This window comes from Corynebacterium suedekumii, assembly GCF_030252185.1.
Lineage (GTDB): Bacteria > Actinomycetota > Actinomycetes > Mycobacteriales > Mycobacteriaceae > Corynebacterium > Corynebacterium suedekumii.
In genome coordinates this window covers 1191209-1246039 of sequence record NZ_CP126970.1, presented here as the reverse complement: position 1 = coordinate 1246039, position 54831 = coordinate 1191209, and the positions used below count along the sequence as shown (strand labels likewise).

The 54831-nt window shown below is 68.7% G+C and carries 62 protein-coding genes and 2 pseudogenes (2 of these 64 only partly in view); 13 read left to right on the top strand and 51 right to left on the bottom strand.

What is annotated here, in order from left to right; translation table 11 throughout:
* From groL to QP029_RS06280, 3 genes are all read right to left on the bottom strand, one after another.
* A protein-coding gene (gene groL, locus QP029_RS06290; protein WP_284875950.1) for a chaperonin GroEL crosses the window boundary here: on the bottom strand, positions 1–705 show its 5' end (the start). It extends 912 nt beyond the left edge of the window; the window shows 705 of its 1617 coding nt (coding positions 1–705); the start codon lies at positions 703–705; its stop codon lies beyond the left edge, outside the window.
* Between the two features lie 19 nt (positions 706–724).
* Positions 725–1024: a co-chaperone GroES gene (gene groES, locus QP029_RS06285; RefSeq protein WP_042620767.1), complete on the bottom strand. Its 300-nt coding sequence runs from the start codon at positions 1022–1024 to the stop codon at positions 725–727.
* 156 nt (positions 1025–1180) lie between these two features.
* Entirely contained in the window at positions 1181–1615 is a 435-nt protein-coding gene (locus QP029_RS06280) for a hypothetical protein (protein WP_284875949.1), read from the bottom strand.
* Between the two features lie 113 nt (positions 1616–1728).
* Between QP029_RS06280 and QP029_RS06275 the strand changes: the two genes are divergently transcribed.
* Positions 1729–2118: a DUF3592 domain-containing protein gene (locus tag QP029_RS06275; RefSeq protein ID WP_284875948.1), complete on the top strand. Its 390-nt coding sequence runs from the start codon at positions 1729–1731 to the stop codon at positions 2116–2118.
* Positions 2115–2510, top strand: coding sequence for a DUF3592 domain-containing protein (locus QP029_RS06270; RefSeq protein ID WP_284875947.1), 396 nt, complete (start codon positions 2115–2117; stop codon positions 2508–2510). The genes QP029_RS06275 and QP029_RS06270 overlap by 4 nt, the downstream gene beginning before the upstream one ends.
* Here QP029_RS06270 and tsaD read toward each other — a convergent pair whose 3' ends face one another.
* From tsaD to QP029_RS06220, 10 genes are all read right to left on the bottom strand, one after another.
* Positions 2511–3548: a tRNA (adenosine(37)-N6)-threonylcarbamoyltransferase complex transferase subunit TsaD gene (tsaD, locus tag QP029_RS06265; protein ID WP_284875946.1), complete on the bottom strand. Its 1038-nt coding sequence runs from the start codon at positions 3546–3548 to the stop codon at positions 2511–2513.
* Positions 3545–4015, bottom strand: a complete 471-nt coding sequence (gene rimI, locus QP029_RS06260) for a ribosomal protein S18-alanine N-acetyltransferase (protein WP_284875945.1) — start codon at positions 4013–4015, stop codon at positions 3545–3547. The genes tsaD and rimI overlap by 4 nt, the downstream gene beginning before the upstream one ends.
* Entirely contained in the window at positions 4015–4677 is a 663-nt protein-coding gene (gene tsaB / locus QP029_RS06255) for a tRNA (adenosine(37)-N6)-threonylcarbamoyltransferase complex dimerization subunit type 1 TsaB (RefSeq protein ID WP_284875944.1), read from the bottom strand. Before tsaB ends, rimI begins: the two co-directional genes overlap by 1 nt.
* A 27-nt stretch (positions 4678–4704) precedes the next feature.
* Positions 4705–5187 (bottom strand): hypothetical protein, encoded by a 483-nt coding sequence (locus QP029_RS06250; RefSeq protein WP_284875943.1) that lies wholly within the window; start codon positions 5185–5187, stop codon positions 4705–4707.
* 61 nt (positions 5188–5248) lie between these two features.
* On the bottom strand, positions 5249–6853 hold the full coding sequence (locus QP029_RS06245) for an aspartate:alanine exchanger family transporter (protein WP_284876172.1): 1605 nt from the start codon (positions 6851–6853) through the stop codon (positions 5249–5251).
* 18 nt (positions 6854–6871) lie between these two features.
* Entirely contained in the window at positions 6872–7381 is a 510-nt protein-coding gene (gene tsaE, locus QP029_RS06240; RefSeq protein WP_284875942.1) for a tRNA (adenosine(37)-N6)-threonylcarbamoyltransferase complex ATPase subunit type 1 TsaE, read from the bottom strand.
* Positions 7378–8475: an alanine racemase gene (alr, locus tag QP029_RS06235; protein ID WP_284876171.1), complete on the bottom strand. Its 1098-nt coding sequence runs from the start codon at positions 8473–8475 to the stop codon at positions 7378–7380. The genes tsaE and alr overlap by 4 nt, the downstream gene beginning before the upstream one ends.
* A 36-nt stretch (positions 8476–8511) precedes the next feature.
* Positions 8512–9579, bottom strand: a complete 1068-nt coding sequence (locus QP029_RS06230) for a maleylacetate reductase (RefSeq protein WP_284875941.1) — start codon at positions 9577–9579, stop codon at positions 8512–8514.
* 52 nt (positions 9580–9631) lie between these two features.
* Positions 9632–10822, bottom strand: coding sequence for a cytochrome P450 (locus QP029_RS06225; protein WP_284875940.1), 1191 nt, complete (start codon positions 10820–10822; stop codon positions 9632–9634).
* Positions 10823–10896: 74 nt separating this feature from the next.
* On the bottom strand, positions 10897–11811 hold the full coding sequence (locus QP029_RS06220; protein WP_284875939.1) for a LysR family transcriptional regulator: 915 nt from the start codon (positions 11809–11811) through the stop codon (positions 10897–10899).
* 119 nt (positions 11812–11930) lie between these two features.
* Between QP029_RS06220 and QP029_RS06215 the strand changes: the two genes are divergently transcribed.
* Together QP029_RS06215 and QP029_RS06210 are read left to right on the top strand one after the other, a co-directional pair.
* Complete coding sequence (locus QP029_RS06215; RefSeq protein WP_284875938.1) at positions 11931–12128, top strand: ferredoxin; 198 nt, start codon at positions 11931–11933, stop codon at positions 12126–12128.
* 4 nt (positions 12129–12132) lie between these two features.
* Complete coding sequence (locus QP029_RS06210) at positions 12133–13269, top strand: NAD(P)/FAD-dependent oxidoreductase (RefSeq protein ID WP_284875937.1); 1137 nt, start codon at positions 12133–12135, stop codon at positions 13267–13269.
* A gap of 89 nt (positions 13270–13358) precedes the next feature.
* Here the strand turns inward: QP029_RS06210 and glmS are convergent, their stop codons facing one another.
* Positions 13359–15236 carry a glutamine--fructose-6-phosphate transaminase (isomerizing) gene (gene glmS, locus QP029_RS06205; protein WP_284875936.1) on the bottom strand — a complete coding sequence of 626 codons (1878 nt, stop codon included), beginning with the start codon at positions 15234–15236 and terminating at the stop codon, positions 13359–13361.
* Between the two features lie 122 nt (positions 15237–15358).
* On the opposite strand from glmS, the gene QP029_RS06200 reads away from it, so the two are divergent.
* Positions 15359–16213, top strand: a complete 855-nt coding sequence (locus QP029_RS06200; protein ID WP_284875935.1) for a poly(ethylene terephthalate) hydrolase family protein — start codon at positions 15359–15361, stop codon at positions 16211–16213.
* An 82-nt stretch (positions 16214–16295) separates the two neighbouring features.
* Here QP029_RS06200 and QP029_RS06195 read toward each other — a convergent pair whose 3' ends face one another.
* The 11 genes and pseudogenes from QP029_RS06195 to eccCa form a co-directional block, all read right to left on the bottom strand.
* Positions 16296–17819, bottom strand: a complete 1524-nt coding sequence (locus QP029_RS06195; RefSeq protein ID WP_284875934.1) for an HNH endonuclease signature motif containing protein — start codon at positions 17817–17819, stop codon at positions 16296–16298.
* A gap of 372 nt (positions 17820–18191) precedes the next feature.
* Positions 18192–18893 carry a hypothetical protein gene (locus QP029_RS06190; protein ID WP_284875933.1) on the bottom strand — a complete coding sequence of 234 codons (702 nt, stop codon included), beginning with the start codon at positions 18891–18893 and terminating at the stop codon, positions 18192–18194.
* Positions 18890–19642, bottom strand: a complete 753-nt coding sequence (locus tag QP029_RS06185) for a hypothetical protein (RefSeq protein WP_284875932.1) — start codon at positions 19640–19642, stop codon at positions 18890–18892. Before QP029_RS06185 ends, QP029_RS06190 begins: the two co-directional genes overlap by 4 nt.
* Entirely contained in the window at positions 19639–19938 is a 300-nt protein-coding gene (locus QP029_RS06180) for a hypothetical protein (RefSeq protein ID WP_284875931.1), read from the bottom strand. Before QP029_RS06180 ends, QP029_RS06185 begins: the two co-directional genes overlap by 4 nt.
* Before the next feature lie 91 nt (positions 19939–20029).
* The gene (gene glmM, locus QP029_RS06175) at positions 20030–21373 is read right to left on the bottom strand and encodes a phosphoglucosamine mutase (RefSeq protein ID WP_284875930.1); all 1344 of its coding nucleotides are present in this window, start codon (positions 21371–21373) and stop codon (positions 20030–20032) included.
* 114 nt (positions 21374–21487) lie between these two features.
* Positions 21488–22033, bottom strand: coding sequence for a 30S ribosomal protein S9 (rpsI, locus tag QP029_RS06170; protein ID WP_284875929.1), 546 nt, complete (start codon positions 22031–22033; stop codon positions 21488–21490).
* The gene (gene rplM / locus QP029_RS06165) at positions 22030–22473 is read right to left on the bottom strand and encodes a 50S ribosomal protein L13 (RefSeq protein WP_284875928.1); all 444 of its coding nucleotides are present in this window, start codon (positions 22471–22473) and stop codon (positions 22030–22032) included. The genes rpsI and rplM overlap by 4 nt, the downstream gene beginning before the upstream one ends.
* 365 nt (positions 22474–22838) lie before the next feature.
* On the bottom strand, positions 22839–23126 hold the full coding sequence (locus tag QP029_RS06160; protein WP_284875927.1) for a WXG100 family type VII secretion target: 288 nt from the start codon (positions 23124–23126) through the stop codon (positions 22839–22841).
* A 15-nt stretch (positions 23127–23141) separates the two neighbouring features.
* Positions 23142–23459 (bottom strand): WXG100 family type VII secretion target, encoded by a 318-nt coding sequence (locus QP029_RS06155; RefSeq protein ID WP_284875926.1) that lies wholly within the window; start codon positions 23457–23459, stop codon positions 23142–23144.
* A 141-nt stretch (positions 23460–23600) separates the two neighbouring features.
* Entirely contained in the window at positions 23601–24593 is a 993-nt protein-coding gene (locus QP029_RS06150; RefSeq protein WP_284875925.1) for a type VII secretion-associated protein, read from the bottom strand.
* Positions 24590–28194 (bottom strand): annotated as a pseudogene (gene eccCa, locus QP029_RS06145) (type VII secretion protein EccCa). The gene QP029_RS06150 and the pseudogene eccCa overlap by 4 nt, the downstream one beginning before the upstream one ends.
* A 258-nt stretch (positions 28195–28452) precedes the next feature.
* Between eccCa and eccD the strand changes: the two are divergent.
* A complete protein-coding gene (gene eccD / locus QP029_RS06140; protein WP_284875924.1) occupies positions 28453–29784 on the top strand; it encodes a type VII secretion integral membrane protein EccD in 1332 nt (443 codons plus the stop codon).
* Positions 29781–30914, top strand: coding sequence for a S8 family serine peptidase (locus QP029_RS06135; protein ID WP_284875923.1), 1134 nt, complete (start codon positions 29781–29783; stop codon positions 30912–30914). The genes eccD and QP029_RS06135 overlap by 4 nt, the downstream gene beginning before the upstream one ends.
* Here QP029_RS06135 and QP029_RS06130 read toward each other — a convergent pair.
* From QP029_RS06130 to rpsH, 20 genes and pseudogenes are all read right to left on the bottom strand, one after another.
* The gene (locus QP029_RS06130) at positions 30877–31305 is read right to left on the bottom strand and encodes a TIGR02611 family protein (RefSeq protein ID WP_284875922.1); all 429 of its coding nucleotides are present in this window, start codon (positions 31303–31305) and stop codon (positions 30877–30879) included. The genes QP029_RS06135 and QP029_RS06130 overlap by 38 nt on opposite strands.
* A gap of 35 nt (positions 31306–31340) precedes the next feature.
* On the bottom strand, positions 31341–32582 hold the full coding sequence (eccB, locus tag QP029_RS06125; RefSeq protein ID WP_284875921.1) for a type VII secretion protein EccB: 1242 nt from the start codon (positions 32580–32582) through the stop codon (positions 31341–31343).
* A 44-nt stretch (positions 32583–32626) separates the two neighbouring features.
* Positions 32627–34960 (bottom strand): DUF6541 family protein, encoded by a 2334-nt coding sequence (locus QP029_RS06120; protein ID WP_284875920.1) that lies wholly within the window; start codon positions 34958–34960, stop codon positions 32627–32629.
* Positions 34961–35058: 98 nt separating this feature from the next.
* The gene (gene truA / locus QP029_RS06115; protein ID WP_284875919.1) at positions 35059–35931 is read right to left on the bottom strand and encodes a tRNA pseudouridine(38-40) synthase TruA; all 873 of its coding nucleotides are present in this window, start codon (positions 35929–35931) and stop codon (positions 35059–35061) included.
* A 103-nt stretch (positions 35932–36034) separates the two neighbouring features.
* On the bottom strand, positions 36035–36622 hold the full coding sequence (gene rplQ / locus QP029_RS06110) for a 50S ribosomal protein L17 (RefSeq protein WP_284875918.1): 588 nt from the start codon (positions 36620–36622) through the stop codon (positions 36035–36037).
* 45 nt (positions 36623–36667) lie between these two features.
* Positions 36668–37683 (bottom strand): annotated as a pseudogene (locus tag QP029_RS06105) (DNA-directed RNA polymerase subunit alpha).
* 105 nt (positions 37684–37788) lie between these two features.
* Positions 37789–38394, bottom strand: a complete 606-nt coding sequence (gene rpsD, locus QP029_RS06100; protein ID WP_284875917.1) for a 30S ribosomal protein S4 — start codon at positions 38392–38394, stop codon at positions 37789–37791.
* A 27-nt stretch (positions 38395–38421) separates the two neighbouring features.
* Entirely contained in the window at positions 38422–38826 is a 405-nt protein-coding gene (rpsK, locus tag QP029_RS06095; protein WP_284875916.1) for a 30S ribosomal protein S11, read from the bottom strand.
* Between the two features lie 3 nt (positions 38827–38829).
* Positions 38830–39198 (bottom strand): 30S ribosomal protein S13, encoded by a 369-nt coding sequence (gene rpsM / locus QP029_RS06090; RefSeq protein ID WP_284875915.1) that lies wholly within the window; start codon positions 39196–39198, stop codon positions 38830–38832.
* A gap of 200 nt (positions 39199–39398) precedes the next feature.
* Positions 39399–39617: a translation initiation factor IF-1 gene (gene infA / locus QP029_RS06085; protein ID WP_003854422.1), complete on the bottom strand. Its 219-nt coding sequence runs from the start codon at positions 39615–39617 to the stop codon at positions 39399–39401.
* Positions 39618–39822: 205 nt separating this feature from the next.
* Positions 39823–40542, bottom strand: coding sequence for a L,D-transpeptidase (locus QP029_RS06080; RefSeq protein ID WP_284875914.1), 720 nt, complete (start codon positions 40540–40542; stop codon positions 39823–39825).
* Between the two features lie 61 nt (positions 40543–40603).
* Complete coding sequence (gene map, locus QP029_RS06075; protein WP_284875913.1) at positions 40604–41398, bottom strand: type I methionyl aminopeptidase; 795 nt, start codon at positions 41396–41398, stop codon at positions 40604–40606.
* Between the two features lie 86 nt (positions 41399–41484).
* Complete coding sequence (locus QP029_RS06070; RefSeq protein ID WP_284875912.1) at positions 41485–42030, bottom strand: adenylate kinase; 546 nt, start codon at positions 42028–42030, stop codon at positions 41485–41487.
* The gene (gene secY / locus QP029_RS06065) at positions 42027–43349 is read right to left on the bottom strand and encodes a preprotein translocase subunit SecY (RefSeq protein WP_284875911.1); all 1323 of its coding nucleotides are present in this window, start codon (positions 43347–43349) and stop codon (positions 42027–42029) included. The genes QP029_RS06070 and secY overlap by 4 nt, the downstream gene beginning before the upstream one ends.
* Before the next feature lie 214 nt (positions 43350–43563).
* Positions 43564–44010, bottom strand: a complete 447-nt coding sequence (gene rplO, locus QP029_RS06060) for a 50S ribosomal protein L15 (protein WP_284875910.1) — start codon at positions 44008–44010, stop codon at positions 43564–43566.
* Between the two features lie 3 nt (positions 44011–44013).
* Positions 44014–44199, bottom strand: coding sequence for a 50S ribosomal protein L30 (gene rpmD / locus QP029_RS06055; RefSeq protein WP_284875909.1), 186 nt, complete (start codon positions 44197–44199; stop codon positions 44014–44016).
* A 3-nt stretch (positions 44200–44202) separates the two neighbouring features.
* Complete coding sequence (rpsE, locus tag QP029_RS06050) at positions 44203–44838, bottom strand: 30S ribosomal protein S5 (RefSeq protein ID WP_284875908.1); 636 nt, start codon at positions 44836–44838, stop codon at positions 44203–44205.
* A gap of 40 nt (positions 44839–44878) precedes the next feature.
* Positions 44879–45283: a 50S ribosomal protein L18 gene (rplR, locus tag QP029_RS06045; protein WP_284875907.1), complete on the bottom strand. Its 405-nt coding sequence runs from the start codon at positions 45281–45283 to the stop codon at positions 44879–44881.
* A 2-nt stretch (positions 45284–45285) separates the two neighbouring features.
* Positions 45286–45822, bottom strand: coding sequence for a 50S ribosomal protein L6 (gene rplF, locus QP029_RS06040; RefSeq protein WP_284875906.1), 537 nt, complete (start codon positions 45820–45822; stop codon positions 45286–45288).
* Between the two features lie 17 nt (positions 45823–45839).
* Positions 45840–46238 carry a 30S ribosomal protein S8 gene (rpsH, locus tag QP029_RS06035; protein ID WP_284875905.1) on the bottom strand — a complete coding sequence of 133 codons (399 nt, stop codon included), beginning with the start codon at positions 46236–46238 and terminating at the stop codon, positions 45840–45842.
* Positions 46239–46523: 285 nt separating this feature from the next.
* Between rpsH and QP029_RS06030 the strand changes: the two genes are divergently transcribed.
* The gene (locus QP029_RS06030) at positions 46524–47723 is read left to right on the top strand and encodes an amidohydrolase (RefSeq protein ID WP_284875904.1); all 1200 of its coding nucleotides are present in this window, start codon (positions 46524–46526) and stop codon (positions 47721–47723) included.
* A gap of 64 nt (positions 47724–47787) precedes the next feature.
* Here the strand turns inward: QP029_RS06030 and QP029_RS06025 are convergent, their stop codons facing one another.
* Positions 47788–48879, bottom strand: a complete 1092-nt coding sequence (locus tag QP029_RS06025; protein WP_284875903.1) for an MFS transporter — start codon at positions 48877–48879, stop codon at positions 47788–47790.
* A gap of 89 nt (positions 48880–48968) precedes the next feature.
* Between QP029_RS06025 and QP029_RS06020 the strand changes: the two genes are divergently transcribed.
* From QP029_RS06020 to QP029_RS06005, 4 genes are read left to right on the top strand one after another with little or no spacing between them, the layout of a single operon-like run.
* Positions 48969–49151: a hypothetical protein gene (locus QP029_RS06020; RefSeq protein ID WP_284875902.1), complete on the top strand. Its 183-nt coding sequence runs from the start codon at positions 48969–48971 to the stop codon at positions 49149–49151.
* Positions 49138–49416 carry a DUF6457 domain-containing protein gene (locus QP029_RS06015; protein ID WP_284875901.1) on the top strand — a complete coding sequence of 93 codons (279 nt, stop codon included), beginning with the start codon at positions 49138–49140 and terminating at the stop codon, positions 49414–49416. Before QP029_RS06020 ends, QP029_RS06015 begins: the two co-directional genes overlap by 14 nt.
* Positions 49416–50240, top strand: a complete 825-nt coding sequence (fdhD, locus tag QP029_RS06010; RefSeq protein WP_432418707.1) for a formate dehydrogenase accessory sulfurtransferase FdhD — start codon at positions 49416–49418, stop codon at positions 50238–50240. The genes QP029_RS06015 and fdhD overlap by 1 nt, the downstream gene beginning before the upstream one ends.
* A gap of 24 nt (positions 50241–50264) precedes the next feature.
* The gene (locus QP029_RS06005) at positions 50265–50549 is read left to right on the top strand and encodes a GNAT family N-acetyltransferase (protein ID WP_284875900.1); all 285 of its coding nucleotides are present in this window, start codon (positions 50265–50267) and stop codon (positions 50547–50549) included.
* Between the two features lie 76 nt (positions 50550–50625).
* On the opposite strand, the gene rplE is transcribed toward QP029_RS06005, so the two are convergent.
* From rplE to QP029_RS05980, 5 genes are all read right to left on the bottom strand, one after another.
* Positions 50626–51180 (bottom strand): 50S ribosomal protein L5, encoded by a 555-nt coding sequence (gene rplE, locus QP029_RS06000; protein WP_284875899.1) that lies wholly within the window; start codon positions 51178–51180, stop codon positions 50626–50628.
* A 1-nt stretch (position 51181) separates the two neighbouring features.
* Positions 51182–51496 (bottom strand): 50S ribosomal protein L24, encoded by a 315-nt coding sequence (gene rplX / locus QP029_RS05995; RefSeq protein ID WP_284875898.1) that lies wholly within the window; start codon positions 51494–51496, stop codon positions 51182–51184.
* The gene (gene rplN / locus QP029_RS05990) at positions 51497–51865 is read right to left on the bottom strand and encodes a 50S ribosomal protein L14 (protein ID WP_284875897.1); all 369 of its coding nucleotides are present in this window, start codon (positions 51863–51865) and stop codon (positions 51497–51499) included.
* A 216-nt stretch (positions 51866–52081) separates the two neighbouring features.
* On the bottom strand, positions 52082–52954 hold the full coding sequence (locus QP029_RS05985; protein WP_284875896.1) for a hypothetical protein: 873 nt from the start codon (positions 52952–52954) through the stop codon (positions 52082–52084).
* 8 nt (positions 52955–52962) lie between these two features.
* Complete coding sequence (locus tag QP029_RS05980; protein WP_284875895.1) at positions 52963–53874, bottom strand: hypothetical protein; 912 nt, start codon at positions 53872–53874, stop codon at positions 52963–52965.
* 69 nt (positions 53875–53943) lie between these two features.
* Between QP029_RS05980 and QP029_RS05975 the strand changes: the two genes are divergently transcribed.
* A protein-coding gene (locus QP029_RS05975) for a dynamin family protein (RefSeq protein ID WP_349293724.1) crosses the window boundary here: on the top strand, positions 53944–54831 show its 5' portion. Its footprint extends 792 nt past the window's final position; the window shows 888 of its 1680 coding nt (coding positions 1–888); its start codon is at positions 53944–53946; its stop codon lies off the right edge, out of view.

Sequence of the window (54831 nt, the reverse complement as noted above, 5' to 3'; positions counted from 1 at the left end):
CAGCAGCGGCAGGAAGTCCGGCAGGGAGGAGATCTTGTTGCGCACGAGCAGCACCAGGGCGTCCTCCAGCACGGCCTGCTGGGCGTCGACGTCGGTAATGAAGTACGGCGACAGGAAGCCCTTGTCGAAGGAGATGCCCTCGGTGACGTCGAGGGAGGACTCGATGGACTGGGACTCCTCGACGGTGAGGACACCGTCCTTGCCCACCTTGTCCATGGCGCCGGCGACCATCTCGCCCACGACGGCGTCGCGGGAGGAGACGGTGGCCACGTTGGCGATCTCCGTGGAGGAGGCGACCTCGGTGGCGCGGGCCTTGAGCAGCTCGACGGTCTTGTCGGCCGCGGCACCGATGCCGCGGTTGAGCTCGACCGGGTTGGCACCGGCGGCGACGTTGCGCAGCCCCTCGTGGATGAGGGCCTGGGCGAGCAGGGTCGCGGTGGTGGTGCCGTCGCCGGCGGCGTCGTTGGTCTGGATGGCCACGGACTTGACCAGCTGGGCGCCGAGGTTCTCGAAGGGGTCCTCGACGTCGATGTCGCGGGCGATGGTGACGCCGTCGTTGGTGACCAGCGGGCCACCGAAGGCCTTGTCCAGGACCACGTTGCGGCCGCGGGGGCCGAGGGTGACCTTCACGGCGTCGGCAAGCGTGTCGACGCCGCGCTGAATGCCCTCGCGGGCCTCCTGGTTGAATGCAATGAGCTTAGCCATAGGGCTGGAAGCCTCCCGACTACTTCTCGACGATGGCGAGCAGGTCACGTGCGGAGAGGAGCAGGTACTCCTCGCCGTTGTACTTCAGCTCGGTGCCGCCGTACTTGGAGAAGATGACGGTGTCACCCTCCTTGACGTCGACCGCGACGCGCTCGCCCTTCTCATCGGTGCGGCCCGGGCCCACGGCGATGACGGTGGCCTCCTGCGGCTTCTCCTTGGCGGAGTCCGGGATGACCAGGCCGGAAGCGGTGGTGGTCTCGGCCTCGACGATCTGGACCAGGACCTTGTCCTCGAGCGGCTTGATGTTGACGTTTGCCACGATGAATCCTCCGTGAAAGTGATGTGGGTGATGTGCCGGTTGTGGTGCCAGCACAGCCGTCGTCGCGGGTGAACAACTGTGGGTGAGACAACCTGACTGGCACTCTACCCTCGTGAGTGCCAGCACTCAACATTCACGGCTGCCAGGGGCGTGTCCTCAGTCCTCCACGCTCAGGGAACCCCGGTTTAGCACCGCCGCCCGCCACAGCCGGTAGTCCTCCTCGTTGTCCTCCCGGTAGTTCTTCACCGCCCGGATCCCGTCCTTGACGCGGCGGATCTCGTCGAGGCCGATGTCCTGCCCCTCGGCGCCGACGAAGATGACGCTGCCGGAGATCGCCGAGGTCGGGTCCGTGAGGAAGGACGGGTTGCCGGTGGCGGAGGTGTTCCGGCCCAACGACGCCACCGGGTTCGGCTCCGCACCGTTGTCCCGGGCCTGCGGGTTGAACAGGGCGGCGTAGTCGGAGCCGTCCTCCTGGAACGCCACCGCGACGCGGTCCTGGGAGACGCCGCCGAGGAACTGCGCGGCGTGCTCGAGCTCGAACTCGATGGTGTGGTGGGTCAGGTCGGGACGGACGAGGAAACCGGTGATCATCGGGGGAGGTCCTTCGGGTCGGGAATGTAATCCCGCTCACCGTAACGCCACGCGGGCCATCCCGCTCGGCGAGCGCCGCACCGGCCCACCCGGAGGCGATTAGACTCCCCGCCATGGACTTCTCGGACTGGCTGCCGCTCGCGCTGGGCGGCGCCGTCGTCGTCATCGGCCTCGTCGCCACCGGCGTCGGCGTGAGCCTGCTGGCCCGACCCCGGGCCACCGGCCGCATCATCCGGGTCGAGGACCGGCGGACCTCCCGGCACCAGCCCGCCCGGTGGATCATCACCTACGAGTTCACCGACCCGGACGGGGTCACGCACCGGGGACACCAGCACGGCCCCCGGTACGGTGCCCGGGAGGGTGATCCGGTCACCGTGTACCACCGTCGCATGGACCCGGCCGACCGGCCGGCGATCCACCCCTGGTCACTGGTCGGTGTGGGGCTCACCGTCATCGCGGCGGCCGTTGTGGGCATGTGGCTGACGGCGGGCGGGCAGCCGTGACCGCCGACCTCGCGTGGCAGAACTGGGTGGCCCTGGCCGGCGGCCTGGCCATGACCGTCGCCGGCGTGGTCGGCCTGGTGCACTACGTGCGCACTCTGCGCTGGCCGCGGGCCGAGGCCGTCGTGGAGGCGACGGAACCCTCCTATCACGAGGGTGGTTCCACCTGGACGTACCACGTGGTCTTCGACGATCTGGCCGGGCACCGGCACCGGGGGCGTGCCTTCGACAACAACCGCAACCGGGCCCCGGGGGAGACCGTCACGGTCCGTTACGATCCGGCGAATCCGGCCGACACCGTGACCACGCCCCGACTGTTCCGCTGGGTGCCGGGCGTGGCCAACGTGATCATCGGCGCCGGCCTGGTGGCCTACGGCCTGACCTACCAGTGGTGATCAGCCGATCACCAGCGGGGTCTCCACCTCAAGGGAGGGGTCGGTGCCCACGGTGAGGGCGCTGGGGCCGGATCCCTCGTGGATGAGCTGGGCGGCCAGGGCGGCGATCATCACGCCGTTGTCGGTGCACAGGGAAAAGCGCGGGACGCGCAGCTCGATCCCGGCCGCCTCGCACCGCTGCCCGGCCAGTTCCCGCAGCCGGGAGTTGGCGGCCACTCCCCCGCCGAGCAGCAGCACCGTCGCGCCCACGTCCTGGCAGGCGCGCACCGCCTTGACAGTGAGGACGTCGCACACGGCCTCCTGGAAGGACGCGCACACGTCCTCGACGGAAATGACCCGGCCCTCCCGTTCAGCGGCCTCCACGTAACGGGCCACGGCGGTCTTGAGGCCGGAGAAGGAGAAGTCGTGGCGGGAGTCGGACTTCTTCATCAGCCCCCGGGGGAAGGCGATGGCGTCGCGGTCACCGCGGGCGGCGAGGCGGTCGATGACCGGCCCGCCGGGGTACCCCAGCCCGAGGAGGCGGGCGACCTTGTCGTAGGCTTCACCGGCGGCGTCGTCGAGCGTGGAGCCCAGTTCCCGCATGGGGCGGCCGACCGCGTCCACCTCGAGCAGCTGGGTGTGCCCGCCGGAGACGAGCAGGGCGACGGCGTGCGGCAGCGTCTGGCCCTCGAGGTTGGCCACCGCGACGTGCCCGCCGAGGTGGTTGACCCCGTAGAAGGGCACTCCCCAGGCGGCGGCGTACGCCTTCGCCGCGGACGCCCCGACGAGCAGCGCCCCGGCGAGACCGGGACCGACGGTGGCGGCGACGGCATCGGGGCGGGACACACCCGCCTCCGCCAGCGCAGCCCGCATCACCGGGCCCATCTCCTCCAGGTGGGCGCGCGACGCGATCTCCGGGACCACGCCGCCGAAACGGGCGTGCTGCTGCATCGACGACGCGACCGAGTCCGCGAGGACGGTGAGCGTGCCGTCCTCGGCGAGGTCGACGACGCCGACGCCGGTCTCATCGCAGCTGGTCTCGATTCCCAGGACGATCACTGCCCGTTCCTCTCACTCTGGGACGGCCGCGTCATGGTGTACGCGTCCGCGCCGGACGGCTGATAGTAGTTGCGCCGGATACCCTGCCGGACGAACCCGAACCTCTCGTACATGGCGATGGCCGCCTCGTTGTCCGTGCGGACCTCGAGGAACACCTGCCCGTCGACCCCGTCGGCGGCGGCCATGAGCTGGTCCATGAGCACCCGCCCCAGGCCGCGGCGCTGATGCTCCGGGTCGACGCCGATGGTGTGGATCTCGAACTCCGGGTCATCGCGTGGCCCGAGCATGGCCATGCCCCCGTAGGCGAGCAGGTCATCGCCGTCGAACACCCCGAGGTAGAGGGTGTGCGGGGCGGCGAACTCGACGAGGAAGATGTCCCGTGGCCACGGGTTGTCCCCGGGGAAGAGCTGTTCCTCCAGCTCCGCGCAGCGGGTCGCGTCGGGCAGTGCCAGTCTGCGGATCTCCATTACAGCTCCACCTCCGGGATCGCGGGTGACGGCTGCCTCGCCGCCGGTTCCTTCGCGTCGGGCCGCCGCAGGTACAGCGGGACCAGCGGCTCCGGCGTTGCGGTCAGGTCCGCGCTCGCCACCAAGGATGCGGCGTCCGGCGCCAGATCATGCGTATCGACGCCCCGCAGCTGCCCCGGCAGCTTCTCCCCCAGCGCCGCCGGCACCGACACCACGTCGACCTCGTGCGGCAGGGCCAGCTCACCCGGCGCGATGACGTCGGGTCCGTGGGTGCGGGCGTGCCCGTCGTAGGTGGCCCAGTAGATCTCCCGGCGGCGGGCGTCGGTGGCCACCAGCACCCGGCCGGCGGGCAGGCGACGGGCGATCGCGTCGAGGGAGCACACCCCGTGGACGGGGATGCCGAGCGCGTCGCCGAAGGCGGCCGCGGTGGCCATGCCGACGCGCAGGCCCGTGAACGGGCCCGGACCACAGCCGACGACGACGGCGTCGAGGTCGGCGAAGCCCACCGCGGCGTCGGCAAGCAGGGCCTGCACCGTGGGGGTGAGCTGTTCGTTGTGGGCGCGGGTGCCCTCGATGACCCGGTCGCGGGCGGAACCGTCGGAGGTGTCGACCAGGCCGGTGACCAGGTCGGGGGTGGACGTGTCGATCGCGAGTACTAACACGTCGTCCAGGGTAGTGGAGGGGTCGGGCTAACCGAGCAGCGCCCAGCCACCCTCCTGGGTCTTGCCCAGCGGGAGCATGACGCGGGAATCGAAGTAGCCCTGCAGCGGGACGGTGCACAGGTCGATCTCGGAACGGTCGATCCGGTCGAAGGCCTGGCCACCCTCGGCGTCGCGGAGCAGGAGGTAGTTGGTGTCCTCCGGGACGCCCTCGGTACCGAGGTTGAGTTCGCTGGCGTCGGCCTCGTAGGTCTGGGCGATGCCCTGCTCGGTGGCGAAGGGGCACACGACGGCGGCGGCGATCCACTCCTCCCCGTAGATGTCGCCCGGGGACAGGCCGACGACGTTGAGGCCATCCTCGTCCATGCCGGCGACGGCCTGCTCGAGTGCCCCGGCGGCCTCGAATCGCGTCTCCGTCCCGGTCGGTCGCAGGGCGATGATGAGGGCCAGGACGGCGATCCAGGCGACGACGACGGCGGCAACGATGCCCAGTCCGGCTTTGCTCAGGCGCACAGGGGTCTCCTTAGAGGGGTTGAGGGAATGTCCCCTCCACGGTACTCCCCGCGCGGGCGGCTCACAGCAGCAGGAGCAGGAGAATCTGGCTGGCGATGATCTTGCCGATCATCGCCGTCGGGTACACGGTGGCGTAGCCACGGGTCGCCAGCTCGGTGCCCGTCTGCCCGTTGAGGTAGGAGATGATCGCCGGATTCGTCGTCGCGCCCGCGGCCACGCCCATCGCCTCGTCCCAGCGCAGCCGCAGCACGAGCATGCCGATGACGGCACACAGCAGCGCCGACGCCAGCGTCACCGCGAAGCCGGCCGCCATGTAGGTCAGGGAGGACGGGTCGGTGAGGGCGTCCCGGAATCCCGCGCCCGCGGTGGTGCCCACGCCAGCGAGGAACAGCGCCAGACCGAGGGTGCTCACCGTGTTCACCGCGTGATACGGCATGGTCCACGTGACCGGCCCGGTGCGGTGCAGCGCGCCGAGGACCAGGCCCGCGACGATGGGGCCGCCGCCGAATCCGAGGGAGAGCACCGAACCACCGGGCAAGGGGACGGGGATCGCGCCGAGCAGCAGACCCAGCAGCAGGCCGAGGGCGAAGGGCAGCAGATCCGGGGCGGCCAGGGAGCGTTCCGAGTCCCCCAGGTAGGTGCGGACCTCCGCCATCCGGTTGGGGGCGGCGACCACCCGGACGCGGTCGGAGTAGTTGAGAACATCGTCGGCCGCGGGCACGACATCGGAGTCACCGCGGCGGATGCGGGCGATCTGGAATCCGGCGTCGACGGTGTTGAGCTGGGCGAGGGTTCGACCGACGATCCGCGGATTGGAGACCGTCAGGCGCTTGTACACCAGGTCGGTGCCCTCGATGGACACGTCGACCGGCTCGCCGAGGGCGGCCTGGGCGGCGGCGATGGCCTCATGGGTGCCGTTGATCACCAGGACCATGCCCTCGTGCAGTTCGTCGGTGGGGGCGGCGAGGGTGTGGTCGTGCGGACCGTGGACGATGCGGGTGGCGATGACGTCCGCCCCTGCCAATGCCGGCAGCTGGGACACCGTTCCGGTGATCCCGGGGCCGATGCGCAGCCCGTCCCACTCCAGTGGGGCGATGATGAGGCCCTCGGCGCGCGCGTCGCCGATGTGGTCTACCTTGAGCAGGGCCGCGCCGACGGCGGCGACGAGGATGGAGCCGAGGACGGCACCCGGGTAGGCCAGCGAATATCCGATGACCGGCTCACCCGCGGCCGCCGGGTCGGTCTGCTCCACCATGGCGACGATCGCCGCCATGCCCGGGGTCGACGTCAGGGCTCCGGCGAACATGCCGGCACCCGTCGTCGCCTGCAGACCCAGGCCCTTGACCAGGGCGACCGAGAGGCCGACCAGGGAAGTGAGCAGCGCGATCATGAACAGGGTCAGGCGCCAGCCGCGGGTGCGGAACTCCGCGAAGAAACGCTCGCCGGCGGTCAGGCCGATGGCGTAGACGAACATCGCCAGGCCCAGCTGGAACACCAGCGGCGGGATCTGGATGTCCGGGTTGGCGGTGGACAGGCCGAGGGCGACGAAGAGGACGGCGGCCGCGCCGAGCGAGAGGCCGAACACGCGGATCCGTCCGAGGGCGAGGCCGATCGCGAGGATGGCCACCAGCGCGATGAGGGGGTTTGCGGCGAGAAAGTCCAGCACACCCGCCATTGAACTCTCCTAGACCTGGTCCGGCAAACCCGGGCTGCGCAGCTCCCAGGTGAAGATGCGGGCCTCCGAATCCGGGTCCTCCCGCACCGCGGTCTCCCGGTCGAGGTGGATGAACAGGTATTCCTCGGTGATCTGCTCGACGAGGCCGCCGCCCCATTCGGCGACGACGACGGCGTCGAGAAGTTCCGTGTCCAGGTCGAGCGCGTCGAGCTCACCGAGTGGATCACCGGAGGACCCCTCTCCGAGCAGCCGGTAGGCGTCGACGTGGACGAGGGTGGGGCCGCCGACGGTGGAGCGGTGCTCCCGGGCGATGACGAAGGTCGGGGAGGTCACCCGCCCCCTGACACCGAGACCGGCGGCGATGCCCTGCGTGAGCGTGGTCTTGCCCGCGCCGAGCGGGCCGTCGAGGATGACCACGTCCCCGGCCTGCAGCGCCCGGCCGAGCTCCTCGCCGAAGGCCCGGGTGTCGGCGGCGGTGTCGAGGCGGCGCGTGCCACGGGCGGGAAAGTCGCTTCTCACAGGTGCACCCCTCCCTCGTAGGTGCGGACCGTCCGGCCGGTGGGACGGCAGACCACCTCGTAGTTGATGGTGCCGGTGGCGGCGGCCAGCTCGGTGGCGCTCATGCCGCCCTCCCCGAAGATAACGGCCTCATCATCAGGCTGCACGCCGAACTCGTTGGCGCCCAGGGACACGACGATCTGGTCCATGCACACCCGCCCGACCTGCGGGTACCGTTTCCCGCCGATGCCGACCTCGAGGTGGCCCTGCCAGTTCCGCGGCACCCCGTCCGCATACCCGGCCGGCACGACGGCGAGGTAACCGTCCTCCCCGGCCGTCCACGTCAGCCCGTAGCTGGTGCCCTCCCCCGCCGTAATCGGCTTGACCACGAGCACCGACGCAGCCCACGTCATCGCCGGCCGCAGCCCGTGGTTGAGGCCCGGCACCGGCTCCAGACCGTACATGGCCACCCCCACCCGGACCTGCTCATGGCGCAGGTCGGGGCGGGTCAGCGCCGCCGGTGAGTTGCACAGGTGGTTGACCGGGACGTCGAGTCCCAGCGAGCGGGCACGGGCGATGGCCCGGCCGAACGCGGTCGCCTGGGCGTCATTGGCCGGATGCTCCGGCTCATCCGCGCAGGCCAGGTGGGAGAAAACCCCGGTGACGGTGAGGTGGTCGGCATCCCGCAGCAAGGTGAACACCTCGTCCCAGTCCGCCTCGTCGACCCCGGAGCGGTGCAGACCGGTGTCGACCTTGACGCAGACGCGGGCGGGCACGGCGGCGTCGACAAGCGTGCGTGCGTGGGCGAGGGAGGGGACGCCGAGCTCGACGCCCAGGGCGAGCGCCTCCGCGATGTCCTGCTCCGGCGACCACAGCCACGCCAGCACCGGCTTATCGACGCCGCCCTCCCGCAACGCCACCGCCTCCCGCAGCGTCGCCACCCCGAACGCGTCCGCACCGTTGTCCGCCATGATCCGGGCCGCCTCCAGCGCCCCGTGCCCGTACCCGTCGGCCTTGACCACCGCCATGAGCCGGACATCCCCGATAAGGCCCTTGATCGTGCGGGTGTTGTGGGCGATCGCATCCAGGTCGATGCGGGCGGTGAGCAGATCCATGGTGCTCATTCTGCCACCCTTGACGAGGACCGCCGATCACCCGCCGGCCGGATCCGCCCCCTGCAGCGCCGCCGTGAGCAGCGCGGTGAGATTGTCCGCGGTGACCTCGCGGGGGTTGGAGTCCGGGACCGCCTCGAGGGCCTGCTCCACCACGGCCGGGATGCCCTCGGCGGTGAAGCCGAGCTCGGCGAGGGACCGCGGGGCGTCGAGACGCTGTCGCAGATCCTGCAGACCCGCCAGCGCCGTCGGAGCGTCGAAGGCGGTGGCCAGCCGCGCCTCCGCCGCCGGGGCGTGCGGCGCGTTGAAGGCCAGCACATACGGCAGGACGACGGCGTGGGTCTGGGCGTGCGGCAGGTTGAAGGTGCCGCCGAGGATGTGGCAGAGCTTGTGGTGCATGCCCGATCCGGCAGACGCGAAGGAGACCGCGGCGAGATAGGCACCGTAGAGGGCCTGATCACGGCCGTCGACGGCGGCGGGGTCCTCCACGATCTGCGACAGGCCCGCCGCCAACGCCCGGGCCCCCTCCGTCGCCAGGGCCGCAGTGATCGGATCGACCCTCGGCGCCCACAGGGAATCGACGCAGTGCGCGATGCCGTTGAACCCCGACGCCACCGACAGCCCCACCGGCAGCGACAGGGTGAGCTCGGGATCGTAGATCACCGACACCGGCAGAACCACGTCGTCCGTCCCCGTGACCTTCCGGCCGGCCTCCGTCATCCCCCACACATTGGTCGCCTCCGAACCGGCGTAGGTGGTGGGCACCGCGACCTGTGGCAGACCCGAGGTCAGACTCACCGCCTTCGCGGTCCCCACCGCCGAACCACCACCCACCGTGACCAGCAGGTCGATGTGCCCCAGACGCGCGGCGTCCCGGGCCCGGTCCGCCACCTCCACCGGCACATGCATGGCGATGTCGTCGTGCCACACCGCCACCTCGATCCCGGCGAACATCTCCCGGGCCCGGTCCATCTCCCGGGGACTGGCGATGACCATGACCCGCTCCGCACTGAAGCGGTCGATCTCCTCCGCCAGGTGGGTGGCGGCCTGCCCTGCCCCGAACAGGACGCGCTGGCCGAGGGTGACGTGATGGAAGGTGAGACTCATGGTGGCGAGGGTAGCGGGTGTTCCGGCGGGGTGCGCCGGGTCGCGCAGTTTCTCAGGCGAGCACGACGTCCGTGATCTCAATGGAGGAGAACGGGTGGGTGAAATTGTTCAGGCGACGCTCGGTCCGGGCCACGGTGTAGGACTCGACGTGGGTGGCCAGCGCCTTGATGACGGCCTGGGCCTCGAGGCGGGCGAGCGCCTGGCCGGCACAACCGTGGATGCCGTAGCCGAAGCCGAGGTTGTCCACCGGGTTGCGGCGGATGTCGAAGACCTCGGGGTTGTCGTAGTGGCGGGGGTCGAGGTTGCCGGCGTCGAGAAGCAGCGCGACCTGGGCCCCGGCGGGGATGGTCGTGCCGTCGACCTCGACGTCGCGGGTGGTTCCGCGGCCCAGCACCGGAGCGGGGGTACGCAGACGGAGCACCTCCATGAAGGCGGCCGGGACGAGGGAGAGATCGGAGCGCAGCAGTTCAAACTGGTCCGGGTGCGCGGCGAAAAGCTCGAGGGCGTTACCGATGGAGGTGATGGTGGTGTCCAGGCCGGCGGCGATGTACTGGTGGATGATCATGCCGCAGGCCTCGTGGGGGATGTCTCCCCGCTCGGCGGCGGCGAACAGGGCCCGGCCGATGGAGCCTTCGAGAAGGTCGTCTGCCTTGACGGTGTGGTGGGTCCACTCGACGAGTTCACCGACGAGCGGGAGGCCGGAGGTGGCGCGCTCGTTGAGGGGCCCGAGCATGTTGAAGGCGGCCTCACCCCAGGGCAGCATCTTCTCCCGGATCTCCCCCTGGATGCCGATGAGGTCCATGACGATGGAGACCGGGAATGCCTCCGCCAGTTCCGTCATGCCGTCGAACTCCCCCGTGGCGGCCAGCTCCCTGACGAGCACGTCACCCTTGGCGAAGATGTCGTCCTTCATCTTCCGCATGGCGCGGTTGTTGAGATTCTCGGACAGGGCGGCACGCAGGGGTCCGTGCTGCGGCGGATCCGAGGCGAGTGAGGTGCCCCGGAGGTAGCCGTTGGAGGTGTCGTTGAAGGCGACCTTCGTGGAGGAGAAGGTGAGCGGGTCGCCGAGGGCGTCGCGGACCTGGTCGTAGCGGGTGATCGCCCAGACGTCGTTGGCGGGGACGTGGACGACGGTGCCCTGTTCACGCAGCTGGTTGTGGTACGTCGTGGGGTTGCCCAGAACCTCGTCGGAAAAGAGGTCGAGGTCGGTGGTGGGAACGGCGGTGGCGGTGGCGTGTGTCATGGGCCACAGTCAACCTCAGGGCGATACATCTGACAAATGAATATTTGTGATCTCCCCCATTCATCTGGCGAATGTCATTCGCCACCCGAGGCCGCCTGCACGAGCAGGTCCCGCAACCAGCCACGGTAGGCATCGTCAGCCAACCAGGGGTTCCACACCATGTCCACGCTGAGGCCGAGCAGATCGAAGGGGAAGGGGACGAAGTAGAGCTCCCGGTGCCGGGCCATTCGTTCCATGATCCGGCGCCGGTGCAGACCGACGCGACGCATCCCCTCGACGAACTGCGGGACCAGCAACCAGTCGTTGACGCGGACATCGATGTCCACCTCGATACCCCGGTGGCGCAGCATCTCGTAGGGGCGGGGGATGCGGTCGGCGTCGAGCACCACGTGAGGCCAGGTCCACAGGCGGTCGACGACGTTGTCGGCGCTGAGGCCGGGGGTGCCGCTGACGACGACCCAGTCATCGTCGAAAAGCCGCTCCCGCGAGTGCGAGGAGGCGTACCCCTCGGCGAGCAGCAGCACATCGGCCTGCCCTTCGGTGAACACCGCGTCGGACATGTCCGCCGTCGTGATCACCCGCAGCCGAACCCCCGGGGCCTGCTCCTCCAGCAGGCGGGTCAGCGGTCCACCGAGAATGTAGGCGACCGACGTCGACATGGCGACGGTGACGGTCCGCTGACTGTGCCGGGGGTCGAAAATCTCCCCGCCCAGTAGCCCGGAGGTGCGGGAGAGCACATCACGCAGGGGCCCGAGCAGACCCTTGGCCCGTGGCGTGAGGATGCTGCGATTGCCCTCCCGGACGAGGATCTGGTCGTCGAACAGTTTCCGGATCCGTCGCAGGGCGTGGCTCATCGCCGGCTGGGACAGACCGAGCCGCTCGGCCGCGCCGGTGACGGAGCGCTCCTCCAGCAACGCATGGAGCGAGACGAGGAGGTTGAGGTCCACCGTCGCCAGGTTGACGGTCGACCGACGGCCGGAGGTATCCATATGACGAATATAACCCATGAGAAACATTCATTAGACACATTGCGGCTGTTCTGCGACGCTCAGAACCACACCACCATGACGCCGGTCACATCGACGTCCGCACCACCAGGAGGACACTCATGAGCACCACCCGCATCGAACTCGACCGCCCGCGCTGCGAGGGCCACGGCCTCTGCGAGGAGGCCGCCCCGGACCTCATGCACCTCGACGATGACGGCGAACTGGTCATCGACCGCCCCGAGATCGACGAAGCCGACCTGCCCACCGCGCAGGACGCCGTCCGCGTCTGCCCCGTCGCCGCCCTGAAGCTGGTGTGAGCACATGGCTGACCTGCACAGCATCGTCATCGTCGGAAACGGCGTGGCCGGGTTGACCGCCGGCGACACCCTCCGCCGCCTCGGATACGACGGAGCCCTCACCATCATCGGCGAGGAACCGCACGCCACCTACTCCCGCCCCGCCCTGTCCAAGGTCGCCCTCGCCCCCGGCGAGGACCTCGACGTGGGCACACTCCCCGACCCCACCCACGGCGGCACCGAACTACTCGGCCGCACCGCCGTCGGCCTCGACACCGACGGCCGCACCGTCTCCCTCGATGACGGCACCCAGGTGGGCTTCGACGGCCTGATCATCGCCGCCGGCTCCCACGCCCGCCGCTTCACCGACAGCGCGCGCGAACTCACGCTCCGATCGCTGGACGACGCCGCCGTGCTCAAGCGCCATCTCCTCGACCGACCGACGGTCACCGTCATCGGCGGCGGACCACTCGGCATGGAGGTCGCCTCCGGAGCCGTCGGCCTCGGTTGCCCCGTCACCCTGGTCCATCCCGGCACCCCGATGGAACTGCATCTCGGGTCACTGCTCGGCGGCATTCTCACCGATGCCGCCCTCGAGCAGGGACTGCGGGTCATCGACGCCATGGTGTCGACGGTCCGGGAGTTCGGCGAAGGCATGACCGTCACCCTCACCGACGGGTCCGAGCTGACCTCGGACATCGTCATCACCGCCGCCGGGGATCTGCCGAACATCGGCTGGTTGGAAGACTCGGGTCTGCTGGCTGGCGGTCGCCTCATCGCCGACGACCGCTGCCGGATCACCGACCGGATCGTCGCCGCCGGTGACGTCACCTGGATCAACGGCCCGTCGGGGGTGGGCCGGAAACCGATCTGGACCACGGCCATTGAACAGGGCAAGGTGGCCGCAGCTGCACTCCTGCACGGCGATGACGCCCCCGCCCTCGACCACCCCGTCTACTTCTGGACCGATCAGTGGGGCCAGTCACTCAAGATGAGCGGGCCCATCCCCTCCGGCGAGGAGGATCCGGTGGTGGTCGAGGGTGACCTCGCCGATCGGGCGGCGGTGCTGCACTGGCCAGGTTCCGGTACTGCCGCCGCCCTCAACATGCGCATGCCGATCCCCCGGCTGCACAGGTTGGCTGCCACCGAGACGGTGGCCTGACGCCGTCCCGGTGACAGCCACCGCCCACCGACGACACGACCCCCTCCCCCGCGCATGCGGGAGAAGGGGTCTCGGCGATCCCGGACGGGTTACTCCACGGTCACGGACTTCGCCAGGTTACGCGGTTTGTCGATGTCATCGTTGCCGCAGGCCCGCGCAATATCCGCGGCCAGGTACTGCAGCGGAATGGTGGCCAGCAGCGGCTGCATGATGGAGGCGGACTCCGGGATGGTGATCAGCCAGTTGGCGTAGGGCTCGACGGCGGTGTCACCCTCCTCCGCGATGACGATGGTCTTCGCGCCGCGGGCCCGGATCTCCTGGATGTTGGACACGATCTTCGAGTGCAGCAGCTTGACGCCACGCGGGGAGGGCACGACCACGACGACGGGCAGGTCGTCCTCGATGAGGGCGATGGGGCCGTGCTTGAGCTCGCCGGCGGGGAACCCCTCGGCGTGGATGTAGGCCAGTTCCTTGAGCTTGAGCGCCCCCTCGAGGGCCACGGGGAAGCCGACACCGCGGCCGAGGAAGAGCATGGTGCGGACGGCACCGAGGACGTCGGCGATCTCCTGGACCTGGTCCTTAGTGCCGAGGACCTGCTCGATCTTGCCGGGGATGTCCTCGAGTGCCTGCCAGATCTCGGCGATCTCGTCGGGGTACTTGGTGCCCTTGGCCTGGGCGAGGGCGAGGCCGACGATGTAGTTGGCGGCCACCTGGGCGAGGAACGCCTTGGTGGAGGCGACGCCGATCTCGGGGCCGGCGTGGGTGTAGAGGACAGCGTCGGACTCGCGCGGGATCTGGGAACCGTTGGTGTTGCACACGGCGAGGACCTTCGCCCCCTGGGTCTTGGCGTGGCGCACGGCCTCGAGGGTGTCGGCGGTCTCACCGGACTGGGAGATGGCCAGGACGAGGGTGCGCTCGTCGAGAACCGGGTCGCGGTAGCGGAACTCGGAGGCCACCTCGATCTGCACGGGGATGCGGACCCAGTGCTCAATGGCGTACTTGGCCAGCAGACCGGAGTGGTAGGCGGAACCACAGGCGACGACGAAGACCTGGTTGATGCTCTTGAGGTCGTTCTCAGAGATGTTCTGCTCGTCGAGGACGACACGCCCGTCCTGGTAGTGGCCGGCGAGGGTGTCGCGGACGGCTGCCGGCTGCTCGTGGATCTCCTTCATCATGAACGAGTCGAAGCCGCCCTTCTCGGCGGCGGCGAGGTCCCAGTCGATGGTGAAGGGCTTGCCCTCGGCGGCGGAGCCGTCGAAGTTGAGGACCTCGTAACCGTCCCTGGTGATGACGACCACGTTGTCCTGGTCCAGCTCCACGGCGTTCTTCGTGTACTCGATGAACGCGGCGACGTCGGAACCGAGGAACATCTCGCCCTCGCCCACGCCGACGATGAGCGGGGTGGAGCGACGGGCGGCGATGATCTGGTCCGGGTGGTCGGCGTGCATGAACAGCACGGTGAACGCGCCTTCGAGACGGCCCAGCACGTGAAGCGCGGAAGCGCGGAAGTCGCCGGCGGTCTCGCCGTCGTTGTAGGCCTGCGCCAGCAGGTGGGCGGCGACCTCGGAGTCGGTCTCGGACTTCAGCTCGATGCCGGCGGCCTCCAGCTCGGCGCGCAGCGGGGCGAAGTTCTCGATGATTCCGTTGTGCACGATGGTGACACGTCCGTCGAAGGACATGTGCGGGTGCGCGTTCGCGTCCGTGGGCCGGCCGTGCGTGGCCCAGCGGGTGTGCCCGATCGCGGTGGTGCCGGTCAAGGTGTCCTCGCCGACCTCGGCGATTTTGTCCTCCAGGTTGGCGAGCTTGCCGGCCCGCTTGACCATGTTGATGACACGACCGCCCTCGGCGTCGGTTCCGGCGACGGCGATACCGGACGAGTCGTACCCGCGGTATTCCATGCGTCGCAGCGCATCCAGCGCGAGGTTGAGGCCCTGTCGTTCACCGACGTATCCAACGATTCCACACATAGCGAAAACTGTAGTGGATTCGCGTATCGACGCCCACCTGTCCCCCACCACCGCGCCCCTCCCCCGTGTCCGTCTCCGCGTCCGTCTCCGCGACGTCGATAAGTTCCACTATCCTGGTGGGCGTGTCTGAGAATCTGAAGAAGCACCTGGCCCAACTGTCCAAGCGCGGACCGCACCGCGTGCTCGTCGGCGATCTCAGTTACGCCGGCCTCCCGGGCAAGGTCTACGCCCCCGCCGAGGGCAACGGCGTCCCGGCGATCGCGTTCGGACACGACTGGACCAAGTCGATCAAGGTCTACCACGGCACGCTGCGCCATCTCGCCAGCTGGGGCATCGTTGTCACCGCCCCCGACACTGAAACCGGCCTGGTCCCCGACCACCGCGGTTTCGCCGCTGACCTGGAGACCGCCCTGCAGATCGCCGCTGGTGTGAAGCTCGGCAACGGCAATGTCACCGTCTCCCCCGGCAAGCTCGGCATCGCCGGCCACGGCATGGGCGCCGGCGCCGCGGTGCTCACCGCCGCAAACAACTCCATGGTCCGCGCTGTCGGTGCGCTCTACCCCGCGGTCACCGCCCCGCCGGCCTATGAGGCCGCCCGCTCGGTCACCGCCCCGGGACTGGTCATCGGTGCCGGCAAGCACGATCTCTTCGATACCGGCAACCCAGCCAAGGTCGCCTACAACTGGGGTGGCCCCTGTGCCTACCGCGAGGTCGACAACGGTAACCAGGTCGGCTTCACCGAGGACACTCTCTTCCGTCTCGCCATCGGTCAAGGATTCTCGCAGGCCTCCGGCACCGAGGTCGCCCGCGGCCTGCTCACCGGTTTCCTGCTCCACCAGCTGGATGACCAGCGCAAGTACTCCGCCTTCTCCGCCAAGCTCGCCGAGGGCAAGAACGTCGAATCCTTCGCCGGCCGCGACCTGGCCAAGAAAGCCGGGGCTGAAGGCAGCACGAAGCTCAGCGAGCTGGAGAAGTAGCCGCTTTCTCCCACACTGACGACGCACCGCAGGGGTTGATACCCGTACTGTGCGTCGTCTCTTTGTTCCCCGCCTCATCCGGTCATCCGCCGGTGGGCAGGTCGAACAGGCCCGTGGGGCCGGGTTTCGGGTTGTCGGCGGGTGGGGACACGGTGGGGCCAGGCGGTTTCGATCTCGCCCTGATCTTCGCCCCCGCAGAATATTCCTGTAGTTCGGTGTCGTTGAACTGGATCGGCCCACCATCCGGTGGCTGCCACCCCGCCCGTCCCGTTTCCGGGTCCCGCACCATATGCCCCATCCCACCGGCCCCATCCTGGTTGTCATTGTTATCCGCATGATGGGGTGGGCACTCCAGGGTGAGGTACTCCAGATCCGTCACCCCACCCCGGGCCCACGGCATTATGTGGTGCACATGGGCATGAATCATCGCCCCGTCACAGGTACCGCAGGCACACAACCCCTCATAGGCAAACAGAGCGAGTCGCTGATACAGGGTTGCCGTGCGTTTCGTCCGACCCAGGGCCAACGGCTGACCCTGCTCGTCATGCAGCACACCAAGGTCAAAGGCAGCAGCACCGAGGGTGAGGATGTCCAACGCCGAGAGCAGATGCCCGGTATTCGACAGGAACCGGCTGTCTGCGGTCATCTCCTCGACATCTTTTGTGGTCATGCTGACCACCACCGAACCAACCCCCTGACGGGACTTCGGTGACTCGTCCGACAGCAGACGTGACAGCAGCACACTGAGCTGGTCGACGGCGCGTTGGGCCCGGCTGCGCTTGTCCTTGTCGTCTGGCACTTCTGTGTTCGCTCCGGGGCGTAGTCCCGGTGCCAGGGCGGCGGTGAGCATCGCAGCGACATCCGCTGGCAGGGACCCGGAGATACTCACGTTGCCGTCGGTGTCCTGCTTACCCAGACGCAGGGCGCGTTTCTTGTGCCCGGCCAGCCGGTCCTTTCTCCCGTCGGGTTGGCGTCCAACGGCATTGGCGTTGGTCACCTTCCGGCGCAGCCAGACCCGCAGATCCTCCGGGGAGCGGTGGCCTGCCTCCTTCAATGCTTCTGCCTGCAGCACAGCACGACTGGGGGAGGAATGCTCGTTGAGGGTGCGGAGTTCCTGCCGGATGATCTTCTGTTTCTCTGCGGCGACCTTGCGGGCCTGGTCCCGGGCCTGTTTCTGGGCATCCTCGTCTTCCTGCTGGCGGCGGGCTTCTTCCTCCCGAAGCTTGTGCTCGCGTTTCTGTGTCTCCTCGGCGGATTCCCCTGCCTCAGGTTCCGGGGTGGGCATGGGTGCAACGGCCGGTGTGGTGAACAGTCCCTCACCGCGTCCGACCCGGTCGACTGCTTCCTGCCAGGACAACCCGAGTGCTGTGATGAGGAAGTCGATGGGCCGACTGGAACCGACCAGGCGGCCGGCGTCGGAGCGTTCTACCAGCCAGGCAAACGAGGCGTCGAGGTAGGCTTTGGCGTTCATGGTCTTTTCCAGGCGGATGAAATCAGCCCGCACCGAGTGGAAGTCAACATGATCGGGTTCGGCCATGAGATCAGCCAGGGTGGTCATGGCGACCTCGATCTGGTCGACCAGTTGTGTGATCTGCCGTGACACCATTGTCACCCCCGATTCTTCAACGATTCCCCTGTCGCTTACATGTTCGAGTCTACCGCCACGAACGGCACCGTCAACCCCTATTGCTAGAATAGACGTTCTATTACCCCCGTTTATAGTGAGACCCTCTCGAGGACCGGTGAGGACCCCGTCAGTTCCTCCGCAGCACTCCTTGCACCTGACCCCGTGCACCCGGTCGAAGGGCCGGCGTGTGTCCCCCGGGGGCCTGCGCGGGCGTGGTAGAACGGGTCCGCGGCGTCGGCGCTGCCGTGGACTTCTCCACCCGCTCCTGAGCCTTGGCGAGCGCCTTCTCGAACTCGATCATCCGCTGGGTGGTCCGAGCGCGGAACTGGCGGGAGAACTCCTCGAACTCCATCACCATTCACCTGCCTTTCGTGCGCCGCCCGGCACCGGTGCCGGGGTGGAAGTGTTGTCGGGGGCTGGGGCGGGCATGTCCGCCGCTGGCGGTGTGGGGATCTCCTGCTTGGGTGGCGGTGGCGGTTCGGGGACGTCGGTGAGGTCAGCCGGGGGCGCCGGTGGCTCCGGCGCGGTCTGCTTGGGCGGTGGTGTCGGTTCCGGTACCTCGGCGAGGGCCGATTCCGTTTCAGGTTCGATCCCGGACTCCGCAGCCGGTTCCATCAGCGGTTCTGCTGCCTCAGCGGGTTCCGGAACGACATCGGGAACCAAGTCCGCCCCTGCCAGCTCCGGCAGGCACTCCTCCAGCAGGCTGATGAGCAGCGCCAGGCCGAGGGCCGCCACTCCCAGGCCTGCGGCACCGAGCACGTCGGCGCAGTTTCCGGCTGCCGGTGTGGTCTCGTCCACGGGTCCCGGGGTGACGGTCTGTGGGGAGGTCGGCAGGTCCTCGGGCGCGTCCCCGTCCGGGGCGGTCTCCGGCACGGATTCGGTGGGAGTGGTCGGCGGGTGGTCGTCGGCCCGGGTCTCGGGAACGGCCGGCGCCGTGGCCTGCGGTGTTGTCGTTTGTTCCTGCGCCACCGGCGCCACCGGCGCAGACCCGCCTGCCGACGTTGGCGGAGCCGGAGCCGGGGTCGGAGCACCGGAGGACTGCGGCGCGGTCACCGCCTCACCCGAAAACCCGGGGCAACCGGGGCAACCGGAGACACCGGAACGCCAGGCGCGACCGGGGGCACGGGGCTCTCCGGGGCCGGCACCGGTGCGGCTGGTGGTTTGTCGCATCGGGCCACGTCCTTCTGTGGGACGGCGACGGGTTGTTCACAGACCGCCTCGCAGCGGGCGAGGAACTCGTCGAGGCAGCCGGCGACGGCTTCGTCGCGGTCGGCGCAGGTCTGGAGCAGTGCGTCACCGGCGGAGTCGATGAGGTCGGAGCCGGCTCCGACGCATTCCTGGAACATGCCGGGGTGGGCGGCGGGGTCGATGCGGGAGAGGAAGGCGCAGAGGTGGGTGATCACGGCGGTGAGGGCGTCGGTGATCTCGGTGAGTGCGGTGTCGGCGACGTCCTCGATGCCCTTGAGTGCGTTGCCGGCGTCTTCTGCCGAGTCCTCGAGTTTCCTGGCGGCGTCCCGGTTGTCCCACCAGTCCTGGGCCCGGTCGACCAGGCGGCGGAGGAGTTCGGCGAGGGCGATTTCGGCGAGCAGTGTGAGCAGCCCCTGGATCAGGGGGCCGAGCCAGGCCCCGGCGGCAGGTCCGGCGGCGGCGCGGGTGTGGGTGACCAGGTCGTCGGGGTTGAGGCCCTCGGTGGTGCGGAGGGCGTCGATAAGTTTGGGTACGGGGATCGCCGGCCCGCGGTAGGTGCCGCGGGAGGCGGTGCGGAGCATGTCCACGGCTGCGCCGTAGCCTGCCGCGGTCATGAGCGTCCCGCCAGGTCGTCGGCGTTGCGCTTATCGACGTCGCGGAAGACGTCCACCTGCTCCGCTGCGGCGTCCGCGGTGGCCCGCAGGGCGTCGATACTCCGGGCGCCGTGCTCGTGCACCCGGCGCAGGGCGTCGGCGATGGCCGCTCCCCGGTCGACGAACGCGCGACCCGCGGCGGTGGCGGGTAGCGCCGGCGTGGTCGCGGTGTGACGACGGTGGTGGTCCTCCCCCTCCGCCATGAGGCGTCGCAGTGCCGCCTTCGCCGCCCGATGGTCCAGTCTGATCCCGGACATGACAATCCCCCTCGTGAAGTCGCAACTGGTCTACACCAGTGTTGGACTGCCCGAGGGGGCCAAAGGTTCCCGGAAACCGGAAAATTTATCGTCAGATGGAGGCCACGACGGCGGCGAGCCGGCCGGCGACCTTGCGTGCCTGCTCACTCTCAGCGGCCTCGACCATGACACGGAACAGGGCCTCGGTGCCGGAGGCACGGAGCAGGACGCGACCGGTGGAGCCGAGTTCCTCCTCGGCCTCGCGGATGGCGGCGTTGACGCGCTCGTCGCCCATGATGGCGTTCTTGTCCTCGACGGGGACGTTGATGAGCACCTGCGGCAGGACCGTCATCACGCCGGCGAGCTCGGCCAGGGAGCTGCCGGTCTCGGCCATGCGGGACATGAGCTTGAGACCGGTGAGGGTGCCGTCACCGGTGGTGCAGTGGTCGGGCAGGACGATGTGGCCGGACTGCTCGCCGCCGAGGCTGAAGCCGCCGGCGTTGAGCTCCTCGAGGACGTAGCGGTCGCCGACCTTGGTCTCGAGCATGGTGATGCCCTGCTCCTCCATGGCGATCCGCAGACCCAGGTTGCTCATGACGGTGGCCACGAGGGTGTTCTTCCGCAGCTCCGACTTCTCCTTCATGCCCACCGCGAGGATGGCCATGATCTGGTCACCGTCGACGACGTTGCCGGCGGCGTCGACGGCCAGGCAGCGGTCGGCGTCGCCGTCATGGGCCAGGCCCAGGTCGGCGCCGTGCTCGATGACGGCCTTCTGCACCTGCTCGATATGGGTGGAACCGCAGTTGTCGTTGATGTTGAGCGCGTTCGGGCGGTTGTGGATGGCGATGACCTCCGCACCGGCGGCCTCATACGCCAGCGGGGCAACCTCGGAGGCGGCGCCGTTGGCGCAGTCGACGACGACCTTGATGCCGGTCAGGTCGGTGGGTGTGGCCTCCCGGAGGTGGGCGAGGTAGCGGTCCTGGGCGTCCGGGGCCTCCTCGATGACGCGGCCGACGCCGGTGCCGGTCGGGCCGGTCTCCGGGAGATCGTTCATGGCGGCCTCGATCTCGTCCTCGACGGTGTCGGGGAGTTTGCGGCCACCGGAGGAGAAGAACTTGATGCCGTTGTCCGGCATCGGGTTGTGCGAGGCGGAGATCATCACACCCATGTCGGCACCGTAGTCGTCGGTGAGGAACGCGACACCCGGGGTGGGGATGACGCCGACGCGGAGGACGTCGACACCGCAGGAGGCCATGCCGGCGGACAGGGCGGCCGCCAGCATCTCGCCGGAGACCCGGGGGTCACGGCCGACGATGGCGATGGGGCGCAGGTCGGAGGATTTCCGGTCGGCGGTGAGCACCCGGGCGGCGGCCGCACCGAGCTTGAGGGCCATGGAGACGGTGAGGTCCTTGTTCGCCAGGCCGCGAACACCGTCAGTTCCGAAGAGTCGAGTCATGGCGTCCATTATGCATGTGGCTGTGGAGAGCCAAAGAGTCCGACCCCGGGAACGGCGAACGCCGCCACCCTCCGCATGAGGCGGGAGGGGGCGGCGTCGGCAAGCGAGAGGTGATTAACGCTTGGAGTACTGCGGGGCACGACGTGCCTTGTGCAGACCGGCCTTCTTACGCTCGACGGCACGGGCGTCACGGGTGAGGAAGCCAGCCTTCTTCAGGGCTGCGCGATCGCTCGGGTTGTAAAGGTTCAGTGCACGGGCGATGGCCAGGCGCATGGCGCCGGACTGGCCGGTCGGACCGCCACCGGAGATGTTGGCCTTGATGTCGAACTGGCCTTCACGCTCCAGCAGAGCCAGCGGGGACAGGATGTCCTGCTGGTGCAGCTTGTTCGGGAAGTACTCGTCCAGCGGACGACCGTTGCAGGTGATCTCGCCGGAGCCGGCGACCACGCGCACGCGGGCGATGGCGCGCTTACGGCGACCGACGGTCTGGATCGGGCCGTCGAAGTGGACGGAGGTCTCGACCTCTGCCTCATCGGCCTCGACCTCGGGAGCGACGGCGTCGCCGATGGTGTAGTTGAACTCCTCGGTGGCGGCGGTGGCGGCCTGGATGTCGGCTGCCTCGGCCACGGTGGAGTCGTCGTTCAGGTTCGGGTCAGTCACTGTGCCACCTGCTTGATCTCGTAGGTCTCGGGCTTCTGGCCGGCGTACGGGTGATCGGAGCCGGTGAAAACGTGGAGCTTCTTGGCGGAGGAACGGGAAAGCTTGTTGTGCGGCATCATGCCGACGATTGCTTCCTCGACCACGCGGTCCGGGCGAGTGTCCAGAGCCTTACCCAGGGTCATGGACTTCAGACCACCCGGGTAGCCGGAGTGGCGGTAGCGCATCTCGCGGTCGCGCTTGTTGGAGGAGATGTGGACCTTGTCGGCGTTGATCACGATGACGTGATCGCCGCAGTCGACGTTCGGGGTGAACTGGGGCTTGCCCTTGCCGCGCAGCAGGTCTGCCACGTGGGAGGCGAGTCGGCCCAGCACCACGTCGGTGGCGTCGATGACGTACCACTTGCGGGTGATGTCACCGCTCGTCGGGTGGTAAGTAGACAAAATGACTCCTTGAAAGTCTGTCTGGGGGCTGCCGGCCAAACGCTGCGCGCCACAGTCACATCCGGCGGCCGGTGGGGACCCGCGAGGTGACCTGCCGTCCTGGTCCGCATGATCTCCCAGGGGAGAACGCGTGCGTCGGGACAGCACACACAGACTCCTGAGTGTATGGGACCACCCCCGGCAACACCAAACCGCCCGCGACGGTTCGGAGCTGCCGAAGCAGTCCAGGATGTCGCGGGCGGTGGAGGTGGACGGTGACAGCCTGCCCGGGCTGTCACCGTCAGCGACGACGGCCGGCCGATGGGTCCGCGTCTGCCCGTGGGTCACGGGTGAGGTGGCCGGCCGCCGGTGGTGGCGGGATCCGGTCAGCCCCAGCTGGCGGCGGCCATGCGGTTGACGTCACTCATGCGGTCATTGCCCTGGGAGACGGTGCGGGAGATGGTGGACAGGATGGTGTTGAGCTCGGTGGCCGATCGGTCCCACTTGGCCTGTGCCTCCTGGTAGGCGACGGCGGAGTCACCTTCCCAGGTGCTCACCATCGGCTGGATCTGGGACTTGAGGTCGGCGAGCAGTCCGTTGATGCGGCCGGAGGTGGCGTTGATGTCGCCGGCGGCGGCCTCGATGGCGCCGAACTGGTACTTGATTGCGTCCATGGTGGTGTCCTGTTCCTAGAGAGCCAGGCCCTGGCCGCCGACGGCGGTGAAGGCCTGGGAGTTGTCGGCCTCGGTCGATTCAAAGGACCGGGCGTTGTGGCGGATGTTGTCGGAGATGCTGGTCAGCGCCTCGCGTAGCTCGCGCGCGGAGGTGTCCCAGCGCTGCATGAGCTGGTCGAAGCTCACCTGTGCGCTGCCGGCCCAGCTGCCGCGGACGCCGTCGACGACGCCCTGCAGGCGGGTCAGTTCGCCCTGCACCTCGGAGTTGGTGGTGTCGACGCGGCCGGCGGTGGCCAGCATCACGTCGGATTCGGTCCTGAACATTGCTGTCATGGTGTTTCCCCCCTCGGGATGGAAGTTGGTGTGGTGTCGGGGCTGGTCCCCGACGGTCCCCCGGAGAAGGCCGCGGTGCGACCCTTCCACGCATGTTGGACTCCGGAAACGGGCCGGAGGTTCCCGGGCGGGGAGAAGTTTTCATGTCCGCCCGGTCAGCCGGAGGCTGTCGAGCGCCATGCGGCAGGCCGCTGCCTGCGGAATCGTCGGTTCCTGCCGGGTCTGGCATCCGACGCTGAGCTGGTGGCCGTCCTCGATCCATGTGCTCCACGTGACCTCGGAGCCGTCGCCGGGAACTTCCCGGTACCGGGTGGTCTCATCGCCCTGGGCGCGCCGCTCGGGGTCGAGGGGGTGGAGGGTGGGGTCGGTGTCGACCATCGCCGCTATCTGCGCGAGCACCGCGTCGGCGGGCACGGAGTAGACGGGATCGGCGGCGAGGTGGATCCGCAGCGCGGGGTCCTCCCCCACCGCCACGAGCCCGCCGTCGCGGTCCTCCAGCCGGAATCCCTCGGGCGTGGCCACGGACAGGCCCGCCAGCTCCAGCACTGTGGTCGGTGGTTCCGGCTCCCTGCTTGTCGACGCCGCCGTGGTCGCCGTCGTCTCAGGTGCCGTCTCCGCCGGGGTCGGGGCGGACGCCGCCGCCGTCTCCTCCGCCGCTTCCTGGGGCGGACTCTGGCCGCCGACGAGCCACCAGCTCAGGCCGGCGATGGTGAGGACGACGGCCGCGATGACGAGCTGGAAGGGGTGGAACCAGGAGTGTCGGCCCAGCCGGTGGCGGCCCCGCCCGGCCGATTCGGTGGGGCGGGTGATGGTGACCTCTCCCCCGTCGTCGTCGGCGCCGGGGAGGGTGGTCTCCCGCAGTGCCTCGGTGGGATAGGCCGCCACCCCCTTGTTGAGGAAGGTCCGGGTGAGGACCTCGGTGGCCGCTTCGGGGGCGTCGACGATGATCTCGACGTCCGGCCAGTGCAGACTGCAGATCTCCTTCGCCTGGTCGACCACGGCCTGCAGCGCCCACCCGTCGATGATGCCGGTGCCGGGCAGGTCGTAGCGGTAGACGGTGTCGGGGCCCTCGAAGATGGTGGCGGTGTCGAGCACCGTGATGGTCAGGGTGCCGGGCAGGGCGGGGGCGCTCATGCGTCACCTCCGTCGCCAGGGACGGTGGCGATCTGGCACACGCCGACCGTCTCACCACGGACCTGCCAGGTGCCGCGACCCGGTGGCTGGGGGACGGGCTTGATGCCGAAGATGGCGCCCTCGTCCCGGTCGGCGTCGAGAAGCATCACGGCCGGGGACTGGTCGCGGACGGCGGAGAAGAACGCGCCGAACAGAGCGCGGCCGATGCCGCCGGATTTCCGGGCCAGCACCAGGTGCAGGCCGATGTCGCGGGCGTGCGGCAGCAGGTCGACGAGCGGGTGGAGCAGGTGGTCGGTGACGAGGTCGAGGTCGTCGATGAGCAGGTAGATCTCCGGACCGGACCACCAGTTCCTCGCCGCCAGCTGCGCCGGGGTGATGTCGGGGCCGGGAAGCCGGGCGGTGAGGGTCGCCACGGCGTCGGCGAGCACCGTCTGGGTGGCGGCACTGGTGGCCGAGTAGGCGGCGACCATGCTCTCGTCCAGGGTGCCCAGGTGGGCGCGGCGGTGGTCGATGACCACCATGCGGGCCGCCTCGGGCCCCAGGCTGGTGATGCCGGCTGCGACGGTGGCCAGCCACGTCGACTTGCCTGCCCCCTGCCCGCCGATGCAGACGACGTGCGGGCTGGTGGCCGGGTCCCACGCCAGGGTCTCCAGGCGTGGACCGCCGACGGCCAGTGGAATTCCCGCGGTGGGTGCGAGTTCGGCCGAAGTGAGGTGGGCCGGCAGGACCTTGAGGCGCGGTACCGGGTCACCGGCGGTGGCGCTGATGTGCGCGAGGTCCTGGTGGGAGCTGCGGGCGATGAGCATGTGTCCGCCGTCGGCGGTGAGCCCCCGGCCCGGCAGGCCGGGCAGTTTCTGCTGCGCTTTGCGGTCGATGAGCGAATCCATCGGCTCGCCGAGTTTCAGTTCCAGCCGGTGGGTGATCAGGTCCCGGATCGCCGGGCGCAGGACGGTCCAGCGCGGGGTGGACAGCAGCAGGTGGACCCGGGCGCTGGGGCCGTCGGCGGCCAGGCGGGTGATCGGTTCGACCAGATCCTCGAAGTCACCGGCGACGGCGTGCCAGCCGTCGACGACGAGGAAGGTGTGACGCTCCTCCGGGGACTCCACGAGGCCGGTGACCTCGTCGATGATGCGGCGGACCCGTTCCGGGTCGTGGCGGTCGGCCACGCCCGCCACGTGCGGTAGTCGGTCGAGGGTGCCCAGGGTTCCGCCGCCGAGGTCGAGGACGTAGAACCGGACCCGGTCGGTGCCGTGGGTGGCGGCCAGCGAGGCGACGATCGTACGCAGGGCGGTGGATTTACCGGTCTGTGGGCCACCACAGAGCGCGGCGTGCCCACCGCCGGCCGTGAGATCGAGGATGAGCGGATCCTGCCGCTGGTGATAGGGCCGGTCGATGATGCCGATCGCGGCAGCCAGCTCCCCGACGTCCTCGGCCACGCCGGACAGTTCGATGGCGGCGGGCAGCGGAGGCAGCCAGATGCGGTGGGCGTGCAGCCCACGGGCCTGCGCGGTGGTGCGGGCCCGGTCGACGACGGTGTCCAGCAGCGTCGTCGACTCGTCGTAGACCGTCGGGGTGTCGGCGACGTCGAACTGGTCCCATCCGGTGAACAGCGCCACCCGGCCCGCCCCCTCGCCCGGCAGGGCCGAGACATCCCGGCGCGCCAGCGGCCCGGAGACGTAGGCGGCCTGGGATCGGGTGAGGTCGTCGGCGTCGTGACGCAGGTACCCGGCGCCCGGCTGGGCGGGCAGGTGGTGCGCGTCGGTGACGCCGAGGACCTGGCGGGATTCGGCCGCGGAGAAGGTCTTCAGCCCGATCCGGTAGGACAGGTGCGAGTCCAGACCGCGTAGTCGCCCTCCTCGAGTCGTTGGCTGGCCAGGAGAAGATGGACGTGCAGCGAGCGGCCGAGTCGACCGACCGCGACGAAGAGGTCGGCGAAGTCGGGGTGGGCGGCGAGCAGTTCCGAGAACTCGTCGACGACGATGACAAGTGCCGGCAGCGGTTCCAGGTCATCGCGGCCGGCCAGGCGGGCGGCGGTGTAGTCGGTGACGTTGGCGATGTTGCCGGCCGCGCGCAGCACCTCCTGCCGGCGGTTGAGTTCGCCGGAGATGGCGTCGAACATGCGCTCCACGAGGACGGCCTCGTCGGCGAGGTTGGTGATCACCGCGGAGGTGTGCGGCAGTGCCTCCAGCCCGAGGAAGGTGGCGCCACCCTTGAAGTCGACGAGGACGAGGTTGAGTTCCTCCGGACTGTGGGTCGCGACCAGGGAGACGACCAGGGTGCGCAGCAGCTCCGACTTTCCGGAGCCGGTGGCGCCGATGCACAACCCGTGCGGCCCCATGCCTCCGTGGGCGGACTCCTTGAGGTCCAGGCGCACCGGCACGCCCTGCGGGGTGGTGCCGATGGGGACCACCAGCCGCTGCCGGGACTGCTCCCGCCCCGGCCACATGGTCTCAGGGGTGAGCTGCTCGATGTCCGCCAGCCCGATGAGTGAGGTGAGGTCCTTGCCGGTGCCGGAGGTGGTGCTGTCGGGGCGGCGGGATCGGGTCAGTGCCCGACCGAGGATGACGGCCTCCTCCTCCCGGAGCCGGTCAGGCCGGCCGAGGACCTCCATGCCGGCGGCGGTGTGGGCCCGCAGCTCATCGTCGGCGGACAGGGCGAAGCCCTCCTGCTCGCAGCGCATGCCCAGGGCGGTGGTGGACCGGGAACCGACGTCGATGATGGTGGTCCACACCGGATCATCAAGGTAGGGCTCGGTGCCGGTGGTGGTCACCGAGTCGACGATGAGCACACGGAAGGCCGCGGTCTCCGGCGCGCGGGTGTGGGGCAGCCATTTCACCCAGTCCCAGCCCTGGCCGATGACCTCCAGTCCGATGGTCTCCGGGCCGTGCGCGGTGACCAGCTGGCCGACGATCGCCCGCGCGAGGTCGGCGGCACCCGGGCCGGAGATCCCGAGGAAACGGAAGGCCTGCAGCTGCACCGCCACCGGCATCCCGGGGCAGGTGTTCACCGCCCGGACGGTGCGTCGCAGGCTCACCGCGCACACCGGATCGAGGTCCTCCGGCGCACCCGAGTCCGGCACCTGCACCGGGGTGCACAACCCGGTGTCCCCGATGCCGATGCGCACCTCGAGCGCGTCCGCGTCCTGCGCACCGCGTTCCCACAGCCGCCGGGTGCCCACCCGCGACCACAGTTCGGCGGGGTCGGGGTGGCGGTGGAATTCGTGGGCCCGCTGCCGCTCGGCATGGTCGAGGGCCTTCTCCCGCAGCGCTCCCAGGTGCCGCAGATAGGTGCGGCGGGTCTCGTCGACGTCCTCGCCGGCCGGCGGGGAGAACATCATGAGCAGTGACATCCCCATCATGAGCGGGAAGATGAGCATCATCGGACTGGCGCCGGCCCCGCCGAGCATCATTAACCCGACCATGGCGGCCATACCGGCGATCATCACCACGGGCATGAGGATGCGGATGAGCGGCAACGGCCCGGGCCGGTGTGCCGGCGGCACCGTCTCCGCGGTGAGTGTGCCCTGCGGCAGCGGTGGCGCAGGTTCGCGTTCGGCCGAGCTGATCGGCTCCACGACGCGGTCGAGATGTACTCCGAGCATGTTCTTCCCCCTGGTGATACCCGTGTCATACCCATGTCGGTGCGCATGGTCCGCCCGGTCACCCCCACCGGAGATCCGCGACCACGCGGACATGTCTGGCGTGATCCTAGGGCAGATCACCGGGTCCCGCAGAGCGAGCCTGCCCGGGGGACCTGGCGAGCATCCTCCGGTGGACAGGACAGCGACGGTGGGTGAAGATGTCGGCAGCAGGGCACAGGGGGTGTGCCCGGCCCGACCGTTACCTGGGGGATCATCCACGTGAGTCTTGACCATGTTCTGCGCCTGACCGTCCGCTTCCACGTCGGCGGCTATCACCGGGAGGCCGATGTCGCTCTGCCGGCCGGTTCATCCCTGGCGGATCTCATCCCGGAGATCGTCACCCTGTGCGGGGCTCCCCGGATCTCCCGGCCGTGGCACGCCATGACGGCCGGCGGCCAGCAGCTCGACGCGGCGGTCCCGCTGCACCAGACTCCGCTGGACCACGGATCCGTCATCGTGCTCACCCCGCGCCACGAGTCCGCCGCCCCGGTCATCCGGGACGCGGCCGAGTCCCTGGTCGCCACCGCGCCGGGTGCCGGCACGAGCGGCCTGGCCACCGCGGCCTCGCTCACCGGCTGCGCCGGGCTCATCGTGCTCGTCCTCGCGTTTCAGCCGGTGTCGGTCGCGCTGGCGGTCGGTGCCGTGGCCACGGTGGCGATGCTCGTCTGGCAGCGCCGCTTCCAGGTCCTGGGGACCGCCACGATCCTGCTCACCGCGGCCGCCGCGGGCACCTCCGTCCTCGAGGCGGCAGATCCGGCGGACCGGCTCACCCCGGACACCCTCGGCTGGGCGGGTCTGGCCGCCACGGGGGCGATGCTGGCGGCGCTGCTCCTCACCGCTGTCCTCGGTGGCCTGGGTGCCCGCACGGGAGCGGCGCTCGTCGCGGTGGCCGGGTTCACCACCCTCGGTGTCGGTGGCGCTTTCCTGCCGGAGCACGCCGCCAGCCCCGGGGTGGCGTCGGCCGCGGTCATCGTCGGTGCCGGGGTTCCGGTCATCGCTGCGCTTCCCGGTTGGGCGTCAAAGGCGGCCGGCCTGCGGGTACCACGCGTGCCCACGGCGGGCCAGGATCTGGGCGTCGCCGACAAGGTGCAGTCGGACGTGGATGACCGTGCCCGGCGCGCCCAGCGTCTGCATGAGGGCCTGTCGTTGGGGACCGCCGCCGCCATGGTCCCCGCGGTGCTGACCCTCGGTTGGCAGGGCGGCGGGTTCGCGTTGGCGATTTGCGTCGCGGTCGCCGGGGCGGTCCTGCTGCACGCCGCCCGCCATCATCAACCGGTGGTGGCGTGGGCGTGGCTGCTCATCGGGCTCGCGGGGGCGGTCGGTACGGCCCTGGCGGCGGCGCACGGTTCCGGGCATCCGGTGCAGCTGGGGATCGCTGGTCTGGTCGTGCTCGCGGCGGTGACCGCCCCGGTGTGGACCCCGCACGTGCGCGATTTGGAACCGACGACCGTCGTGTGGTGGGAACGGGCGGAGTCGCTCGCCGTCGCCGCGGTCCTTCCGCTGGCCGCCCACCAGGCGGGCCTATTCGCCCTCATCCGGGGGCTGGGATGAGACGGATTCTCGCGTCGCTCACCGTCCTGGCCCTGCTCACTCCTCCACCGGTGACCGCACAGGAACCCGACACCCCCTGTGCCGCCGTGCTTCCCGCGCCCGGCCCGGCGCCGCAGTTCGCTCTCGGGGACACCCACCGCATCGCGCGCGGCGAGGGCGTGCGGGTGGCGGTGATCGACACGGGCGTGGCCGATCATCCGCAGCTCGCCCCGGTGGATCCGGTCGCGGACCTGGTCGCTCCGGCCACCCCCGATCCGCTTCTCGACTGCGACGGGCACGGCACCGTCGTCGCCGGTGTCATCCGCGAGGTCGCCCCCGGGGCGACGATCCTCAGCGTCCGGCAGTCCAGCGCGCACTACCGTCAGCCGGACGCTGATTCCGCGGGCACGCTCGCCAGTCTCGCCGACGCGATCCACGCCGCGCTCGACGCCGGTGCGCAGGTACTCAACATCTCCGTCGTGTCCTGCGTGCCGGCTGATCAGGCGGCGCTTCTCGACGCCGCCGTCCTCGACCACGCCCTCCTCCGCGCCGAGGAGCAGGGCGTCGTCGTGGTCTCCGCATCCGGCAACAACGGCGGCGCCTGCCTTCCCGGGGCGGTGGTCTACCCGGCGCACTCCCCGACCGTCCTGCCCGTCGCCGCCCGCCACGCGGATGATCCGCACTCCCTGGCGGAGTACTCCCTTCCGGCGGACAATGTGCTCAGCGCCCCCGGCCGGGTCACCACCGGCGTCTCCCCGTCCGGTGACGGCTGGGCGGCGGGCATGGTCACCGCCCAGGGGCAGGAGGTGGCGTTCGAGGGCACGAGCTTCGCGGCCCCGGTGGTCACCGGTGTGGCGGCTCTCCTGCGGCAGCGCCATCCGGGGGATTCGGCAGCTCAGTTGCGGGAGCGGATCCGCCAGGCGGCGGAACCCAGCCACGGGGCCGTCGACCCGCACACCGCGCTCACGCACCTTCCCGGCGCCTACATCACTGAGCCCCGGCAGGTGGCCGCCGCCGCCCCGACCCCGGAGGATCCCGCCGCAGGTCAGCGGGCGATCACGCTGCTGGCCACCCTGGCCGCCCTGGTCCTCGGCGGAACACTGCTCGGCCGGGTCAGCGCTCCAGGCCGATCTCCGCGGCGTACGGGGTGAGGAAGTCGAGCGTCCCGGCCCGCCACGCGCCGTAAATGATGCCGGCGAAGATCACCCAGATCACCAGGATGAGCAGCGTGACCAGCACGATGCGAGTGCTCTGGGGCTGCCGACGGAACCAGGCGAAGAAGCGGTCGTAGAGCCGCACTGCCCAGTGCAGCAGGTCGTGGGCCCATGTCACCTCGAGGGAGAGGATGCCCACGCCGAGGAAGGTGGTCAGCCATCCCTGCCCGGGCAGCGGGATGGTGATGAGGCCGACGATGAACACCGTCCAGCCGAGGGCGAGGGTGAGCGGGCGGACGAGGAAACCGTACTTCCCCTTCTTCGACTGGGCGTGGGTCTCGGAGAGCCGGTCCACCCGCTCCGAGACCATCTGCCGCATTGTCGCCATGAATATTTAACGGTTCAACCCCCTCGAGGTTCCCGTCAGTGGGTGGACGTCCGCGCGGCCTCCGCGTCCAGCCGGGCGCCCTCCGGCAGCAGCCGGATGATGTCCCACGGGGCGGGCACCGGTTCCGGCAGGCCCAGGGCGGCCAGGGCCGCCCGGTCCGGTACCTCGTGGCGCAGGCCTGTGGCGTCGATGACGTGGTGGCCGTGGCCGGTGCTCACCGCACGGGCACCCTCGGTGAGGCCGATGAACTGGTCGGCGATGCCGTCACCGGGCAGCAGTACCGGTGCCGGTGTCTCCAGCTCAGGCGGCAAGGTGGTCGTGCCACCGTCTCCGCCGACGCAGACGGTGACCACCTGCGGGTCGACCCACATCGGTGCGATGGCGGGCAGGCCGGGGAACGCGGGGGCGTCGGCAAGCGAGGCGGTGTCCTCGGGTGCCACGGTGCGGGTGCGCACCCCCATGCCGGTGAGGATCTCGGCCTGCACGTCGGTGACCGGGGTGATGCCCGCGGGCGTCTGTGCCCAGGTCTGTGTTCCCGTGTCCAGGAGGGCGTGCGGGAGGTCCGCAGGTGGGCGCAGCGGGGTCAGCTCGGTGACCGCCGTCAGGACCTCGACCGGGGGTCGCCAGCGTGGGGTGTCGGCGGTGATGCCCAGGGCGCGGCGGATGACCCGGCCCTCGGGGCTGCCGGCGGGCGGGAGTTCGGCCCGACCCGTGGTGGTGAGCACCCAGTCGCGGTCCGCCCCGACGGCCAGCACACCGCGGTGACCACCCAGCGGCGAGGTCTCTGCGCCGGCCAGCACCGTGACCCCGTCCGGGTCGGAGCACACCGACCAGGCGGGATCGTGCCCGCTCTCCCCGGCCAGCAGGGTCGGGGCGGGATGGATGCCCACCGGGGCACCCCGGTTGAGGCCGGCGAGCAGGTGGTCGGCGATCCGGGCGGGCTCGGCGGGTTCGCCGGCGATGAGCCGGGCGGAGGCGAGGTTGGCCACCGGGTGGACGGTGTCGTCCACGCGGACGAACAGGGCGCCGTCGGCGGTCTGCAGGATCGGGGCGTCCCCACCCGGGTCGGCGGCGGGACGCAACCACGCCATGAGGCCGGCGCCGAGTCCGATGAGGACCACGGCGACGAGCCCGAAGATCATCGCCCGGCGCCGGGCCCCCAACGGGTCGTGGATCATGCGGATGTCGCCGAGCACGAGGCCGTGTTCGACGCGGCGTTGCAGGAAGCGGTGCCCCGACACCTGTGCCCTGGTGGTGGGCAGCACTGGAGAACTCACGCCATCTCCCCCTTGATGACTAGCGCGGTTGGTTCCCCGTGAGCCTAAGGCCGGGTGGCAGGTATCTCAACCGGAGGAGTGTCCGGGTTTCCCGGGGTCTGCAGCGGGTTGGGTCCACCCAGGTCAGGCTTGGTGGGCCGGTGGATCGTCTCCGCACCGGTCTCGTCGGTCGGCAGCGGCGGGAGCGGTTCCGGGGAGTTGCCCGGGGCGCGCATCTGCTCGATCTCGGCGTCGGTGAAGGCCTCGTTGACGGCGAAGATGGCGACGTTGGCCTCCCGGTAGACGGGCGTGACACCCGGGGTGAGCCACAGGCCGTCGATGAGCGGCAGGTGCGGTTCCTGGAAGTCCCAGAAGTTCCACGGGGAGACATAGAAGAACCTGACGTCGAGGTCCTTCGCCGCCTGGTCGACGGTGTTGGTCTGCTCGGGGTCGTCGTTGTTTCCCACGCCGAGGAGGTCGCCGTGCCAGTAGAGCAGCTCCGTGTCCGTGCCGGGTTTGGCGTCGGGCCACAGGTAGTGCCGCATGACCGAGGGCAGGGAGTTGTAGGCGTACATCCAGCCGTGGCCGTCGGCGGGCTCACCCATGATGAGTCCGTCGTAGGCGCCGGGCTGTTGTGCCAGCCAGTCGAAGGCGCGCAGGTCGACGTCGGAGACCATCCGGCCGTCGAGACGCGGGCCGTTGATGCCCCATTCCGCACCCTCGAGGACCTCGTCGGCGGTGGCCCACCGGACCGTGCCCCAGCCGGCGACCAGCCCGAGGATGATCGAGACGACCGTGGTCCACGGTGCCCACTTCTTCACCGGAGCGAGGCTGAGCAGGCGGATGATCACGGCCACGCCGACGCCGGCGGCGGCGAAGGTGAACAGTGCCACCGGCATGACCAGGCGGTGGGCCGTGGAGTAGTGCAGCGAGCCGATGATGTCGAGCCACTCGTTCCACGGCTCGGCGAACGGCATGAGGGAGTTGGCGGTCAGCCAGACGCTCAGGCCGTAGAAGATCGGGGCCCACAGGTTGCGACGCCACAGGATCAGCGCCACGCCGCCGATGCCCGCCAGCCACAGCAGCAGGGTCGGGTCGAAATCGGGGAAGGCGTCGATGTGCCGGGTCTGCATGTAGATGGATTTCAGCCACGATTCCTCGCGGGTGACGTCCTCGTACGCGGTGAAGGAGGAGACCTCCTCGGTGGCCTCCGACCCGGACAGCAGCTGCGGCAGGAGGACGACGGTGCCCACGCCACCGGCCAGTGCCAGCCAGCCGAGATCCCGGAACCGGGCGCCGATCTTCCCGGCGACGGAGGTGTACCGGCGGGCGGGTGCCCACACGAGGTGGAACAGCCACCACAGCGCCAGCACCATGAGCAGGATGGTCACCGCCGAGGGGTGCAGCTGCACCAGACCGGTGAAGGACACCGCGGCGGCGAAGGCGGCGATCGGCCGGTAGGGCACGTGCATGAACAGGGCGAGGACGGTGCCGCTGACGGCGATGGCCCCGAGGTAGGGCCAGGCGCCGACGTAGGTGCCGATCCACATGAGCACCGGCGAGGCGAAGATCGCGATACCCGCGATGCCGGCCGCCAGCTGGGCGGTCAGCCCGCGGTTGCCCACCATCTTCCAGGCGATCATCGCCGCGGACAGCGGCAGCGCCATGCCCGGCAGCACGATGCTGGTCATGTTGATCGCGGCGATGGGACTCAGCCCGACCAGGTCGGCGGCGAGGTACGCACCGGTGTGCCAGGCCGACGGGTAGTAGAGGTCGGCGGCGGTCTCGATGTTGCGCAGCTCGCCCATGCGGGTGGGGTCGGCGATGCCCTCGTCCATGATCCAGCGGACCATCGACGCATGCCAGTGCACGTCCCAGCCCTGGACGATGTTCTCCAGCTGCCCCGGCGCCATCTCGAGGAAACGGAATCCCTGGGACAGGAACAGCCAGATGCCGGTGAACACGCCCGCGGCGGGCAACAGCCAGGCGGGGTCGAGGATGCCGCCTTCCCGGCGGTTCTCCCCCTCCCCGCGTATCGACGCCGCCGTGGACCCCGCCGGAGTCTCCGGCACCGCCTCCACCGGTTCCGAGGGTTCCGCTTCCGCCTCAGACTCGACTGCCGGAACCGGACGGTGCCGACGTCGTCCGACGAGCATGAACCCGAGCCTCCACACGACGGCCAGGAGGAACAGGCCGGCGTAGATGAGCAGGTAGGAGGGGGTGTCGAAGCGCCAGCCGATGACGCCGAGCAGCCAGCCGACCAGCCCGAAGGTGCCGAAGCTCACCGGGATCGAGGAGGCCAGGGCCCAGGGCAGGCGGAGACCGGAGACCCAGGCGAGGGCGGCTCCGGGCACGGTGAACACCAGCGCCGTGATGAGCACCGCCTGGAGCAGGTCCACCCTCGGCCACCGCCTTCTCAGATTTCATTAAGGTTCAGTCGTACTGAATGACAGAACAGAGTGTAACCAACGACCCTGACACCACCGGCTCGGCTCGCCTAGCCCGAACGCTCCGGAATGTCCCGCCGGTCCCGGGTGACCATCGCACGGGCCGCCAGCTCCTCGTCCGCCGGGTAGTCCACCCCGACGAGACTCAGACCCCGGGCGGCGGCGACGGGGACGCGGGAGGAACGCACGCGTTCGTCGAGAAGCTCGCCGGCGAACGAGGCCCCCCGGCGGCCCTCCCCCACCGCCAGGCACGTGCCCACGAGGGAGCGGACCATGGACCAGCAGAAGGCGTCCGCGGTGACGTACGCCTCGTAGAGCTGCGGCTCCGCCGGGGTGGACACGTCATGCCAGGTGAACGCCTGCAGATCACGCACCGTGGTGGCGTGCGGCTTCGCCCGGCAGAACGCCGCGAAGTCATGGAGGCCGACGAGGACGTCCGCGGCCGCCTGCATCGCATCGACGTCGACGGGTTTCGGCCACGCCGTGGTGTCCCGGGCCCGGCTCGGCAGCGCGCCCCGCGGGTGGGTGGTCACGCGGTAGACGTAGTGGCGGCGCAGGGCGGAGAAACGGGCGTCGAAGCCGGGCGGGGCGATCGTCACGTCGTGCACCCGCACATCCTCGGGCAGAAGTCGGCCCAGGCGCCGGACCAGACGGGCGGGGTCGCCGTCGATGGACCGCTGCTCGAGACGGTCGGCGGGCACATCAAGGTGCGCGACCTGGCCGGCGGCGTGGACGCCGGCGTCGGTGCGGCCGGCGACGGTGAGGGCGGCGTCGATACGCAGGATGCGCGACAGCGCGTCCTCCAGCACCGCCTGCACCGTGCGGAGTTCCACGCCGTCCTGCGGCGCCTGCCGGGCCCAACCGTGGAAGTCGGTGCCGTCATAGGCCAGGTCGAGGCGCAGGCGGAGGGGATCGGTAGTCATGGTGGGTTCACGATACCGGGTGGTGCACAGAGAAAACCGCACCCACCCCGCGGTGTGCGGGACGGGTGCGGTCGACTCAGCGAACTGAGGTGTGCGGGGAGAGCTACTTCTCGTCAGCCTTCTCGTCAGCCTTGGCCTCGGCGGACTCCTCGGCAGCGGACTCCGGCTGAGCCGGAGCCTCGGCCTCGACGTCGCCCTCGTTCGGCTCGGTGGCGTCAGCGGCGGTGTCGGCGGTGGTCTCCTCGGCCTTGGTCTCCTCAGCCGGAGCCTCCTCGGCAGCAGCCTTCTTGGAGGCGGCGGCGCGGGTGGCACGGGTGGCCTCGGTGCTCACGGTCTCCTCGAGAACGAGGGAGATCTGGGACATCGGGGCGTTGTCACCGGCGCGGTTCTCGAGCTTGATGATGCGGGTGTAACCACCGGCACGGTTCTCGAACTTCGGGGCCAGCTCGTTGAAGAGGTAGGCGACGACGTCCTTCTGCGGGACGTCGGCCAGCACCTGGCGGCGGGCGGCGACGGAGCCGTCCTTGGCCTTGGTGATGATCTTCTCCACGTAGGGACGCAGGGCCTTGGCCTTGGAGTCGGTGGTCTTGATTGCGCCGTGCTCGATCAGCGACGCAGCCAGGTTGGACAGGATCCTCTTCTGGTGCTGCGCGGAGCCGCCGAGACGGGCGCCCTTCTTAGGGGTAGGCATGTTGGTACTCCTCGATTACATGTGTGGTGAGCGCGGGTGGGCGTTCTACTCGGAATCTTCCGCGTCGGTGTCGACGAAATCGCCGGTCTCAGCGTCGTAGCCCTCCAGGGTGGAGGGGTCGAAATCCTCGGGGGCGTCCTTCAGGGTCAGACCCAGGCCGGAGAGCTTGATCTTCACTTCGTTGATGGACTTCTGACCGAAGTTGCGGATGTCCAGCAGGTCCGACTCGGTGCACTCTGCGAGCTCACCGACGGTGTGGATCTCCTGACGCTTCAGGCAGTTGTACGAACGAACGGAGAAGTTCAGGTCCTCGATCGGCATGCCGTAGGCGGCGATGTACTCGGTCTCCTGCGGGGAGGGGCCGATCTCGATGCCTTCGGCGGCGGTGTTGAGCTCACGGGCGAGGCCGAAGAGCTCGACGAGGGTCTTGCCCGCCGATGCGACGGCGTCGCGGGCGGTGATGGAGTTCTTGGTCTCAACGTCGATGATCAGCTTGTCGAAGTCCGTGCGCTGTTCGACACGGGTGGCCTCGACCTTGTAGCTGACCTTCAGCACCGGGGAGTAGATCTGGTCGACCGGGATCCGGCCGATGTCGCCTCCGCCGGCGGTGGTGGCCGCCGGAACGTAGCCGCGGCCACGCTCCACGATGAGCTCGATGTCGAGCTTGGCGTTCTCGTTGAGGGTCGCGATGTGCAGATCCGGGTTGTGGATCTCCACACCGGCCGGCGGCTGGATGTCGCCGGCGGTGACCTCTCCAGGCCTTCCTTGCTCAGGTACATGACCACCGGCTCGTCGGAGTCGGAGGACAGGACCAGACCCTTGATGTTGAGGATGACCTCGGAGACGTCTTCCTTCATGCCGTTGATGGTGGTGAACTCATGGAGCACACCGTCAATCTTGATGGAGGTGACGGCTGCGCCCGGGATGGACGACAGCAGGGTCCGGCGCAGCGAGTTGCCGAGGGTGTAGCCGAAACCGGGCTCGAGCGGCTCGATGACGAACCGGGAACGAGCGGAATCGATGTACTCCTCGGTGAGCGAGGGGCGCTGGGAAATAAGCATGGAACTCTCCTTGAGTCGACGCCCGCTATTTGACGTCGGTCGGAATGAGGATTGCGAGGGGGTGAAGATTCCCGTGACCGGCACGCGTGCCGGCCGGCGGAAGGGTTACTTCGAGTAGAGCTCGACGATGAGCTGCTCCTGCAGCGGAACGTCGATCTGGGCGCGCTCGGGCAGCTGGTGCACGAGGATGCGCAGGGTGGACGGAACGACCTGCAGCCAGGCCGGGACGACGGAGTCGACGAGGTTGTCCTGGGCCTCTTCGAACCAGATCATCTTCCGGGACTTCTCCCGGACATCGATGATGTCGTACTGGGAGACCCGGAAGGACGGGACGTTGACGCGCTTGCCGTTCACGGTGAAGTGACCGTGGGAGACCAGCTGACGGGCCTGGCGGCGGGTGCGTGCCAGACCTGCGCGGTAGACGACGTTGTCCAGACGGGACTCCAGGAGGACGAGCAGGTTGTCGCCGGTCTTGCCGGGACGACGGTTCGCCTCGGCGTAGTAGCGGCGGAACTGCTTCTCCATGACGCCGTAGGTGAAGCGGGCCTTCTGCTTCTCCTGCAGCTGGAGGAGGTACTCGGACTCCTTGATACGGGCGCGGCCAGCCTGACCCGGCGGGTAGGGGCGACGCTCGAATGCCATGTCTCCGCCGACGAGGTCGACGCGGAGGCGGCGGGACTTACGGGTAACGGGGCCGGTGTAACGAGCCATTGTAAGTTTCCTTTCCTTTCCTCTTGATTAAACGCGACGACGCTTCGGCGGACGGCAGCCGTTGTGCGGCTGCGGAGTCACGTCCGAGATCGAGGACACCTCGAGGCCGGCGGCCTGGAGGGAACGGATGGCGGTCTCGCGGCCGGAGCCCGGACCCTTGACGAACACGTCAACCTTCTTCATGCCGTGATCCATCGCCTTGCGGGCGGCGGACTCGGCGGCCATCTGCGCAGCGAACGGGGTGGACTTACGGGAGCCCTTGAACCCGACGTGGCCGGAGGAGGCCCAGGAGATGACAGCACCGTTGGTGTCGGTGATGGACACGATGGTGTTGTTGAAGGTGGACTTGATGTAGGCGTGGCCCTGGGCCACGTTCTTCTTTACGACGCGACGGCCGGTACGGCGCGCGCCAGAGCGTGTCTTCGGAGGCATGGTTTACTTCTTCTTTCCGGCGATCGTCTTCTTCGGACCCTTACGCGTACGAGCGTTGGTCTTGGTGCGCTGGCCCCGGACGGGCAGGCCACGACGGTGGCGCAGACCCTGGTAGGAGCCGATTTCAATCTTGCGACGGATGTCAGCCTGAACCTCGCGGCGGAGGTCACCCTCGACCTTCCAGGTGGCTTCGATGACGTCACGGAGAGCGGCAACCTGGTCATCGGACAGGTTGTCGGTGCGCAGATCGGGAGAGATGCCAGTCTCTTCGAGCAGCTTGGCGGCACGGGCGGGGCCGATGCCGTAGATGTAGGTGAGTGCGACCTCCATGCGCTTGTTGCGCGGAAGATCAACACCAGCAAGACGTGCCATGTGGTACGTACCTTTCGGGTTGTTACGGTGGTTTTCTCCCTGCTCGTCCCCACCAGGCGGTGCTTTGCCCGGACCGATGACCGGACGATGGACCGTGTTCCGTGGGGCTTCAGCCACCGTGGCCGAAGGTGAGTGGACGTGCCGGAGCCGCATGGAATGCAGCCCCCTCGCACGCGGTGGAGCAGGGAGGCGAATGGTTCTTACTTGTAGCGGTAGACGATGCGACCGCGGGTCAGGTCGTACGGAGACAGCTCCACAACGACGCGATCCTCGGGGAGGATACGGATGTAGTGCTGGCGCATCTTGCCACTGATGTGAGCGAGAACCTTGTGTCCGTTGTCGAGCTCGACACGGAACATTGCGTTCGGCAGGGGTTCGACGATGCGACCCTCAACCTCAATTGCGCCTTCCTTAGCCATATCCTCCACATTCCTGGTGCCGTTTCAGTGCGGCACCTGCATATTTACAGGCCTACTGCTGGCGCATGCGCAGGCGCACATACACCAAAGCGACATTCTACCTGCACCGGGGCCGGAAAACAAAACACCCCCGGAGCGTCGACATGCGTATCGACGCCCGCGAGGGTAGCGTTGTGCGGTTCCGCCCGGACCGCAGAACCGGGGACTAGTAGATGTAGACCTTGTCGCCGATCCGCAGGTCGTTGAAGAACTTCAGCGAGTCCTGGTAGTTGAGGCGGACGCAACCGTGGGAGAGGATGTTCGGGTCACCGGCGTGGAACGCGTGGCCGTTGTAGGTGAAGTACACGGCGTTGGGCATGGGGGCGTTGTTGAACTCCCAGGAGATCTCGTCCTTGACCTTGCGGTTGACGTAGAAGGTACCGCGCGGGGTCTCATGGCCGGCACGACCCGGACCGTGGAAGACGTCACCGTAGTAGACCTGGCCGTTGTTCTGCAGCCAGGTGCGGCGGCCGTCGATGTCGACGCAGGCTTTCGCGTCCTTCGGGCAGGAGCCGTAGTCGAACTGCGGGATCGGCGCCGCGGCCGGAGCGGCCGCGGGGGCCGGTGCCGGGCGGGAGGCCTGGATCTTCTCGTTGATCAGGCCCGGGAAGACACCCTCGACCACACCGTCGACCGCGCCGCGGATGGCGTTGGCGGTCTGCGGGTGCAGCACATTGGTCTGCTGGTGGATGGTGTTGCGGGTCTGCCAGGCGGAGTCACGCAGATCATCCTGGGAGGAACCGACCTGGCCGGCCATCTCCTCGACACCGGAGGACAGCTCCGGGAGGGGCGCCTGGGCGGAGGCGACGGCGGGGGAGACCAGCAGGGTGGCTGCGGTGGCGACGGACGCGAGGGCACCGGCTACCCGGCGGGGAAGAAAACGCATGAGAGGAGTATAAGGCAAATATTGAGAATTCATCGAACCGGGGGAAGTAATTTCCTCCGCCTCACTTTCTGGGGGTGAGGATTCGGGGGCCCCGGTCAGTGGCCGCGACGGTGTGCTCCCAGTGCGCGGCGACGGATCCGTCGAGGGTGACCACGGTCCAGTCATCATCGAGCACGGCGCTGTCGGTCGTGCCGAGGGAGAGCATCGGCTCGATGGCCAGCACCGATCCCTCCTGGATCAACGGGCCCCGACCTCCCTTGCCCTCGTTGGCCAGGTAGGGCTCCTCGTGCATGGTCTGCCCGATGCCGTGTCCGCCGTAGCCGTCGACGATGCCCAGGGCGACGCCGAACTGCTTCTCCGCGGCGCGGGTGGCCAACTCCAGGGCGTGGGAGACGTCGGTGAGCCGGTTACCCGGGACCATGGCCTTGAGGCCCTCCATGAGCACCCATTCGGTGGCGCGGTTGAGGCGGTCCACGTCATCGGAGACCTCTCCGATCCCGAAGGACCAGGCGCTGTCCCCCACCCAGCCCTCGAACGTGGCTCCGCAGTCGATGGAGATGAGGTCGCCGTCGTGCAGGACGGTCTCCGCGTCGGGGATGCCGTGGACGATGACGTCGTTGACGGAGGCGCAGATGGATCCGGGGAACCCCTGGTAGCCCAGGAACGTCGGAACCGCGCCGGCATCGCGGATGGTGGCCTCAGCGACGGCGTCGAGCTCGAGGGTGCTGACGCCGGGGCCGGCGGCCGCCTTGACTGCCTGCAGCGCGCGGCCGACGATCTCACCGGCGGCCTGCATGGCGTCCAGCTCACCGGGGGTCTTGGCGGGGATGGTGCGGCGCTTGGAACGGAAACCCATGTGTGTTCACTCCTCTGGGACAAAGACGGAGGGGCCGCGCCCCGGGATGATCCCGGGAGGCGGCCCCACGTTGACTGGGCTGACGGCTACTTACCCAGGGCAGCCATGGCGCGGTCGTTGATCTCCTCGACCTCACCCTCGGCCTCGATGGTGATGATGGCGGCGCCGTAGTGGTCGATCAACGGCGCGGTCTCGTCGCGGTAGACACCGAGACGGGTACGGATCGTCTCCTCGTTGTCGTCTGCGCGACCACGGGCGAGCATGCGCTCGACGACGACGTCCTCGGCGATGTTGAAGTTGAGCACCCCGTCGAGCTGCTGGCCGTTCTCGGACAGCAGGTCGGTGAGGATGTCCGCCTGCTCCACGGTGCGGGGGAAACCGTCGAGGAGGAAGCCGTTGGCGGCGTCGGACTCGGCGAGGCGGGACTTGACCATGCGGGCGGTGACGTCGGTGGGGACGAGCTTGCCGGCGTCGATGTAGCCCTTCGCCTCGACACCGAGCGGGGTGCCCTCACCGATGTTGGCGCGGAAGAGGTCACCGGTGGAGATGTGCGGCACACCCAGCTTCTCCGAGAGGAGAGCGGCCTGGGTGCCCTTGCCGGCACCGGGGGGTCCGAGGAGTACGAGTCTCATTTGAGCAGTCCTTCGTAGTTGCTTTGGAGAAGCTGGGATTCAATCTGCTTCACGGTGGTCAGGGCAACCGACACCATAATCAGGATGGCGGTACCGCCGAAGGCGGTCATACCGGCGCTGGCGTTGCCCACGCCCATGTCGAGCGCGATGTTCGGCAGGACAGCGATGATGCCGAGGTAGGCGGCACCGACGAAGAGAAGGCGGTTCATGACGAAACCGAGGTACTCCGCGGTCGGTCGGCCCGGGCGGATACCCGGGATGAATCCACCGTACTTCTTCATGTTCTCCGCCTGATCGTGAGGGTCGTACTGCACGGAGACGTAGAAGTAGGAGAAGAAGATGATGAGCACGAAGTACACGACGATGTACTGCCACGACGACGGGGTCATGAGGTACTGGATGACGTTGCGCTGCCACCAGTTGTCCGGCACCGTCGCGGAACCGGAGTTGACGATCTCCGTGATGAGCACCGGCATGTAGATCAACGAGGAGGCGAAGATGACCGGGATGACGCCGGCCTGGTTGACCTTGAGCGGCAGGTAGGTGGAGGTGCCACCGTACTGGCGGCGGCCGACCATGCGCTTGGCGTACTGCACCGGGATACGGCGCTGGCCCTGCTCGACGAACACGACACCGACGACGAGGAGGATGACCGCCGCGACGACGAGGGCGAAGATGACGCCACCGGAGGTCTGCAGGATGTTCATGCCGTCGGTGGGCAGTCGGGTGGCGATACCGGCGAAGATGAGCAGCGACATGCCGTTGCCCACGCCCTTCTCCGTGATGAGCTCACCGAGCCACATGACGAGGATCGCGCCCGAAGTCATCACCACGACCAGCATGATCAGGTCCCAGATGGTGCGGTCCGCGACGAGCACCTGAATGCCCTGGCCGAGCAGCTGCTCGCGGTCCGCGAGGGCGACGATACCGGCGGACTGCAGAAGGGCCAGCGCCAGGGTGAGATAACGCGTGTACTGCATCATCTTCGACTGCCCGGACTGCCCTTCCTTCTTCAGTTCCTCGAAGTGCGGGATCACCACGGTGAGCAGCTGCACGATGATCGACGCCGTGATGTACGGCATGATGCCGATGGCGAAGATCGACAGCTGCAGCAACGCACCTCCGGAGAAGAGGTTGATCAGCGAGTAGACGCTGCCCTGCTCCTGGGTGAGCTCACGCAGTCGACCACTGATCGCCGCGTAGTCCACGCCCGGGGACGGGATCTGCGCGCCGACGCGGTAGAGGATGACCATGAGCACAGTGAAGATGATCTTCTTGCGCAGATCGACATCCTTGAATGCCTGGATGATGGCGGACAACTAAGCCTCCTGGCCTTGTCTCATGGCTGCGGGCACGCCGCAGCGACAAGGGTTTGACACGATTGACTTGATCAGCCTACCAGTGCCCCCATGTCACAGCCGAGTCACGGTCCGGTGAGCGGGCCCGCTCCGGGGCCCGACATGCACCGCGCCCCCACACCGGTGACGGTGCGGGGGCGCGGTGGGTTCGACGCGGCGTCGATACGCGAGGGGTCTAGGCCTCGGTGACGGAACCGCCGGCTGCCTCGATCTTCTCGACGGCAGACTTGGAGAACTTGGTGGCGGTGACGTTCAGCTTGACGCCGAGGTCGCCGTTACCGAGCACCTTCACCGGCTGCTTCGGGCGCACGAGGCCCGCAGCGACGATGTCGGCGACGGTGACGTCGCCACCGTTCGGGAAAGCCTTCTCGAGGTCGGCGACGTTGACGACCTGGAAGACGACCTTGTTCGGGTTCTTGAAGCCCTTGAGCTTCGGCAGACGCATGTGCAGCGGCATCTGGCCACCCTCGAAAGCGGCCGAAACCTGCTTCCGGGCGCGGGTGCCCTTGGTACCACGGCCTGCGGTCTTACCCTTGGAGGCCTCGCCTCGACCCACACGGGTCTTCGGCGTGTTGGCGCCCTTCGCCGGGCGCAGATCATGAAGCTTGATGATGTCGCTCACGTGTTACTCCCCTGCCACTTCTTCGACCGTGACCAGGTGACGCACGACGAGGATCTGTCCGCGGACAGCCTCGTTGTCCTGCTTGATCACGGACTGGCGGATCTTGCGCAGGCCGAGGGCCTGCAGATTTGCACGGGTCTTCGGCTTCTCGCCGACGTAACCCTTGTTGAGGGTGATCTTCAGAGCCATGGTTTACGCCTCCTGACCTGCGCGGGCGCGCAGCATACGAGCCGGAGCGACCTCCTCGAGGGTCTTTCCGCGGCGAGCGGCGACCTCCTCGGGGCGGACCAGCTGCTTCAGGCCGGCCACGGTGGCGTGGACGACGTTGATGGCGTTGTCGGAGCCCAGGGACTTCGACAGGATGTCCTGGATGCCAGCACACTCGAGCACCGGGCGGGCGGCGCCGCCGGCGATGACACCGGTACCCGGTGCGGCCGGGCGGAGCATGACGACGCCCGCTGCGGCCTCACCCTGGACCGGGTGGGTGATGGTGCCGCCGACCATCGGGACGCGGAAGAAGTTCTTGCGAGCCTCTTCAGCACCCTTCTGGATGGCAGCCGGAACTTCCTTGGCCTTGCCGTAACCGACGCCGACCATGCCCTGGCCGTCGCCCACGATCACCAGAGCGGTGAAGCTGAAGCGACGACCACCCTTCACGACCTTGGACACGCGGTTGATGGTGACGACGCGCTCGATGTACTGGTTGCGCTCGTCCTGCTGCTGATTGCGACGGTCGTCGCGGCGGCCGCCGCGACGCTCGTTGCGATCGTTCTTCTTGTTGTTGTCGTCGGCGGAGCGTCCGCCGTCACGCCGTTCACGTCCCGGCATTACGCGATCCTTCCGTTGATGTTCTTGGAGTCGGTGATCATTAGAACTTCAGACCACCTTCACGTGCGGCATCGGCCAGAGCGGCGATGCGGCCGTGGTACTTGTAGCCCGCACGGTCGAAGACGACCTTCTCGATGCCGGCAGCCTTGGCGCGCTCAGCGATGAGCTCACCGACCTTGGCACCCTTGGCCTTCTTGTCTCCCTCGACGGTGCGCACGTCCGGCTCCATGGTGGAGGCGGCGACCAGGGTGTGGCCGGCGGCATCGTCGATGACCTGCACGTGCAGGTGACGGGAGGTGCGGTGCACGACCAGACGCGGCGCCTCGGGGGTGCCACGCAGGGTCTTGCGGATACGGAAATGACGGCGTGCGCGGGCAGCGCGGCGGCGGGACGAGATGTCCTTGCCGACCGGCGTGCGCTTGGAGTTCTCTGCAGTGTTGCTCATGCTTACTTACCCGTCTTTCCGACCTTGCGGCGGACCTGCTCGCCCTCGTAGCGGATGCCCTTACCCTTGTAGGGGTCGTCCTTCCGCAGACGACGGATGTTGGCGGCGATCTGCCCGACCTGCTGCTTGTCAATACCCGTGATGGAGAACTTGGTGGTTCCGTCAACCGCGAAGGTGACGCCCTCCGGAGCCTCGATCAGGATCGGGTGGGAGTAACCGAGGGCGAACTCGAGGTTCTTGCCCTTGGCCTGGACGCGGTAACCCACGCCGAAGATCTCCATCTTGATGGTGTAGCCCTCGGTCACGCCGACAACCATGTTGTTGACGAGTGAACGGGACAGACCGTGCAGAGCACGGTTCTTGCGGTGATCGTCCGGGCGGGAGACAACGAGCTCGTTGTCCTGCTCAACGACGGAGATCGGAGCCGGAACCTCGAGAGACAGGGTGCCCTTCGGGCCCTTGACCTCGATGTTCTGGCCGTCGATCGTCGTGGTGACGCCGGACGGGATGGCAATCGGGTCCTTACCGATACGCGACATGTGTTCTCAATCCTCCCTTACCAGACGTAGGCGAGGACTTCTCCGCCTACACCCTTCTCGGTTGCCTGGCGGTCGGTCAGGAGGCCCTGGGACGTGGAGATGATGGCCACGCCCAGGCCACCGAGGACCTGCGGCAGGTTGGTGGACTTGGCATACACGCGCAGACCCGGCTTGGACACGCGACGCACACCAGCGATGGAGCGCTCACGGGACGGGCCGTACTTCAGCTCGAGGGACAGGGTCTTGCCGACCTTGGCGTCCTCGACGGTGTATTCAGCGATGTAGCCCTCCTGCTTGAGGATCTCCGCGATGTTGACCTTCAGCTTCGAGGAGGGCATCGACACGGTGTCGTGGTGCGCGTGGTTCGCGTTGCGCACACGCGACAGCATGTCGGCGATAGGATCTGTCATGGTCATTAGTGTGACCGGCACCTTTCTCGTTGGGGTTCCCTTACCCACCGTGGTCGTGGCCGAGTGTTCCGTCGGGCCACTTCACGCTCCCCGGGCTCAGTAACCCGGGGCGCTCGCTGCCACTTTCCACTCGGTCGCCATGTTGGCGGGGGGCCTACAACAAAGTTGGGATGTTCATGTTCTAGGACGGTCCGGCGCGCCCGCGAAAAGGGCGCACGAGTCCGACGACCCACACTACTACCCCGACCTGCGGGAACAAAATCCCCCGACCGGTCGGCGTAGCGTGGGCTCATGTCCCTCAACCGTGATTCCGTCCACGCCCTTCTCGCCGACCTCGACACCACCCGCGAGCAGCGGGAAGAGCTCTACATCCACTTCCACCGGCACCCCGAACTGTCGATGCAGGAGTTCGGCACCGCCGACCGCATCCGCACCGAACTCGAGGCCGCCGGCATCGACGTCCGCGCAGTGGGCCGCACGGGCCTGGTCGCCGTCATCGCCAACGAAGACGGTCCGACCGTGGCCATGAGGGCGGACATCGACGCCCTCCCGATCACCGAGGATTCCGGCAAGCCCTATGCCGCGACCGGCGACGTCGCCCATGCCTGCGGGCATGACGTCCACATCATCTCACTGCTCAGCGCGTGCCTGGCGTTCCACCGCCACCGCGACGCGTGGTCCGGCACCTTCATCGGCGTGTTCCAGCCCGGTGAGGAGGCGGCCGCCGGGGCCCGGTCCATGGTCGAGGCGGGCATCGCCGAGATCATGCCCACCCCGGACGTCTACCTCGGCCAGCACGTCCTGGGCACCATCCCCGGCGGACACGTGGGCACCAACCCAGGGCCCACACTGTCGGCTGCCGCCTCCATCCGGGTCACCGTCCACGGCACCGGCACCCACGGTTCCATGCCGGAGAAGGGGGTGGACCCGGTCGTGCTCGGCGCTTCCATCGTCCTGCGCCTGCAGACCATCGTCGCCCGTGAGGTCTCCCCCACCGACGTCGCCGTGGTCACCGTCGGCGCCCTGCAGGCGGGCTCGAAGTCCAACATCATCCCCGCCAGCGCGGAGCTGCTCATCAACACCCGCGCGTATGACGAGGACGTGGAGAAGCACCTGCACGCCGCCATCGAGCGGATCGTACGGGCGGAGTGCGCGGCGTCGAGAAGCCCGCGGGAACCGGAGTTCGAGTACTACGACCAGTACCCGGTCACCGACAACGACGCGGACGTCACCGCCGCGGTGCGGGAGTCCTTCGACGCGTGGTTCGGGGACCGCTCCCAGGACCTGGCACCCGTCTCCGCGTCCGAGGACTTCACCGTCATCCCCGACGCCCTCGGGGTGCCGTACACCTACTGGGGGCTGGGCGGCTTCGTCGACCAGGCCGCCGCCCCCGGCAACCACAATCCGGCGTTCGCACCCGATCTGCAGCCGACACTGGACACGGGGCTGGCGGCGATCGTCGTCGCTGCCTCGACCTGGCTGACCCGCTGACGTCGCACGACGAGACCCCCTGCCCGGCAATCCGGTCAGGGGGTTCGGCGTAGGTGGGGTGGGTCTAGCCGGCGGCCAGCTCCTCCGGGGTCTTGTTCTTCAGCAGGAACGGGACCAGGCCGGAGATGAGCAGCAGGACAGCCATGACGATGAACGGGACGACGTAGCCGCCGGTGATGTCGACGAGGATGCCGATGCCGGAGCCCTGGACGATGCCGCCGACGAAGGCGCCGATGTTGATGACGGCGAAGGCGGAGCCGATGATGCGGACCGGGATGGTCTGGTACGGCAGCATGAGGATGACACCGAAGGCCCACATGATGGCCATGGAGGACATCCAGAGGCAGATCGCGGAGATCCAGAAGCCGGCGGCACCGCTGACGAAGAGCGGGACCACGACCGTGGCGACGAGGAAGACGGCACCGATGACGCGCATCATGAACATGAACTGCTTCTCACGGCCGGAGAAGAACTTCTTGATCACGTCGGCGGCGGTCCAGGTGGCCACCAGCAGGGTGATGCCGTAGCCGACCATGACGACGGTCAGGGCGGCGGTCGACGGGTTGAAGGTCTCGACGTACATGACGTTGGACCAGTTGAGCAGGGCCACGCCGACGAGGTTGTTGAGCAGGAGGGTCACGGCGAGGACCAGGGCGTTGCGGTTGGACCACGCCTCGGTGATCTTGACGTCCTTCTTCGGTGCCGCTGCGGCGGCGGCAGCGGCCTCGGCGGCGGCCGGGTCGCTGGCCTCCGGGTTGGAGGGCACGAGGAAGATGAACAGGAAGAAGCAGAGCGCGAACAGGGCGGCCATGATCCAGAAGGCGATGCGGAAGTCGTTCTGGACGATGAAGGGCTGGAACACCAGGTAGACGAGGATGGTGCCGATACCGGCGGTGGCGACGACGCGACCCTGGGCGGAACCGCGGACCTCCGGGGAGAAGATGCGGGCGATGATCGGCGGGGTGCCGTTGGTGTAGCCGGCCTGACCGAAGCCGACGATCATGCGGGCGAGGATGATCATGACGGCGAAGGCGCCGCCACCGATGAGCCCGGCGCCTCCGAAGAAGACCTCACCGACGACGAGGAGGAGCAGACAGATGGGGACGAAGATCTTGTAGCCGAACTTGTCCACGAACCAGCCCGCCACGAAGGTCATGACGATGAAGGTGATGTAGAAGAAGGTGGTGAGGTTACCGATCTGGGCCTTGGTGAGGGCGTCGTGGCCTCGGCGCCACCGTCTTCTCGGTGGGCACCGCCGCAGGCACACCGCTGTGGGGGTTCGTCCAGGACGCCACCGGCGACTTCGAGCTCGCCTTCCGCCTGCTCCCCCTGCTCCTGGCGATCACCGTCGCCGGGCTCCTGCTGGCGATGAACCGGGGTCAGGCGTTCTACACCGGCAACTACACTGAGCCGCATGCCCGAGCGTAAGAACGAGAACCTCGACTCCGCCCACCGGTGGCTGGACACCGCCGCCACCGAGCTGGACCTGGACCCCGCCCTGGTGCGCGACCTCATGCGTGATCTGCTGGATCTCACCCGCGACGTCGCCCACGGCCCCTCCCGGCCGGCCGCCCCGGTCACCGCCTTCCTCGTCGGTCTCTCCGCCGGCCGCGCCGGCGGCGACCCCGTGCCCGAGGTCCGCGAGCGCATCGCCCGTCTCACCGCCCTGCTCGTAGGCGAGGAGCAGGCCTGATGGGGCGCCTCAACCGCAGCTTCGCCGTCACCCGGGTCACCGTCGACGGGGACCGGGTCCACACCGACACCCGCGCGGACACCGTCACCGTCGAGGAACCCCTGGAGATCCGCGTCGGTGGCCCGACCCTGACCACTACCATGCGCACCCCCGGCCACGACGTCGAACTCCTCCACGGATTCCTCTACGGCGAAGGGCTGATCACCTCCGCCGCGGATGTGTCCACCGCCCGCTACTGTGCAGGAGCGACCGGAGTCGACGGCATGAACACCTACAACGTCCTGGACGTGGAGCTGGCCGCCGGAGTCGCCCCACCCGGGCCCGAGCTGTTGCGCCTCACGCCGACGTCCTCGGCCTGCGGGGTGTGCGGCACCAGCTCCATCGACCAGATCATGCGCCGTTCCGACCGGCCCCTCACGCAGATCACCCTCGATCCGGCTGTCGTGGTCACCCTCCCGGATCGCCTGCGGGAGGAGCAGAAGCAGTTCCGCCGCACCGGCGGCCTGCACGCCGCCGGGGCATTCACCCTCGACGGGGAGGCCGTCGTCGTCCGGGAAGACATCGGCCGCCACAACGCCGCCGACAAGGTCATCGGGCACCTACTGCTGGAGAGCCGGCTGCCGGCGGACAACCTCCTCCTGGTGATGAGCTCCCGGGCGTCCTTCGAACTGGTGCAGAAGGCGGTCACCGCCGGTTTCGGTGGGCTGGTGGCCGTGTCGGCGGCCAGCTCCCTGGCGGTGGAACTGGCACGGGAGGCGGGACTGGCGTTGACCGGCTTCACCCGCGGCGACCGCTTCAACCTCTATTCCGGCGAGCTGTCCTGACCCCGGCGGGCTAGGCTCCGGGGTATGGCCCACCAGATACGTAATGACACCGCCCGCCACGCCTACGTCCTCACCGTCGACGGTCGCGAGGTGGGTCACCTCAGCTACATCCTGTTCGCGGGTGCCGTCGACCTCGAGCACACGGAGATCACCGAGGAATTCGCCGGGCAGGGGCTGTCCGGGGAGCTGGCCCGCCACGCCCTCGAGGACATCCGCACCCGGGAGCTCAAGGCGATGATCACGTGCCCGGCGGTTCGCTCCTTCGTCAACAAGAATCCGCGCTACGCGGACCTGGTCACCGAACCCTAGAAACGACGACACCCCCACCGCAGTGCGGTGGGGGTGAAGGCGCGGCGCCGGGTACGGGCCGGCGTCGATACGCTACCTACTTCTTGAAGGGGAAGCCCAGCTCGCGGAGCAGGGCACGACCCTCGTCGTTGTTGGTGGCGGTGGTGACGACGGTGATGTCCATGCCGCGCGGACGATCAACCTTGTCGACGTCGATCTCGTAGAACATGGTCTGCTCGGTGAGGCCGAAGGTGTAGTTGCCGTGGCCGTCGAACTGCTGGTCCGACAGGCCGCGGAAGTCGCGGATACGCGGGAGGGCGACGGTCAGCAGACGGTCGAGGAACTCCCACATACGGTCACCACGGAGGGTGACGCGGGCGCCGATCGGCATGCCCTCACGAAGCTTGAAGTTCGCGATGGAGGTCTTGGCGCGACGCAGCTGCGGCTTCTGACCGGTGATGAGGGTCAGATCCTCGATGGCGCCGTTGATCAGCTTGGAGTCACGGGCAGCCTCGCCGACGCCCATGTTGACGACGACCTTGGAAACGCCCGGGATCTGCATGACGTTGTCGAAGGAGAACTCGTCGTTGAGCTTGGTGCGGATTTCCTCGCGGTAGCGAGTCTTCAGACGCGGGGTGTAGTTCTCGGCCATGTTAGATGTCCTTCCCGTTACGACGCGAGACACGGACCTTCTTGCCGTTCTCGTCGAAGCGGTAACCGACGCGGGTCGGGTTGCCGTCGGAGTCCAGGACCATCACGTTGGAGACGTGGATCGGTGCCTCCTGGGTGACGATGCCACCGGACTCGGCGCCACGCTCCGGAGCGGAGTTGGCGACGTGCTTCTTGATGCGGTTGACGCCCTCGACGAGGACCTTCTCGGTCTTCGGGAAAGCCTGGATGACCTTGCCCTGGGCACCCTTGTCGGGGCCAGAGATGACGAGGACCATATCGCCCTTGTGGATCTTCAACTAGATCACCTCCGGTGCAAGCGACACGATCTTCATGAACTTCTTGTCACGAAGCTCACGAGCAACCGGGCCGAAGATACGGGTGCCGCGCGGCTCATTGTCGGCCTTGATGAGGACAGCCGCGTTCTCGTCGAAGCGGATGTAGGAGCCGTCCGGACGACGGGTCTCCTTCTTGGTACGGACGATGACGGCCTTGACGATCTCGCCGCTCTTCACGTTGCCACCCGGGGTGGCCTCCTTGACGGTGGCGACGATGGTGTCACCGATTCCGGCAAAGCGTCGGGTCGAGCCACCGAGCACGCGGATGCACAGGATTTCCCTGGCACCGGTGTTGTCGGCGACCTTCAGACGCGATTCCTGCTGAATCACTGTGGTCTCCTGACCTGGATTGATGTGCGTGAGATTTCCGGCCTGCACGCACCTGGTCTTGTATGTCCTGCCGTTGCCCCTGCTTATCGACGAACGCGTCACGCAGACGGTCGAAGGGTCTCGGCGTCGAGTCCGGAAAAGCACCCGACCCCGACCAGCACGGTCAACCCGGATAGTCAACCACGCTCACCGGGCAGAATCCAAATCACCGGCAGTTCAGGACGGGCGCTCCACCAGCTCCCGCAGCACCCGCTCCTCCTCGCTCGCGGGCGGCTCCCCGGACTCCCCGCCGATGACAGCATCATGGCGCCCGACCGACAGCCCGGTGCCGTCCGGTGCCACCTGCGCCAGCGCGGTGATGAACTGCGGTTCGATCGTCTCGTGCCGGGCCTGGATCCGGTCGATCCTCCCCTCCCGCACGTGGATCTCCGGAAGGTACATCTCACCGGCCGCCGCCCGCATCCGGTCCGCGAGGAGGAGACTGTCGTAGATCACCTCCTCGGTGAGCCCGCCCGGGTGCAGGTGCAGGGCACTGTCGGTGTGCACCGGGCTGATCCTCACGACCCCGGGATGTCTCCCCTCCTCCAGGGCCTGAGTCAGCTGCGGGGCCAGGGATGCGATCGTCCGGTACCTCTCCGGCCACACCTCGAGCACCAGGGTGTCCGGGCTGTTGACCTCCATGCGGGTGACCCCCGGGTCGATCAGTGCCTCAAGGACCTCCTGGGTGGCGGGGCCGGGGACGGTCCGCATCTGGATCTCGGTGTCCCCCACCACGGACACGACGTTGCCGTTCAGGGTGTCGTACCCGGCTGTCCGCGCGGCCGAGAGGTTGTCCTGCAGCAGATCGACCAGCTCCGTGAAACCGGCGGGCGTGGTCTCCTCCCGCGGGCCCATCATCGTCGGCATGGTCCCCGGGGTGCCGTCGGAGGTCGCGGAGTAGCGGACCCGGTCCGACAGACCCCGCTCCCGGGCCTGCGACTCCATCGTCTCCAGCACCGGCCCGGCGTCGGGGATTCCGCATGCGGCGGTCCAGGCCACGGCCGTCGCGGCGACCAGGCCCGTGGCCAGCGTTCTCAGTGCGCGGATCATGGGACCAGTCAACCAGACACCGGGGAGCCGTTGAGGGCCACCGGCCCGTGGGACCACCGGGTGAGGACAGGGGCGAGGTCCTCGTCGACCGGCTCACGCTCCCGGTCGAGGGCGCTCACCGACAACCGGGTCCCGCGGTCGTCGACGTGGGTGAGCAGGCGCAGCCTCCCGACCTCCGGCGGGACGGCGTCCACGATGGCGATGAGGTCCGCATGTTGCTCCTCCCGGCCGTCCACGGGGTCGACGAGGGAGACATCCGCGATGCCGCACGCGTCGCGGGCCACGCGCACCCGGGGATCGCCGTCACCCGTCCAGCCGGTCTCCTCGCCGAGGGCGGCCATGAGGTCGACGGCGGCGTCCACCTCCCACGCCAGGTCGCAGTTCTGTGCCCCCGGTTCACGCCACCACACGTCGAGCTCCGGATCGCCCCGCAGACCAAATCGCAGGTGATGTCCCTCGGTGAGCGGGGAGGCGAGGACCGGGGACATCTCCTGCCATGCCGCCGCGTCATGCCCGTTTACCTCGGCGTCACGCCCGTCGACGGTTCCCCGCACCTGTAGACGGATGTCCCACCCCGAGGCGGGCGAGGCGGTGACCGTGTCTACGACACCGCCGATCTCCTCGACGGTGGTGTCCCCGAGCACGACGTCGAGGTCGACTCTGCCACTGTCGCCGTCCGCCGCCGTGATCTCCGAGGACACGGAGGCGTCCGGGTGCAGTTGCCGGGTGCGCTCGGCGATGGTCCGCCCGCCGTCCGGGTCGAAGGTGGCGGTCGGGACGGGGCGTTCATTCGCCTCCGTGATCTCCCGGTCGAGCTGGGCGAGGTTCCACCAGGCAACGGCGATCACCGCCAGAATGCTCACCACCACCGCGCCGAGCACGAGCAGCAGCCCGATGCCCACCTCCCGCCACCTCGTCATGGTGACCAGGATACGGCGGATCGGCACCGCGCATGTGTGTTCATCTGCCACAATGATGTGGTGACTGAGATGACACTGGAGTCCGTGACCGGTCTGCGTGATGCGCTGGCCGGCACCGAATTCTCCACAGACGAATCCGCCCGGGTGGAAGCCGGGGCGCTGGTCGCCCAGATCGACGACTACATCCTGCCGCGCCTGGCCAACATCGACGCCCCGCTCCTGGCCGTCGTGGGTGGCTCGACGGGCAGTGGCAAGTCGACGCTGGTCAACGCGATCGTGGGCCAGCAGGTGACCACCTCGGGTGTGATCCGGCCGACCACCCGGCAGCCGGTGCTGGTGGCTAACCCGGCGGACTCGGCGTGGTTCAACTCCACCCGGGTGCTGCCCGGCCTGGCGCGGGAGCAGGGTGAGGCGGGGGCGAATCCCTCGGCGACGTCCCTGCGCACCGTCGCCTCCGGGGCGGTGAGCCCGGGTCTGGCGCTGCTCGACGCCCCCGACTTCGACTCCATCGACGACCGCAACCGGGCGCTGGCCTCCCAGCTGCTGGCGGCGGCGGATCTGTGGGTGTTCGTCACCACCCCGGCGCGCTACGCGGACCAGATGGTGTGGAACTTCCTCAATGACGCCGCCGGCCGGGACATCGAGGTCATCGTCGTGCTCAATCGCGTCGACGAGGACGCCCTGGCCACCGTGCCGGATGACCTGCGCCGGATGATGGCGGAGGCCGGGCTCGGCGAGGCCACCCTGTACACGGTCCCTGACGCCGGCCAGGTGGAGACCCTGCTGCCGGACAACCTCGTCCAGCCGATCCGGGATCACCTGCACTCCCTGGCCGAGGACACCGCCGCCCGCCGCGCCATGGCCGGGAAGACCGTGCTCGGCGCGCTCACCAGCCTCGGCGACCGGGTGGACCGGCTCGCGGATCTGCGCCGCCGGCAGGAGGAGTTCGGCGGCCAG

What these genes read in the sequence shown, in the direction of transcription:
- QP029_RS06280 (WP_284875949.1), bottom strand. Translation starts at nt 1,615, where the DNA reads ATGATCACCGGTTTCCTCGTCCGTCCCGACCTGACCCACCACACCATC.
- QP029_RS06275 (WP_284875948.1), top strand. Translation starts at nt 1,729, where the DNA reads ATGGACTTCTCGGACTGGCTGCCGCTCGCGCTGGGCGGCGCCGTCGTC.
- rimI (WP_284875945.1), bottom strand. Translation starts at nt 4,015, where the DNA reads ATGGAGATCCGCAGACTGGCACTGCCCGACGCGACCCGCTGCGCGGAG.
- alr (WP_284876171.1), bottom strand. Translation starts at nt 8,475, where the DNA reads ATGGATCTGCTCACCGCCCGCATCGACCTGGATGCGATCGCCCACAAC.
- QP029_RS06230 (WP_284875941.1), bottom strand. Translation starts at nt 9,579, where the DNA reads ATGAGTCTCACCTTCCATCACGTCACCCTCGGCCAGCGCGTCCTGTTC.
- QP029_RS06225 (WP_284875940.1), bottom strand. Translation starts at nt 10,822, where the DNA reads ATGACACACGCCACCGCCACCGCCGTTCCCACCACCGACCTCGACCTC.
- QP029_RS06220 (WP_284875939.1), bottom strand. Translation starts at nt 11,811, where the DNA reads ATGGATACCTCCGGCCGTCGGTCGACCGTCAACCTGGCGACGGTGGAC.
- QP029_RS06215 (WP_284875938.1), top strand. Translation starts at nt 11,931, where the DNA reads ATGAGCACCACCCGCATCGAACTCGACCGCCCGCGCTGCGAGGGCCAC.
- QP029_RS06210 (WP_284875937.1), top strand. Translation starts at nt 12,133, where the DNA reads ATGGCTGACCTGCACAGCATCGTCATCGTCGGAAACGGCGTGGCCGGG.
- glmS (WP_284875936.1), bottom strand. Translation starts at nt 15,236, where the DNA reads ATGTGTGGAATCGTTGGATACGTCGGTGAACGACAGGGCCTCAACCTC.
- QP029_RS06195 (WP_284875934.1), bottom strand. Translation starts at nt 17,819, where the DNA reads ATGGTGTCACGGCAGATCACACAACTGGTCGACCAGATCGAGGTCGCC.
- QP029_RS06185 (WP_284875932.1), bottom strand. Translation starts at nt 19,642, where the DNA reads ATGACCGCGGCAGGCTACGGCGCAGCCGTGGACATGCTCCGCACCGCC.
- QP029_RS06180 (WP_284875931.1), bottom strand. Translation starts at nt 19,938, where the DNA reads ATGTCCGGGATCAGACTGGACCATCGGGCGGCGAAGGCGGCACTGCGA.
- glmM (WP_284875930.1), bottom strand. Translation starts at nt 21,373, where the DNA reads ATGACTCGACTCTTCGGAACTGACGGTGTTCGCGGCCTGGCGAACAAG.
- QP029_RS06160 (WP_284875927.1), bottom strand. Translation starts at nt 23,126, where the DNA reads ATGGACGCAATCAAGTACCAGTTCGGCGCCATCGAGGCCGCCGCCGGC.
- QP029_RS06155 (WP_284875926.1), bottom strand. Translation starts at nt 23,459, where the DNA reads ATGACAGCAATGTTCAGGACCGAATCCGACGTGATGCTGGCCACCGCC.
- QP029_RS06150 (WP_284875925.1), bottom strand. Translation starts at nt 24,593, where the DNA reads ATGAGCGCCCCCGCCCTGCCCGGCACCCTGACCATCACGGTGCTCGAC.
- QP029_RS06135 (WP_284875923.1), top strand. Translation starts at nt 29,781, where the DNA reads ATGAGACGGATTCTCGCGTCGCTCACCGTCCTGGCCCTGCTCACTCCT.
- QP029_RS06130 (WP_284875922.1), bottom strand. Translation starts at nt 31,305, where the DNA reads ATGGCGACAATGCGGCAGATGGTCTCGGAGCGGGTGGACCGGCTCTCC.
- truA (WP_284875919.1), bottom strand. Translation starts at nt 35,931, where the DNA reads ATGACTACCGATCCCCTCCGCCTGCGCCTCGACCTGGCCTATGACGGC.
- rplQ (WP_284875918.1), bottom strand. Translation starts at nt 36,622, where the DNA reads ATGCCTACCCCTAAGAAGGGCGCCCGTCTCGGCGGCTCCGCGCAGCAC.
- rpsD (WP_284875917.1), bottom strand. Translation starts at nt 38,394, where the DNA reads ATGGCTCGTTACACCGGCCCCGTTACCCGTAAGTCCCGCCGCCTCCGC.
- rpsK (WP_284875916.1), bottom strand. Translation starts at nt 38,826, where the DNA reads ATGCCTCCGAAGACACGCTCTGGCGCGCGCCGTACCGGCCGTCGCGTC.
- rpsM (WP_284875915.1), bottom strand. Translation starts at nt 39,198, where the DNA reads ATGGCACGTCTTGCTGGTGTTGATCTTCCGCGCAACAAGCGCATGGAG.
- infA (WP_003854422.1), bottom strand. Translation starts at nt 39,617, where the DNA reads ATGGCTAAGGAAGGCGCAATTGAGGTTGAGGGTCGCATCGTCGAACCC.
- QP029_RS06080 (WP_284875914.1), bottom strand. Translation starts at nt 40,542, where the DNA reads ATGCGTTTTCTTCCCCGCCGGGTAGCCGGTGCCCTCGCGTCCGTCGCC.
- map (WP_284875913.1), bottom strand. Translation starts at nt 41,398, where the DNA reads ATGGGTTTCCGTTCCAAGCGCCGCACCATCCCCGCCAAGACCCCCGGT.
- QP029_RS06070 (WP_284875912.1), bottom strand. Translation starts at nt 42,030, where the DNA reads ATGAGACTCGTACTCCTCGGACCCCCCGGTGCCGGCAAGGGCACCCAG.
- rpmD (WP_284875909.1), bottom strand. Translation starts at nt 44,199, where the DNA reads ATGGCTCTGAAGATCACCCTCAACAAGGGTTACGTCGGCGAGAAGCCG.
- rpsE (WP_284875908.1), bottom strand. Translation starts at nt 44,838, where the DNA reads ATGCCGGGACGTGAACGGCGTGACGGCGGACGCTCCGCCGACGACAAC.
- rplR (WP_284875907.1), bottom strand. Translation starts at nt 45,283, where the DNA reads ATGAGCAACACTGCAGAGAACTCCAAGCGCACGCCGGTCGGCAAGGAC.
- rplF (WP_284875906.1), bottom strand. Translation starts at nt 45,822, where the DNA reads ATGTCGCGTATCGGTAAGGACCCGATTGCCATCCCGTCCGGCGTCACC.
- rpsH (WP_284875905.1), bottom strand. Translation starts at nt 46,238, where the DNA reads ATGACCATGACAGATCCTATCGCCGACATGCTGTCGCGTGTGCGCAAC.
- QP029_RS06030 (WP_284875904.1), top strand. Translation starts at nt 46,524, where the DNA reads ATGTCCCTCAACCGTGATTCCGTCCACGCCCTTCTCGCCGACCTCGAC.
- QP029_RS06025 (WP_284875903.1), bottom strand. Translation starts at nt 48,879, where the DNA reads ATGACCTTCGTGGCGGGCTGGTTCGTGGACAAGTTCGGCTACAAGATC.
- QP029_RS06015 (WP_284875901.1), top strand. Translation starts at nt 49,138, where the DNA reads ATGCCCGAGCGTAAGAACGAGAACCTCGACTCCGCCCACCGGTGGCTG.
- fdhD (WP_432418707.1), top strand. Translation starts at nt 49,416, where the DNA reads ATGGGGCGCCTCAACCGCAGCTTCGCCGTCACCCGGGTCACCGTCGAC.
- QP029_RS06005 (WP_284875900.1), top strand. Translation starts at nt 50,265, where the DNA reads ATGGCCCACCAGATACGTAATGACACCGCCCGCCACGCCTACGTCCTC.
- rplE (WP_284875899.1), bottom strand. Translation starts at nt 51,180, where the DNA reads ATGGCCGAGAACTACACCCCGCGTCTGAAGACTCGCTACCGCGAGGAA.
- QP029_RS05985 (WP_284875896.1), bottom strand. Translation starts at nt 52,954, where the DNA reads ATGATCCGCGCACTGAGAACGCTGGCCACGGGCCTGGTCGCCGCGACG.
- QP029_RS05980 (WP_284875895.1), bottom strand. Translation starts at nt 53,874, where the DNA reads ATGACGAGGTGGCGGGAGGTGGGCATCGGGCTGCTGCTCGTGCTCGGC.